This window comes from Bacillus sp. VA15 (assembly GCF_055721145.1).
In genome coordinates, this window is the sequence record NZ_JBVQPQ010000001.1 from 856,428 (window position 1) to 914,098 (window position 57,671).

A 57,671-nucleotide genomic window follows, 5' to 3' on the forward strand; every position below is an offset into this window, starting at 1 on the left:
GGTGATTATGTAGAACAGGGTGAATATCTGCTTGAACTAGAAACGGACAAAGTAAATGTTGAATTGACAGCAGAAGAATCGGGTGTACTTCAAGAGGTATTGAAAGATTCGGGTGATACCGTCCAAGTTGGAGAAATTATCGGTACGATTTCAGAAGGCGCGGGTGAAAGTTCTGCCCCTGCACCTTCAGAGAAAGCTGAAAGCAAAGATAGCGAGAAAGAAGAGAAGCAGGCTGAACCAGCTGCAAAAGAGGTTAGCGAGGAAGCGCAAGCCGAAGCAAAATCAAGAACGATCGCTTCTCCTTCAGCCCGTAAGCTGGCAAGAGAGAAAGGAATTGACCTGTCTCAGGTTCCAACGGGAGATCCATTAGGAAGAGTGCGCAAGCAGGATGTCGAAGCGTACGAAAAACCAGCGTCAAAACCGGCTCCTCAGAAACAACAGCAGCCTCAGGCTCAAAAAACACAGCAAAGCTTCGACAAACCTGTCGAAGTGCAAAAAATGTCACGCCGCAGACAAACGATTGCAAAACGCCTTGTAGAGGTACAGCAAACATCAGCGATGCTGACTACATTTAATGAAGTAGACATGACGGCTGTCATGAACCTTAGAAAACGCCGCAAAGATCAATTCTTTGAGCAAAACGAAGTGAAGCTCGGCTTTATGTCTTTCTTTACGAAAGCGGTCGTTGCTGCATTGAAGAAATATCCGCTGCTGAATGCGGAAATTCAAGGCGATGAGCTGATCGTTAAGAAGTTCTATGATATCGGGATTGCTGTTGCAGCTGATGAAGGCCTTGTCGTTCCGGTTGTACGGGATGCGGACCGTCTGACATTTGCAGGAATTGAAAAAGAAATCGGCGAACTTGCGAAAAAAGCAAGAAACAATAAATTGACCCTTAGCGAGCTTCAGGGCGGTTCCTTCACTATTACAAACGGAGGGACTTTCGGTTCACTGATGTCGACTCCGATTTTAAACAGCCCTCAAGTCGGTATACTGGGCATGCATAAGATTCAACTGCGCCCTGTAGCAATTGATGAAGAGCGTTTTGAAAACCGTCCGATGATGTATATCGCTTTATCTTATGATCACCGGATTGTAGACGGTAAAGAAGCGGTTGGTTTCCTAGTGACAATCAAAAATTTACTGGAAGATCCTGAACAGCTTTTATTAGAGGGATAATAAAAAAAGGTACATCACGATAAAGTGATGTACCTTTTTTGATGCGTATTTAAAGAGACAGATTGCTGCTGTTGGCTGCTGTTTGTTTCTTTTTCGCTTTTTTTGACCAGTATGTTGCAAGCATGGAACCCGAAAGGTTATGCCATACACTGAATATCGCGCTGGGTACGGCAGATAGCGGTGAGAAATGAGCCGTAGCGAGTGCAGCACCGAGTCCTGAATTTTGCATGCCGACTTCGATTGCAATTGCTTTTTGAGACGGATAATCCATTTTTAAAAGCTTTGCACAAAGAAATCCAAGCAAATAACCGATACCGTTATGCAGGATGACAATAGAAAAAATGAGGAATCCTGATTGAAGCAGATTTTCCCGATTGCCGCTGACGACAGCTGAGACAATCGCAACGATGCCAATGACAGAAACAAGCGGAAGGGCATGTACGGCTTTTGCCACTTGTTTTCTGAAAAACATTTTAACGATCACGCCTGCAATGATCGGAAATAAAACAGCCTGTAAGATTGAAATAAATAAAGCCCCTGGCGAGACAGGAAGCCATTCCTTGGCAAACAGCATAATCAAAATCGGTGTTAAAACAGGCGCCAACAAGGTAGAAATTGTTGTAACAGCAACAGAAAGGGCCGTATTTCCTTTTGCTAAAAATGTCATGACATTAGAGGCTGTGCCGCCAGGACAGCAGCCGACAAGAATAACACCCACTGCGATTTCAGCTGGAAGGTGCAGCCCAAATGCGAGGCCGAAAGCAACGAGCGGCATGATAGTATACTGAACAATTACCCCGATAATGACATGCCAAGGTTTTCTGATCAGCTCTTTGAAATCATCGGCTTGCAGTGTAAGACCCATTCCAAACATGATAATGCCAAGAAAAATCGTAATATAAGAACTGATCCATGTAAAAAAAGACGGGAAAGTAAATCCCAGCACGGCAAAAACAATGACCCATATGCCAAAGGTTTGTCCCGCGAAATGACTTATTTTTCTAATGATGTCCATAAAAACACTCCTTACACATTTATCAAGAACTTCAGCAGAAATTCTCACAGATTTTAAAGCATTCTCTTATTATAATTAATTTTCTGAATAATTCAATATTAATAGATGGATTGGTTTTAAATAGAAAACAATAATTACATTATGTAAACTAATTAAAATGTTCTTGACTATATAGGAAGATATTCTTACAATGAATCTTTATAATGGTTAGATATAATAGGAGTGATAGGGTGAAGGAAGCGAATCAATGGTCTTCGAAGCTCGGCTTTATTTTAGCCGCGGCAGGATCAGCTATCGGGCTTGGTGCAATATGGAAATTTCCATATGTAGCGGGAACCAGCGGAGGAGGCGCATTTTTACTTATTTTTATTTTATTTACGGTTTTAATCGGACTGCCTTTATTGTTAGGTGAATTCATCATAGGCAGAAAAACACAGAAAGATGCCGTACAATCCTATAAAACACTTGCTCCGGGAACGAAGTGGCATTGGATCGGTTATTTAGGAATGGCGACGTGCTTTATTCTTTTATCTTTTTACAGTGTCGTCGGCGGGTGGATTTTAATTTATATTACAAAAGGCTTCACTGGCGGTTTATCGCAAACATCTGGTTTTGATACGATATTTGCAAGTACGATTTCAAATCCTTACCTGGCTGTTGGAGGCCAGCTGCTCTTTATGGTGGTGACAATTTTAGTTGTTGCAAAAGGGGTTAGCAGCGGAATTGAAAAAGCAAGCCAAATATTAATGCCGGCGCTTTTTATATTATTTGTTATTTTAATGGTGCGTTCCGTTACACTTGATGGAGCGATGGAAGGGCTCAAGTTTTTCCTGATGCCTGATTTAACCGCGATTGACGCCAATACAATTTTATATGCGATGGGCCAATCCTTTTTCTTATTAAGTGTCGGTGTATCAGTCATGGTAACGTATAGCTCTTATTTAGAGAAACAGGAAAACGTTGTGCAGTCCGCTGTATCAGTAACTGTATTAAACATGCTTGTTGCTGTAATGGCAGGAATTGCGATTTTTCCAGCTGTATTTTCATTCGGCCTCAAACCAGACCAAGGGCCGGTCCTGTTATTTAACGTGCTGCCGACTGTGTTTAATCAAATGCCGTTTGGAATTATCTTTTTATTAGCATTTTTAATTCTATTTTTATTTGCGGCATTGACATCCGCTTTCTCAATGCTGGAAATTTTGGTCGCAGTGCTTTCAAAAGGTGATGTCAATAAGAGAAAACGATTCGCTTGGTTAGGCGGAATTGCTATTTTTATTGTCGGTGTGCCGTCTGCATTATCCTACGGTGTCTTAAGTGACGTCTCTCTATTTCACTTGTCTATTTTTGATGCGGCCGACTATCTTGTAAGCAATATTTTAATGCCGTTAGGCGCGTTATTGATTTCTATTTTTGTCCCGTTAAAAATACCGAAACAGGATTTGTTTGACGAGCTGAAAAGCGGTTCCAATCTCAAACGAAAGTGGTTTGCGGTTTGGCTGCTGCTCATTCGTTACCTATCTCCTGTTGCCATCATCATCGTATTTTTGCATGTGATAGGCATTTTTTAAAACACGTAGCCCCCGGGGAAAGGGGGCTTTTTTTAATAGAGTTTCCAAACGACTTCTTTTGCCTGCTCGAAACGTTTTTCTGCCTCGCGCCAATCCACGACATTCCACCAATGATCGACATAGCTTGCCCGGTCATTTTTATATTGCAAATAATAGGCATGTTCCCATACGTCAAGCGGTAAAAGAGGGATCACGTCCCATTGGCTGAAGAGCTGGTGCTTTTCTGCCGTTAAAATCTCCAGCCGTCCTGATCGGGGAGCCCAGACCAGAATGGCCCAGCCGACACCTTCCACTTTTTTAGCGGCCTGAGTAAAATGTTCTTTAAAAGCCGAGTAGCTTCCAAATGAAATATCGATCATTTGGAACAATGCCCCTGTAGGACGCCTTTTTCCGTTTGGATGCATCGAAAACCAGAAAATAGTGTGTAAATAATGCCCTGCTCCATGGAATGCAAGCTCTCTTTCCCAATGAGTGATCAAGTCATAATTCTTTGATGCTCTCGCTTTTTTTAGCTCTGTTTCTGCTTTGTTTAGACCGTCAACATAGCTTTGGTGATGCTTCGTATGATGAAGGACCATAATGTCGCGTGATATATAAGGTTCTAAGGCGGAATATTTGTACGGAAGCTTTGGCAGCACATGTTTTCCTATAGGGACGTAAGCGCGTCTTTCACTTGTATCCTCTGATTCTGTAATATCCCGATAAAGGGCAGCGGCCTGCTTATACCAATCTTCTTCAGTTGTTTGGTCATCTTCCAGTGCTTCAATCATTTTGTCAAATTGATCTTCAAACTGTTCAAGCTGTCCTCGCTTTTGAATTTGATCCTTCAAGGCTTCACACCAATTGAACATCTCCGTTTGGTAAGATTCACGTTTCATTTGCTGTCTCCTTTTCAATAAAATTCAAATACTTCCCGACAGCCAGCAAAGAGAATACATATGGATAACTGTGATAAAGGATATAAAATTGGTTTGGCAATCCGATTCCTGCTGGATAGGCCAAGCTATCGGCGCCATGAGAACTGCTGTCAGTAAGGTATTGCATACCTTTCACAACAGATGGGTGTTCGGAATTTTCGTATGTGAGCAAAGCGTCTAAAGCCCAGGCCGTTTGTACAATGGTTCCTTTATGAAGCGGGACGTACGTTTTGACTTCAGCGCTTTTACAGGATTCTCCCCAGCTGCCGTCATCATGCTGTATCGATTTGAGCCAGCGCAAGGCCTTTTGTATAGCAGGGTGCTTTCGGTCAACCCCGCAGGCATGCATACCCGTAAGAGCAGCCCATGTGCCGTAAATGTAGCAAACACCCCATCTCCCGTACCATGACCCATTCTGTTCTTGATGTTCGAGAAGCCAGCCCACAGCGCGCTGAATATGTTGATGTTTCACGGTGAAACCAGCTTTCTCGCCTAAAAAGTGCAGCACACGTCCGGTGAGGTCGGCGGTTGAAGGGTCAACTGCCGCGTCCTCGGCGGATTCAAGCGGGAGAAGGCGGATCAGAGGATGGTTCACATTTTTTTCAAAAGCAGAAAATCCGCCGTCATCGTTTTGCATCGATAAAAGCCAAGACACCCCTCGCTCCCAAGCTGAAGGAGAATAACTGCGGGGAATCGCTTTTAATACGGCTGCAGTGTCGTCACAGTCAGGGTTATTTGTATTGATGTTTGAAAATCCCCAGCCGCCGGGTGCTGCACTCGGGTTTTTAACAGACCAATCTGCTATTTTGGTATGCTGGCGTTCTAGCAAAAAGGCAGCTGCTTTTGTAATAGAGCCGTCTGTTTCGGTCACGCCGTTTTTTTGAAGGGCATAGCTGATCAGAGCTGTATCCCAAACAGTTGAAGTAGAGTTTTCCAGATAAGGAATCCCGTTGCACTTTGTCAGCAGTGATTTGATGCCGTTAATCGCCCTCCTGATAACAGGAGAGTAGCGTGATACACCAAGTGACAGAAGGCTGTAAACCATAAATATGGTTGCGCTCGCATAGCTGTATAATGTTCCGTCTTTTTCAAGCCGGTCCAGCATATATGTTTTAGCCGTCTGTAAGCCTAGCTGCTGAAAAGCAAAGGGTGCATGAAAAATGCGCTTCCAATGTGACCAAATAGACGTGAGATCTCTTTCTTCAAAAGCATCAGATCGAAGCCAAGTGAAAGGGTTATTTGTCATGTGCGGATCGAGATGGCGAAGAGATGGAATATTGCGGTTTTTAAGAACAAATCGCTGATTGAGTGTTACAGCCATAGGAGCAAAATGAATTCGGGCATATGCGCTGAACTGATAGAAATGAACCGGTAACGTTGGGGGGAGCGCCATGAGTGATAATGGTAAATACAAAACAGGCCAAGGATACAGCCCGTTCACAGCAAGCATCCATTTTGTCATGAAATGAACATGTCTCAAACCGCCATGTGAGATGATAAATTGTTCAGCTTTTCTCATGTGCGGATCAGATCTGTGAAAACATCCTGAAGCCAGCATCCCGACATATCCTTGGACGGTAGCCGTTATATTTCCGCTCGTTTCATCGGGATAATTGATGAATGTGCCGTCGGGCTGCTGTTTTTCGCGAATGCCTGCTGCAAGCGCTGATATTAGTTCTTTTTCATTCTCGCCTTCATCTAGTGAGGTGAGGAGCAAAATAAAAAAGGAATTTGTCATGATTGGTCCTTCAAAGCAAAATGTCCACGAACCGTCAGCATTTTGCCTGTCTTTTAACTCTGCAATGGTTTTCTTTTGATAACGACTTACTTTCTCCTGAAGTGTGCCCATCACGCTCAACTCCTTCAGAAGCATATATATTCAGCGTCTTTTACCGCCATTACAGAAAGAAAAAAACTGCTGGCAGGCAGCAGTTTTTTTGACATACATGTTAGTCTTCGAGATTTATCCATACACTTTTGACTTCTGTGTAGTTATCTAAGGCATATGATCCCATTTCTCGTCCGAGTCCTGACTGTTTATAACCGCCAAACGGGGATGCTGCGTCAAACACATTATAGCAGTTCACCCAGACGGTTCCGGCTTGAAGACGGTCCGCGATATAGTGGGCATGCTTGACGTTCTCTGTCCATAGTCCGGCTGCGAGTCCATATTCTGAATGATTCGCTCGTTCAATGACTTCATCGACTGTTTCGTATGGAATAGCAGTCAGCACCGGTCCGAAAATTTCTTCTTTTGCGATGGTCATCTCGTCTTCAACATTCGCAAACACAGTCGGTGCGACAAAATATCCTTCTTCAAAAGGACAGCTTCCGCCAGTCACTGCTTTTGCTCCTTCGTCTTTTCCTTTTTGAATATAGGAAAGAACGCGTTCGTGCTGTTCCTTGCTCACGAGAGGCCCGATTTGTGTATCCTTATGAAGTCCCGCTCCTTGGCGGAGGGATTCAGCATAGGACACCATCTCATCAACAACTTCATCATATTGGTCTTTATGAATGAAAACGCGCGAGCCCGCACAGCAGACTTGGCCCTGATTAAACATCACACCGTTTAAAGCGCCTGGGATCGCCTTTTTCAAATTCGCATCCGGCAAAAGAATATTAGGTGATTTTCCGCCCAGCTCCAATGTAACCCGCTTAATGCTTTTCGCAGCGGTGGACATGATTTTCTTTCCGATTTCAGTGGAACCGGTAAAGGCAATTTTATCAACCGCTTCATGATTCGTCAGCGCTTCTCCCGCATCTTCACCGAATCCCGGAATGATATTGATGACACCGTCAGGGAAGCCGGCTTGATCAATTAATTCTGCCAAATAAAGAGCTGAAAGCGGTGTTTGTTCAGCCGGTTTGAGCACAATTGTACAGCCTGTTGCAAGAGCAGCGCCCATTTTCCACATCGCCATCAGGAGCGGGAAATTCCATGGAATGATCTGGCCGACGACGCCGACAGGCTCATGGCGCGTATAATTAAAATAAGCGCCGGAAACCGGAATCGTCTGTCCTGTTATTTTTGTACACCAGCCGGCGTAATAGCGCATATGCTCAATAGCCAGAGGTATATCTCCATTCGTCGTTTCATTTATCGGTTTCCCGTTATCAAGTGTTTCAAGCTGAGCAAGCTCAGTTTTATGCTCTTCCATTAAGTCAGCCAGCTTATACATCAGTCTGCTTCTCGAAGCCGGAGACATTGTTCTCCATTCGCCTTGGTCAAAGGCTTTCCGGGCAGCTTTAACCGCTTTGTCCACATCCGCAGCCTGGGCTTCATACAGCGTCATCAAGGTTTCGCCGGTCGCCGGGTTGGGTGTGTCAAAGGTTGCCCCTGAGGCACTCGGAACAAACTTTCCGTCAATATAAAGCTTCTTTGTTCCCTGTAAAAATGTCTCCAGCCTTTTCGTCACTTGCATCGTTAAAGAACTCATCTGTAACAAACCTCCAGTCATTTTTTATGGTCTGTTTTGAGATTCTTGGTGATAGCACATTGATTCATTGTTTGAATAGCAGAAATAAGCTGTGATATTTGCTGTAAGAGTAAGCGTATACAAACATTCTATAATAGAAAACAAGGCAAAATCAATGAATAACCGATATTGCAATTTACAAAAGAAAAAAGCTACAATAAGCTTATAGATATGAAAAGGAGATTTCATTTATGATTCATAACAATTGGCTTGAAAAAGAAACAATCAAAAAGGTAAAATGTGTGCAGACAAACGCAAAAAAATATATCGTGAACCGCGTTTTAACTCCGGGAAAAGAATATGAAGTGAAAAATGAAACAGAGGAATTTCTCTTTGTGATCGACAATACGAATAAAGTCGGTGGCTATTATAAAGAATACTTCGAAGAGGTTTAAAGCCTGAAGAAAGCAGAGGATAAAAAAACCGCAGCTGAGCTGCGGTTTTTTTATAATTAAAACAGGAAAAATAAAACAAAATCAATGAAAACTTTAAAAACCACTTTTTTTAAAAAATAATGCTGAATATTGAAACTTTTTTCTCTATACGTGCGTATTACTTGATGACAAAGCACAAAAGACGAAAAACAAATCAAAAATTTGAAAAATGTAATCTGTTCGTAATGGTTTAAATGTCTTCTATGTCGTATTCTTATATAGGGATAAAGGACTTATTTTTATGTAGTGAATGAATAAACAAATAGATAAATGCAGAAAGAGGGGTTCTTCATTGGGTATTTTTTCTGTTAGCAGATCAACGGATGCAAAGAAGCTTGAAGCTTTGCTCGTTGAAGGGGAAAGAATAGAATCGATTTATAAGCTCCGAGTGGACCAAATTTGCTTTACAAATAAGCGGATCATTTTCTTTGACAATAAAATGTTTTCTAAAAAGAAGGTTCGTGTATTTCTTCCATATAAAACAATTGAAAGCTTTGCGATCCAAGAAGCGGGCATGTTTGACCCGGACACTGGGCTTTTATTGATGACTAGAAGCAAAACGTTCGAATTAGAATTTGCGAAAGACACCGATTTAAGCGAAGTTCAAGCGGTGCTGACAAAGCATTTGTGCAGCTGAATATTTGATGAGCCAGCCGTTCAAAAAATGGTTAGGCTTTTTTTGTATAAAAAACAGAGCAGAGCGTACATGCCCTGTTCTGTTTTTACAACTACGAAAGAAGAGAAGACAAAAAACTGCCAAAGAAATCCTGAAACACTATTATCGCCAACGGTTGCGATCCGTGCAAAGATGCAGTCTCTCATCTTTCTATCAAGTTCTCATGTTTGACAAGGGGCAAAACGGGAAACAGGATAGAAAGGAGAGGATACACATGGCGCTGACAAAAGAACAAAAGAAGCATCTCTATTATAAATTGCTCGATATGCAAAAAGAATTGTCTGGCGAGAAGAAGGAAAAAGAATCAATGACTGAAGAAGTGGGGGAGCTTTCCAATGGGGTTGACAACCACATGGCAGACCACGGCACGCTCGTCACAGACCGGATGACAGACCAAACGGTGAGAGAGATCGACCAGGAGCTGTTAGAGGAGATCAACCATGCATTACAAAAAATGAAAGATGGAACATACGGAGTGTGTGAAAGAACCGGCCAAGACATTCCTTACGAAAGACTTGAAGCTGTTCCTTATGCAAGAATGACAGTGGAGGCCCAAGCTGATATGGAGGATGATGTAGAGACAGACGCTCCGTCATTTGAAAGAGAGTTTCACGAGCAGGTAAAAGATCTATCCAATAAAGAAACCATTGATCAAAAAAGCTCTCAGACGTATGAGATTTTGGATCGTGAACAAGATTCAAAGTGAAAATGGCAAGCAAGTACACCGATATTAGATGTACTTGCTTTTTTTTGAAAAAAAATCTCATATTCAAAATAAAGTGATTGACTTTGCGTAAAAAAGAAAGTAACATACTATTTGTAAGTAAATATAAAAAGTTTACCGGGAGGAATACAAATGTCTACAGTATTATTTGTAAAATCAAGCGACCGTACAGCTGAAGAAGGCGTTTCAACTAAACTTTACGAAGCTTTCTTAGCTGCTTATAAAGAAAACAACCCTGCTGATGAAGTGGTTGAATTAGATCTTCATAAAGAGAACCTTCCTTACCTTGGAAGAGATATGATTAACGGAACATTTAAAGCAGGTCAAGGAATGGAAATGACAGAAGAAGAGAAAAAACAAGCAGCAATTGCTGACAAATATCTGAATCAGTTTGTAAAAGCTGACAAAGTTGTTTTCGCATTCCCGCTTTGGAACTTCACAGTGCCAGCCGTTCTTCATACTTATGTTGATTACCTGTCTCGTGCAGGCGTTACATTCAAATACACACAAGAAGGACCAGTTGGTTTAATGGGCGACAAAAAAGTTGCACTCCTTAACGCGCGCGGCGGCATTTACTCTGAAGGACCAATGGCTGCACTTGAAATGTCATTAAACTTCATGAAAACAGTTCTTGGTTTCTGGGGTGTTCAAGACTTGCACACAGTTGTCATCGAAGGACATAACGCAGCGCCTGATCAAGCACAAGAAATCGTTGAAAAAGGTTTACAAGAAGCAAAAGATCTTGCTGCAAAATTCTAATGGAACAAAGACTCCTATCACTGCGATAGGAGTTTTTTGTATACATATTATATAGAAGAAAGTAATCATTCCTCTTAGCGAAAAAGGCTGTTTTTTTATTGTAATATATTTTTCGGATTGTCGAATCATCAGATATAATAGCGAAAAAGCAGTTTTAATCGCTGGAAAAAGTTTTTCTAAACAATTGTTCTGGCCCCTTGATAAAAAACGGCTGATGGTGTACTATATAAAAGAAGCTACTTTGTGCGTATTGTTAATTAAGTTTTAACCTTTAAGCTGTAATAGGGAGTTTTATATCGAAGCTGGAATGTCATGCCTCCTTGTAGAGGACGACAGGAACGTTTCTGCAAACACCCACTTTGAGGAGTGGTGGTTTAAAACTTTCTTACTTGCATACGGCAAGACGTAGCGAAAGCCATTTCCTTTTTGGAAATGGCTTTTTATTTTATCTAAAAAAGATAGGTATAGTGAAAATTCAATTTCTGTGTGAAAGAAATGAAGGCCGCTTTTTTATGATATGATGGGAGAAATTCAAGGAAAAGCGAGGTTTACACGTTATGTTACATAGAGCCCAATCCCTTCTGGCCCATTATTTCGGTTATGAAAAGCTCCGCAGCGGACAAGAAGAAGCGATCCGCTCGGTGACGGAAGCGAGACAAAATACGGCCTGCATTATGCCGACGGGAGGAGGCAAATCGATTTGCTATCAAATTCCGGCACTAATGTTTGAAGGGACAACGATCGTCATTTCGCCGTTGATTTCCTTGATGAAGGATCAGGTCGATGCGTTAGAAGAAGCGGGGATTAACGCCGCCTACATTAACAGCACACAATCCAATCAGGAAATATATGAGAGGCTGAACGGACTCAAAGAAGGGGCTTATAAGCTTTTTTACATTACACCGGAGCGACTTACGTCCACGGAGTTTATACGGATTTTGCAGGACATTGATGTTCCTTTGGTCGCAATAGACGAGGCGCACTGTATTTCTCAATGGGGCCACGATTTCAGGCCAAGCTACAGAAATATTGAAATTTTGTTCCGAGAATTACATGACAAGCCTGTCATCATGGCATTAACAGCAACAGCAACACCTGAGGTTCATGAGGATATTTGCAAACAGCTGCATATTCAAAAAGAAAACACGGTACATACCGGATTTTCCCGAGACAATTTAACCTTTAAAGTAGCAAAAGGAGAAAATAAGGATCGTTTTATTGATGAATATGTGCAAAACAACAAACATGAAGCAGGGATTGTCTACACAGCGACCAGAAAAGAAGCTGATCGAATTTATGAGAGATTGAAACGAAATCAGATCAGTGCAGGCCGGTATCACGGGGGCTTGGCAGATGATGTGAGAAAAGAGCAGCAGGAAAGGTTTCTTAATGATGAGCTGCAAGTGATGGTGGCAACCTCTGCTTTTGGAATGGGCATTGATAAATCAAATATTAGATTTGTTCTGCATGCACAAATTCCGAAAGATATGGAAAGCTACTATCAAGAGGCTGGACGAGCTGGACGGGATGGTCTTGCCAGCGAATGTGTTCTCCTGTTTTCACCGCAGGATATTATGGTGCAGCGTTTCCTAATTGAACAATCAGAGCATGAAGAGAAACAAAAGCAAGATTTAAAAAAGCTGAGACAAATGGTCGACTATTGTCACACGGAAGACTGTCTGCAGCGTTTTATCCTTATGTATTTCGGAGAAACGGAGCCTGATGCGTGCGGACAGTGCGGAAACTGCACTGATACAAGGACGTCCCATGACGTGACCCGGGAGGCGCAAATGGTCTTATCTTGTATTATTCGCATGAAAGAACGATTTGGCAAGACGATGGTTGCCCAGGTGTTGGCCGGCTCCAAAAATAAAAAAGTTCTTGAAAACGGCTTTTCGGATCTCTCAACATACGGGATATTAAAACACCAATCAGTAGGGGAAATCAGTGATTTTATCGAATTTCTTATTTCTGACGATTTCATCAAGATGTCAGACGGAACGTTTCCGACTCTTTTTGTCAGCAGTAAAGGAAGGAATGTGCTGAGAGGAGAATTATCAGTAACGAGAAAAGAAGCGTTAAAAGCGGCAGCGATTACTGAAAATGACGAGCTGTTTGAACGATTGCGCATCGTTCGCAAAGAAATCGCGGCAGAGCAGGGTGTTCCTCCTTTTGTCGTTTTCTCTGACCAAACGTTAAAAGAAATGTCAGGAAAACAGCCCGTAAATGATGAGGAACTTTTGTCTATAAAAGGAGTCGGAGAACAAAAAAGAGCAAAATACGGCCGGCTTTTTTTACAAGAAATACAAGCTTATGCAGGGATGACAGACTAAAAAAACAGTAAATCAATCTTTTTTTCTATAAAAAACACATTTTATTTTCTCTTTTTTTCCTCAAAATAAAAAGACTTGCGAAGCCTATTATATCAAGGGTTCAGCAAGTCTTTCCAGCAGAGAGAATTCCTTCATGTAAAGGAACTGTAATCTAAATCATATCTTTTTGTTATTGATTTGACATTTACGTGTGTTACGATATCACCTGTTAGCCGCCAATAAAAAGCTAACAAGGGAGGATTTACTTATGAAGAAGACGATTATGTCCTTTGTAGCAGTTGCTGCACTTTCATCAACTGCATTCGGAGCTCACGCTTCTGCAAAAGAAATCACGGTGCAAAAGGGTGATACGCTCTGGGGGATCTCTCAGAAAAACGGAGTGAACCTAAAGGACTTAAAAGAATGGAACAAGTTAACTTCTGATCAAATCATTGCAGGAGAAAAACTGACCATTTCTTCAGAAGAAACAACCACTACTGGGCAATATACAATTAAAGCGGGGGACACGCTGACAAAGATTGCTCAGCAATTCGGAACAACAGTCAATAACCTGAAAGTTTGGAATAACCTAAGCTCTGACATGATCTATGCTGGATCAACACTTTCAGTAAAAGGTCAGGCAACAGCAGCAAACACAGTTACTGAGAATACGCAAACAAGCGCACCTCAAACTGAAACAAAACAAGAAGCTGTGCAAAAAGAGCAACCTAAACAAGAAACAGTTCAACAACAACCAAAACAAGAAACAAAGGCTGCAGCAGAAACTTCTGTTCCTACAGAAGAAAAGGCTGTTCAATCTAATACAAATAATCAAGAAGCTTCAAAAGAACTAACAGTTACTGCTACTGCTTACACTGCTAACGACGGCGGCATCTCCGGCGTTACAGCAACAGGCGTTGACTTAAATAAGAACCCGAACGCGAAAGTTATCGCGGTTGATCCTAATGTGATTCCACTAGGTTCTAAAGTCTATGTTGAAGGTTACGGTGAAGCAACAGCAGCAGACACTGGCGGCGCTATTAAAGGAAATAAAATCGACGTATTTGTACCCAATAAAAGTGATGCATCTAATTGGGGCGTCAAAACTGTAAATGTAAAAATCTTAAACTAATCATATAGATTGTGATAAAAGACGCGAGCTTTTTGGCTTGTGTCTTTTTTCGTTCTGTTTAGAGATGTATATAATGTATCATATGCTGATAAAAGAAAAGCGGTTCCGATGTTTTTCACGTGTGAAAAATGGGTAGATGGTAAATGCCCCTATCATCTATCTATTTGCAGAAGGAGTTGCTGGCTGTTGCTTTGGATCATTGTATCTTTTCTGGTTATCAATATCGGGATATTTCTATTTTCATGGCAGAGAACAAAGGGGGTTAACTTGCAATCGTCCGATGGATATTTTCTCGGAGGAAGAAGCCTTACTGCGTTATATATCGGGAGCTCGCTGCTGTTAACTAATTTATCAACCGAGCAGATGGTCGGGTTAAATGGACAAAGCTATGCAGGGTCTATGACAGCGATGTCATGGGAAGCGAGTGCACCGCTTGCGTTGATTTTCCTGGCACTTGTCTTTTTGCCCCGTTATTTGAAAACGGGAATTACCACGATACCTGATTTTCTAGAGCAGCGGTTTGATCAAAGAACAAGGCAGATCGTTTCTGTACTACTTATCATTGGCTACGCTGTTTCATTCCTGCCGACAGTACTGTATTCAGGGGCTCTTGTGTTAAATCAAGTATTCCGCATTACAGAGACGTTTGGCATCAGCACATTTATGGCAGTTTTGCTGATATCTTTAATCATTGGCGTAACGAGCTGCTGTTATATCTTTTTTGGCGGATTGAAAGCCGCTGCCTCAGCAGATGCCATATACGGAATCGGATTAATTTTCGGCGGTTTTTTTATTGTGATATTAGGCATTCTTGCAGTCGGACAAGGCAGCTTTGGGGGCGGAGTTGCTCAACTGACGGCTTTACATACGGAAAAACTCAATTCAATTGATATTAGCAATTCGGCAGATGTTCCGTGGCCGACGATTTTAACAGGGCTATTAGTGAATAATCTCTTTTATTGGGCTGTTAACCAAGCGATCGTTCAGCGGGCATTAGGAGCGAAAAATTTGGCTGAAGGACAAAAGGGCGCTCTTTTAGCAGGTTTCTTTAAACTCATCGGCGTTTTTTATTTAGTCGTTCCTGGAGTGATTGCCTTTCATTTATATGGAGGCGGCATTGAAAATGCTGACAGTGTATATCCCCGGCTAATCGTCGATCTATTGCCGGCATCCCTTACCGGTGTATTCGCCGCTATTTTATTCGGAGCGATTTTGAGCTCGTTTAACGGCTCTCTGAACAGTACCATTACGTTGTTTACTCTGGACATATACAAACCGTTATGTAAGCCTCATGCAGATGAAGCTGAGCTCGTCAAAACAGGGCGAATTTTCGTCGCAGTTCTCGGGCTAGTATCGATTGTCATCGCACCCTTTATTTTATATGCGCCATCAGGGCTGTACAGCTATCTTCAAGAGATGTTCGGATTTTTTAATGTACCGATATTAGCAGCGGTCGTTGTTGGTTTCTTTACAAAAAAAGTGCCGGCATTAGCTGTGAAAATAGCGATACCAGCCCATATTGTTTTATACGGCTTATCAAAAATCTATTTAGGGCACATTCATTTTCTGTACATCCTTGCCGTACTCTTTCCATTTTCAGTGGCTGTGATGCTTCTGACAGGAAAGCTGTATCCGAGGGAAACGGATTATAAGCTTGGTCACAATCCGCAAGTGGATGTAACACCTTGGAAACATGTAAAGCTGGCGTCCTGTATCATTCTGATTCTGGTTGCGGCGACGTACCTTTTGTTTTCTCCTTGGGGAATTGCTGGCTAACAAAAAGGATCTTGGCAGATGCCAAGATCCTTTTTATTTAAACCAACCTTTTTCCTTTGACCTGGTAATGGCTTCTATTCGGTTTTTCACTTCAAGCTTTTCTAGAATCATTGAGATATAATTTCGCACCGTCCCGCTTTTGATGCTGAGTTCCTGAGCGATTTCTTTTGTGTTTTTACCGTCAGCCACTAGTTCGAGCACTTCTTTTTCTCTGTCTGTAAGAGGGTTAGCCTCGCTGTATATGTCCTCCATCAGCTCAGGTGCATAGATGCGTTTTTCGTTCATGACGCTTCGGATGGCGCTTGCGAGCTCTTCGCTCGGACTGTCTTTTAACAAATAGCCCTTAACGCCTGCTTTAATGGCTCTCTGAAAGTAGCCGGGCCTGGTAAAAGTAGTTAAGATAATAATTTTGCAGCCTGTATCCTTTAACTCCTCAGCAGCTTCAAGCCCGGTTTTACCGGGCATTTCAATGTCCATAATGCATACATCAGGCAGATGTTTTTTGACAAAATCAACAGCATCTTGACCGTTTGTACCCTTGCCTACGACTTCCATATCGTCTTCTAAGTTTAGAAGTGATCCTAAAGCGCCCAAGAGCATTTGCTGATCTTCCGCAATAAATATACTAATCATGTAAGCCATCCTTTTTTGTTTATTTTGAGTTATTAGGAATTGACATGGTAAGCTTGGTGCCACTTTTTGTATCGATGTGAAGGCTCCCATTTGCAAATTCAAGCCGTTCTCTCATGCCAAGCAGGCCATGTCCTTTTGAAAAGTACTTCTCTTCACCTTGAAACGTTCCATCGTCAGTCACTGTAATGACGACTTCCTTCCAGAGCTGCTGAATGTCAACTCGGCAGGTTTTAGCCTGACTGTGTTTAACGACGTTAGTGACAGCTTCCTTTAAGCACATACTCAATATGTTTTCATTAAGCAATGAGATATTTTCAGGCAATTTATCTTCTTCGTAGATAAACGTAATGCCGGCTGCTTCAAGAATTTGTTTGATATTTATGATTTCATCCCTGAGCCGGATGCCTTTCATGGAGGATACGATTTTTCTGACTTCATTTAAAGACGTTCTCGCAGTTTGCTGAACGCTTTTCAGTTCACGTGTTGCTTGTTCAGGATCTTTGTATATCAATTTTCTCGCCAAGTCGCTTTTTAAACCGATTAGAGAAAGCTTTTGCCCAAGAGTATCATGGAGGTCACGGGCAATTCGCTGCCGCTCTTCTAATTTCACCAGCTCGGCAATCCGTTCATTTGCATCCTCGAGTTTTTCTTCCAGTCGTTCGCGCTCCTTGCGGCTTCTTATACTGAAGGGCAATAAAATCGCGCTGATGAGGGTAATGACGACAAAAGGAATTTGAGTCAGAAAAAATTCCTTTTTTAATACGAGACTGAAATTAGCTGCGACGGCTGCGCTTATTAAATGGACGTAATATAAAATATGAAAGGGGACGCGTTCCTTTATGTTTCCAATAAAATATGCGATAAAAAAAGCAAAATAAATATAACTGAACAGAGTAATGGAGGCGGTTGAAATGCCGATTAACAAAAACGCCCATAAATAAATGGCCCAGCCTTTTGAGATAAAAGCAAATCTATATACCGAAAAAAATAAAAGTGTCAAAATGATGCCGACGATGATAACAACTGTAGATGATGATTTCCATATAAAGTAGAAGGGGAGGATGAAAAATATCGTCCATATATAGGGCGTAATCCCGCTTAGTTTTTGAAATGTAAAATGCTTTTTAATCATAATATTACCTCATTTTCGCTTTTCATCTTACATGTAACTTTATCATTGCGAAAGCCAGAATGCACCCTCAAAACAATAAAAAGGAAGCCTTCTTGTATATAAGAGAAGACCTCCTTCATCATCAGGCGTAATTCCGCAGTTTCTGTTTTTCTGTTGAATCAGGCGGAAGGCTGGAAGGTATATGTTTGATATCCCGAAATGATACAAATTGTTTTTTATCTTCATCCCATAGGCGGAATGCAAGTGACTGCAGACTTGTTTTTAAGGTAATTGTCGGTACGTTTTTTAATGGTTCGTGATGTTCATGAGCAACTTCAAGCTTATAGTTAGGCACCTTTGGACTCAAATGATGGACGTGGTGGTACCCGATATTGCCTGTCAGCCATTGAAGCAGTTTCGGGAGTTTATAAAATGAACTGCCCTCCACAGCAGCCTGAACGTAGCTCCAGTTTTCATCTGCTTCAAAATAAGAATCTTCAAATGTATGCTGCACATAAAACAGCCATACACCGATTGAACCTGAGATCAGAAAAATAGGGCCTTGCACCAGTAAAAACGATTGCCATCCAAAGATCAGACAGCAAGCAGCAGCCAACGCTACAATTGCCAGATTCGTAAGGTATGTGTTTATACGCTCCTTACGTCTTGCACCTTTTTTGTTAAAACGGTTGGTGATCAGAAAAACATAAATTGGTCCGAGAATAAACATGATAAACGGATTTCTATAAAGTCTGTATGCAAGCTTTGTTCGTCTGGATGCAGCTTTATATTCGTTTACTGTTAACATCCAGATGTCTCCTGTTCCGCGTTTATCCAGATTGCTGCTTGTGGCATGGTGAATTGAATGGCTGTGCTGCCACTGAAGATACGGGAATAAAGTCAGCACACCTGTCAGAAAACCGAAAATATGGTTATAGCGCTTTTGTTTGAAAAATGATTGATGACAGCAGTCATGGAAGATGATAAAAATTCTTGTCAAAAATCCTGCGGCAATCACTGTTAATGCTAACGTAAGGAGATAGGAGACATTGAGGCTGAAATAAGCCAGAAACCAGAGTCCGAAGAAAGGAATAAACGTGTTCAAAAGCTGAATCAGGCTGTTTTTTGTTTCGGGCTGAGCAAAAGCGGCGACTTGCTTTGTCAGCTGTTTTTGTTTATGTGCAATGGTTTGTTCAGTCATAGTAAGTATCCTCTCATTGTGTGTCTCTGTTCAGTATACGTCAATGAGAGAAGTCGTTTGTAGTAGCACACATCATGCATCATATATGACATTTGTCATGTCTCCTCGTGTAGCTTGCATAAATATTTGCGCTAAAAAAGCTTGTAAAAAAAGAAATTTACAAGCTGATTAATGTTTGTCGATCCATATTCGTGATGTTCCCGAAACAGCTTCAATCCTGCATGTTCCACCTATAGGGAACGTGGCAATTGGTGAGGTATGTCCGGCATTTATATTTGCGATGATTGGAAGGCCGGATAATTCTTTTTTTGTTCCAATCATGGCTTTTACATGTTCTATTGATACGTTTGATGCTTTTTGAAATCTGCCGATCAAAATCGCCTTTACATGAGAAAAAGCGGGGAGGTGGATGAGTGATTGCAGATCGCGGTCAAACATATGGATGTCTGACATATCATCATCTTCAATCAATAAAATGGCATTTTCTGTTTCAGGAAAATACTCTGTTCCCTGCAGCAAATTAAGTGTGCAAAGGTTTCCGCCAATCAAAGTGCCTTCAGCATAACCTTCATGGATCACAACAGGGCCGTTATTAGGGTAAAAGTGCCTGTTCTCTTGATCCAAAAACCAGCGGTCATCGCTCCACTCGCTAGAAGGATGAATGTCAAACGGGTCGTCCGAAGCGCAGCAAGAAAGAAAATACTCTGTTGTATAATCGAGTCCTTTTTCCATTGCAAATGTTGAAAAGTGGGGGCCTGAATACGTAACAAGGCCCGTTTTTTGATAAATGGCGTTGCAAAGAGCCGTTATATCGGAATAGCCGCACAGAATTTTTGGATGCTGTTTGATTTTCTCGTAATCAAGATAACGCAGCAACTGATTTGAATTAAAACCGCCGAGTGTCGTTAAAATCGCTTTGACTCCGGGGTCGAAAAAGGCAGCGTGCAGGTCATGGACTCTTGATTCGATAGAAGATGAATCAAATTCGTTTAATTCATTTGCATATTCAGCGATGGTTACCCGATAACCTAAGCGTTCTAACGCCGTTTTTGCTTGCATTTTTGCTTCATTTGATAATATGGACATGCTAGTCGCGGGAGACACGATCCGAATTTCGTCTCCCTTTTTCAGTTTTGAAGCGTACATAGGACCCTCCATCAATGGTTTTACACCATTACAGCACATCTTGGCACATTCATCCAGACTTTTTTACAAATCAACCCACTTAATATAGCCTGATTGTGTATCATGATCGACGCATACTTTGAATTGATGTTTTTCATAAAAATGAATCAGCCGGTCTACATGATTCCAGTCCCGTTTGGCAATGTCGCCGGTGACTTTCGGTATATTGTGTTCTCTGGCGATATCTTTTAAATATTTCATGCAAATGGAACCAAATCCGTGATTCGGAGGGCCTTTTATGTCGCCGATATGAATGGCATCGTCCTTGTAAGACGCTACAAGTGAAAAACAGCCTTTTCCTCTATAAGCCGTTTTACAATCGGTAAGCATAATTTTGCATGTTTGGCCATCATCAATCGAGGAAACGATCATCCACTCTTCATGTTTCGATTGATCAATACCAAGCACTTTGGCGTCTTTGGATAGATCCTTCATATTCTCTTGCATGCGGTAAATTTGAAATTCTAAATCATGTAGTTCTTCCTCAAGTTCTTGACGATTTTTTTCTTTAACAGTAAACAAGATCAATCTCCTTTCAAAAATCAGCTTAGAAACACAGTTACCAATTGTATTAGATGAGAGGGGCATTGTAAATAACAAATCCATTATTACTAGAAATTAGCGCAAAGTAAGGTTTGATCGTTTTTAAGAGAGGATAAAGAAAACTAACCTGTTAAAAAGGAGGAATCGGAATGGCGATTGATTCATTGATTAATAAATTACAGTATGTCCAATTGGAACCGCCGGATAAAATTCTCTCCCTATATCTTAATACAGACATGAGAGATCCAGAGCAACAGGGGGGAGAATGGAAAATTGCCCTGAAATCAGGATTCGGCAGATTGAAAGAGTATTTGGCAGCAAGTGATCCAGAGGAAGAGAAGTGTCTGGAAGGAATCAGAACGAAAATTGATCAATACCTCAATGAAATGGGAAAAGACATGCCCCGCAGTCTCGTATTTTTTGTTTCCGAAAGCGGTATATGGGAACCAATTAAGCTTCAAATCCCTGTAGAAACAAGATTTTACTGGGAAGAAACAGCTGTTCTGGATCAGTTGAAGGATTTGCGCCAAACGTACCCAAGTACGGCGTTTATTTTAACTCAGCAGCATGAAGTGAAAATTATTGAAACCGTTTTAGGCAAAATTGAGGCGGTTGAGCATTATGAGTACGATATCATCAATGAGTCTTGGGAGAATTGCCATTCCTCTGCAAAAAAAGCGGTACCATTTGAAGAGAACCGGATGAGGGAACATGTAAGGGAGAACCAAACGAGACTGTATAAGCGACTGGCTGCCAATCTAGATCAAAAAGCGGCCGCGAAAAGATGGGAACGAATGGTTATCGCCGGTGATAAAGAAACGGCGGATATCTTGGATCAGCACATGAATAAACCTATTCATTCGAAAATTCAAAAGAACCTGCTGAATGAAAATGAATATAAGGCCGTTGAGCATTTGATCAAAGAGGCGTAAACCTAACAGGGCCGGGGCTAAAAGCCACCGGCCTTTGAAGTGTGTCTAATTTCTGACGAAGCAGTCGAAAACGTTGACATCTTCTTTGAATTTGCATACGATTTGGATAGCCAGTACAAATTAGGAGAGGTCACCAAATGAATCAAACAGAAAATAAACCGAAAAATTATACGGGGATTGTCCTTACGCTGACAGTTCTGATTAACGGTTTAATCGCAGTGCTGTTTTTTATGCCTAAATTAGATCAGTTCAGCCATGCGAATATTCACATTTTGCCAATGCTGAATGCGATATTCAACAGCTTTACGTTTATCTTCTTATTGGCCGCGCTGATTATGATTAAACAGAAAAATATCAAAGCTCATAAACGCTTTATTTTAGCCGCATTCACAACAACATTACTATTTTTGATTTGCTATGTTGTTTACCACTCGATTGCGGAGAATACGCTGTATGGCGGAGAAGGGATTATGCGCCCGATCTACTTCTTTATTTTAATTACGCATATTTGCCTTTCTGCGATCATTGTGCCGCTTGCGCTGTTTACGCTGATCAGAGGCTTCAGCATGCAGGTGGAGCGCCATAAAAAAATTGCCAGATGGACAATGCCCCTGTGGCTGTATGTAAGCCTTACAGGCGTTGTTGTATATCTGATGATATCACCTTATTATTAAAAGCCATACTCCGTATGGCTTTTTTAAACGTTTTTAAACATGACAAAAGCCCAAATCTGTTTTGGGCTTTTGTCAGTAAATTGATAGACTCTTATTTATGAGCCATAGACTCTTATTTATGAGCCATAGACTCTTATTTATGAGCCTTTGATTCCATGGTTTCAAGTGTTGCAACCTGCAAAGATTCTTCAACAGTTTTTGTTTTTTCTTTTACTTTTTCCGCATACGTGTAATCACCGTAGCAATACGGATAGCGGAAATTGTTCACATTTCCCCCGCACGTATACAGATCAGGATTTTTTTTGACTTGCTGCTCGGAGTATTGTTTTGCCAATTCCTCAGTATGCGTTCCTCCATGTTCAGCTACAAAATCAATGTAACCTGCCCCCATGTTGTAGCTTTGAATAATGGTATCCAAATCCACACCTTTTTCCTTACCGGTCTTGTACATGAGGGTAAATTGCTTGATGCCTTGCTTAACACTGAGTTGAGGGTCTGTTATCTCATTGCGTTTTAACCCCAGAGATTCAGAGGACTGCATGGGATCATTGCCTTTTCCTTTTGACTCCTGATACATCATGCCTAGAATGAGTGATGTATAATTAGAGAGTCCTTGGTTTTCAAGCTCGTCTTCCACCAGCGGTTTATAATCGGTTAAACGTTCCAAAACTATCGTTTTCGTATCGATTGGAAGTTTTTTGATCAAATCCCGGTTGAAAAAAAGCAAGACCAATAATAAAGAGGCGATGACAAAGACAAAAATCATCATAAAACCCGCAGCAGCGAAACAGCCTTTTCTCTTTTTCTTCACTGTGTTTCACCCTCAATGTTTGGAGCAGTATGACCTTTTTATTATGACATAGAACGATATATCAGACCAAGTAAAAACCTGATTTGAAACATAAATTTAAACTAAGAGATTGAATTGGAACATAAGCAGGCTGGTTTGCACCCAAGCACATTTGTTATAAGATAAAACTATGAATAAAGAAAGGTGATACAGATGACTGAATTTAGAGAAACGGACCGAACGGCTGCTGATCTTGATGAGGAAACCTTGTTTCTAGTCGCGCAAACATTCAAAGCGCTTTCTGATCCTACCAGAATCAGAATTCTCCATTTATTATCCCAAGGTGAACATGCAGTGAACGGAATTGCAGAAAAACTGAATTTATTGCAATCCACTGTTTCCCACCAGCTCAGATTCTTAAAAAATCTCCGGCTTGTCAAATCGCGCAGAGAAGGAACATCCATTTATTACTCACCGGAGGATGAACACGTGTTAGATGTTCTTCAACAAATGATCCATCATACACAACATGATTAAAAAAGACATCCTTGCTTAATCGCTGTTAGCGGGCAAGGATGTCTTTTTCTTTATTGTGTCCGTTCTGATCGAGTTCGTTTCTGCTGAGCTTAATGACAAAAGAAGAAAAACCGATATAATAAACGGCTATCAGAAAAAAAACGCCAATTGTCAGAGGGTCGGTTCCAATTGACTGACTGTAAGATCCAAGGCTGTTGAGATCAGGCGAGGTAAGATAAAGCTCTGTCACTCGATACAGAAATCTTGATAGAAACAAGGTTAAAAGAATGACTTCTACCCAAATATGAGTCCGAAAATAAATTTTTCCTCTGCGCTTTTCAAAGGAGATGTTTTTCTTTGCGAAAACGACAAGGAGCCATCCGCCAAGAATGCCGAAAATGAGATATCCATATAAAAAAGGGTGAATGACGCTGAATATTGAAAGACCAAAAGCAAACAGCGAGAAAAGAATCATACGGGTGAACAGCCAGCGAGGCTTCAGCGGCTGATATCCGATGGACCTTTTAATTTTTTTATACAGAAAAAAGATGATAATCATGGCAGGATAAACGCTTTGAAGTGTAAGATGCATGATGTGAAATCCCCTCCGATGAGAAGTGTATGCTTATCCGGTTCGAAATAGTAGCTGAAATCAATACTGAACACAAAAAAGAAGGGGAAACCCCTGTTTTCATAACATATGCAAGGTGTATTTGGCCGCATAATAGATATGCCCAAGCTTTATAAAAATGTTAGGATTGTAAAATAAAAGAAAGAAAAGGTGCGCAGAATGAAACTGGAACGTTTGTTAGCGATGGTTGTGTTATTAATCAGCAAAAAACAAGTGCAGGCAGCTGAACTTGCTGAGCTGTTTGAAGTATCCGTCAGAACAATTTACCGTGATATTGAGACGATCAATAGAGCTGGTATTCCAATTGTGACCTCACAGGGCTCCGGGGGCGGAATTGGCATTATGGAGACGTATCGGCTTGAGAGAGAGTGGCTGAAAGAGGAGGAGCTGTTTGCGATCGCTTCCGCTTTGCAAAGTGTCTCATCTATGTATGAACCTGTTTCTCACAGCACAGCTTATCAAAAAATCAAGCACCTCATACCTGAGCAGTCAGCTGAAGCATTTAAGCACCAAACTGAAAAATGGTTTATTGACATGACGGCTTGGGGCCAGACTGAAGATCAAAAGGCGCTTCGTGAGAAAATCAGCGCCGCCATCGATCGATTGTCAACGATATCATTTACATATACTAACGCAAGCGGGGAAACACTTCAGCGTGAAACGGAACCTTATACATTGGTTTACAAGGCGGGGCACTGGTATTTATATGCCTATTGTCTGGTTAGACATGATTTTCGCTTTTTTAAACTTAACCGGATGAAAGATCTGACCATATTACATCAGTCCTTTATCAGAAAAGAAATCCAGCTGGAGACCTTGCCGTGGGATAAGAACTGGTACCAAAAGGACCGTGTAACTGAACTGGTTATTCTCGTTCAGCCGTCAGCACGTCAGCGCATATTTGAATGGTTCGGACATGACGTTTTTCTTTACGATGAAGATGAAAACTGCCGGGCAGTGATTTCTCTTCCTGAAGATCAATGGCTGATCGGTTTTTTGCTGCAGTTCGGAAAGGATATTGAGGTTCTGCAACCTCTTCATATACGGGATAAAGTAAAAGATACCATTCGCCAAATGCAAAAAGTATATGAAACCTGACACACTGCTGTCAGGTTTCTTTTTTTATAATCTAGGTAAAAAGGAGGGATCTTATGAGTTTTTCACATATGACACACTTAGAACAGAAATGGTTTGCCGGACTGTCACAACGGACAAGCAACGCATTGGAAATGACGGAAGAAAGGCGGATCCCGGCACTATGGGACCAATTCTGGAAGAAGGATATGAGCGTTCTTTTCTCACAGGCAACAGATCAGAGCATTATTTCCTTATATTCCAATTACGAACAGGAGACGAAAGGGTTTTACACGTTTTCAATCGGAACGTTTCAGGCGGACAGCCGGACTCTTCCGGAACCATATGAAAACATTGATTTGCCGGCTTCCGCGTATGCCGTTTTTACTTCAAAAATCGGCCCTATTGAAGAGGTTGTGTACGAAACCTGGAAGGAAATTTGGACTTGGGATAAGCGTCATCTGCGTACATTTACAGGTGACTTTGAAATGTATGATCAAAGTGCAACAGTACCTCAGAGAGCACAAGTTAACATATATGTTGCCATAAAACATTCATAAACTCTTGAAAAACTAATGGTGTTAGTTAATAATAAAACTAACACCATTAGTTTTTATTAGGGGGATAAATAAATGAGAATTACCCAGTATCAAACAGTTTGGCAGCTGACTTTTTTTCCAGCTTTGTTTCCGGTCAATTGCTATTTAGTAGAGGAAGAAAACGAAGTCACCCTTGTTGATGCCGCACTTCCGGACAGCTATAAAGGAATTATTCAAGCTGTAAACCAGTTAGGAAAACCGCTTCATCATATTTTACTGACCCATGCTCATGGGGATCATGTCGGATCACTGGATGCACTGACACAAGCATTTCCTCATGCAAAGGTGATGATCTCAGAACGGGATTCTTTCCTGCTGAAAGGTGACACATCTTTGCGTCATGATGAGCCGCATACTCCTATAAAAGGAGGTATTCCGAAACACGTGCAAACAAAGCCACACCATCTGTTGACGGGCGGTGAAACAATTGGTTCTTTGCTTGCAATTTCTACACCGGGCCATACACCGGGCAGCATGTCATTTCTTGATACAAGAAACGGCACGATCATAGCAGGAGATGCGTTTCAGTTGCGCGGAGGAATCGCTGTATCAGGCCAGATAAAATGGGCGTTTCCTTTTCCAGCCTTCGCCACATGGAATAAGGAGGAAGCCATTAAAAGCGCACAATTGCTTGCCGACAAGGCGCCTTCCTGTCTAGCAGTCGGACATGGGAATTTCCTGAAATCACCCTCAGAGCGGATGAGACAGGCAATCCAAAAAGCAAAGAAAGGATGATGAGCATGTCACCGAGAATAGGATTGAGCCAAAAAATGATTGTAGACGCCGCAGCGGAGATTGCCGATCAGGAAGGCTTGAATGGTGTCACGCTTGCCGCACTGTCTAAAAAAATGAATGTACGCCCTCCGTCGCTGTATAATCATATCAACGGGCTGCAAGCGATCAGAACAGAGCTTGCTGTCAGCGGGCTGACAAGGCTTTTAGATCAAATGGCAGACTCCGTAACCGAACAAAAAGGAGATTCCGCTATGCTTTCTTTAGCTCAGGCATATGTTGATTTTGCAGTTGAAAATCCCGGATATTATGAAGCGGCTTTGCTTAAGGTTCAGGATAAGAGGGCGGAAATCGTGTCAGACCAAATTGTCCGGATTGTTACGAACCTGCTCATTGAAAACGGCTATGCAAGCGAAAAGACTGCCATTCATGCGACAAGGGGGCTTAGAAGCCTGCTGCATGGCTTTACGACTTTAATCGCAAAAGAAGCATTTGAACGTGAAGAGGATATTTCAGAAAGTCTGTCATTTTCAATTCGGACGTTTTTGTCCGGCTTATCAATAAACAATAAAAATGTTATGTAAACTAAGAAATAGATGTCTTATATTTCTGAATATTGTATAATGTCATGGTAGTATACACAGAGGAGAGACATCAGGCTATGGATGACATTCATAAAATTGAGCAGTTAGCGGCAGCTTCATGGCCGTCTTATATTCAGAAAAACATGGGACAATGGCTTCTTCGAGCGAACTTTGGCGTAACCAAAAGGGCGAACAGCGTGTGGACCTCTGCGGATACGCCTGAAGGAGATTTCCAGCAAGAGGCCGAGCATTTTTACAAAAGCTTAGGCTTGCCTGTTTGTTTTCATATCAGCAATGCATCTCCGAAAGGGCTTGATGCCGTATTGGCAGACAGCGGATATGAAAAGGCAGACGAGTGCTTTCAGATGACAGCATTGGGCTGGGACATTATGAGCCATACTGATGACAACAGTCGATTTACATACAAGTGGGAGGAGGAGCCGTCTTCTGTTTGGATTGATCATTTTATTCAATTGGAAGAATTTTCTCCGGAGCGGCATCAAGGCTACACAAACATTTTCGAACGTATGCCGTCGTGTAAAACCTTTTTCACGATGTATGACCAAGAGAGCCTGACAGCAGTTGGAACGGCTTCTGTCATTGATGGCTATGGCGGACTCAGTAACATCGTTGTAGCCAAGGAGCATAGAGGAAAAGGGGCAGGGACCCAAGTGATCAGGGCGTTGACTGAATGGGCAATCAGCAACGGGGCAAAGCACATGTTTTTACAAGTGCTAAAAGAAAACCTGGCGGCAGTTTCTTTATATGAAAAAATCGGATTTTCGCCTATATCTGAACACCATTATCGGATTAAAAGATGATCAAAGAAAGGAGCTTGCTGATGGACTCGCTTCAAGAGATTATTTGCGAAAAACGGACATACACACGCCTTTATCATTCACATAAGCACGGGTACAGCCAATTTCTTTTTCCGCTTGAAGGGAGTATTGATCTTGAGACAGAGGGACGCGAGGTGAAATTAAAGCCGGATCATTTTTTATATATTCCGCCGGAGTGCGAGCATCGTTTCCGTTCAATCGGTAGAAATGAATGTCTTGTACTGGATGTTCCGCTTCATGCAATGAAAATTGATGAGTATCATGCAGGATCGGGCATTGAAGCTGCGATTGATCCTTTCTGGTCTTCGATCAGGTACTTGCTGACAGAGGAAGCAAAGGCCGGAACAGCGAACTCGCTGCATATGCTTGTTCAATACATAAAAGAAAAGCTGCAATCCCATACCTACGCCTCAATTGCTTATATCCACAGCCATTTATCTGAGCGGCTGACAATTAAGAAGCTGGCAGAAATCGAGCATTACCACCCAGCTTACTATTCAAACTGGTTCAAAAAGCAGACGGGGAAGTCTCCGCAGCACTATATTGCCAATCTTCGGCTTGAGGAAGCGAAACGAATGCTGATAGAGAAAAATGAAACCCTTACCGTCGTGAGCGAGGCGCTGGGCTTTCAAAATCTTTCTTCATTTACAAGATGGTTCACAAAAAGTACAGGCATGCCGCCCCGGCTATATCGAAACACCTTATATTCGGATAAAAAATGATGGTTCTTTGGTTAAACGAACCTTGGATATCTCTTTTATAATAGGAGAAAAAGGAGTTATTGATATGGCAGTCATTGAGGACTTTGAGAAATTGGATATTAGAACAGGCACTATTGTAAAAGCGGAGGAATTTCCTGAAGCAAGAGTCCCGGCGATTAAGCTTGTGATTGATTTTGGAGCAGAAATCGGCATGAAGCAATCGAGCGCGCAAATCACGAACCGCTATCAGCCCGAAGATCTTATCAACAAGCAAATCATAGCAGTCGTCAACTTTCCGCCGCGCCGGATCGCCGGATTTAAATCGGAAGTGCTGGTTCTTGGGGGCATCCCCGGCCAGAGGGATGTCGTCCTATTGCAGCCAGATCAGCCCGTTCCAAACGGCACAATAATCGGATAACACACAAAAAAAGACGTTTGCCTAAGGCAAACGTCTTTGCGTATTGAGGCGATGCACCACACGCCACATTCGTGTGCGCCGCAAAGGGCATGTACATCGGCTTACACAATTCAGCTCATCGCTATATGAATATAGCATGGCGGGTGAAGGAATGCAAGGATTACTTTGTTATTGTAATTGAATTTGTACATCTGATTATGATCTTGATTATATGAAATTCTGCTATTCAACGAGCTTTAGTACAAGATGAGAGCAGGATCTAAGATAAACGATTAACTTCATAAGCGGTACGTATTCCAGATTCAATCGCACCTTGCATCCACGCATGGGTAAGTGAGACATGTTCTCCAGCGAAATGAACTCTTCCCTCAGGGACAGGGATATAAGGATACAGCTCTAATTCTTGTCCTGGTTCGAAAGCTGTAAAGGCTCCCGCAGAATAAGGGTTCTGACTCCAGCTAAAAGAGGCGCCGGACACAAATTCTGACCATACAATATCGCCATATATTTCAGATAAATTCAGTAAAGTATACTGAATACGCTCTCCTTCTGAAAGACTGTCCCACATCAGTGCCTCATCTGCCCAAGTATAACTCGCCAGAACAACAGCATGTCCATTTGCTCCAATACCAGTGCTTGGATAATACGAAAATCGAATCGGAAGATCAGTAATAGATTTGCCGCCGCGCTGCCCGGCTTTTTCCCAAAATCGACTTTTAAACTCTATGCCGATTTTTGTTGCGCTCATATAGTTCAGTTCGCGAATTGCCCTCCGTTTATAGTAGGAAAAAGAATGGTATGGTTCGACTTTCACAAATCGCAATGTTGAAAAAGGAATGGTTACAATAGCGAGATCAGCTGTGAACGTTACATGTTCTGCTGTTTGTTGATGCTGACAATGGATCGTAACACTGTTCTCATTTTGAGAAATTTTCATCATTTTTTGATGGTATAGAATATTTGTTTTTAATTGAGGAAGAAACGCATGAGGAAGCCGATCCATGCCGCCTGTTATCTCATAGAAGTGAGTTGGTGATGTAAAAAAGACGGATTCCCGTAACGCTTCAACAAGGGACATACCCATATACGCTTCCATATCGAGAAGTATACCTATCATATCGATCGCGCCATATGAAAAGAAAGTGTTTAAGTAAGAGCTTAACGAATAATTCTTGTATTGTTTTTCAACAATCCGCCAATTTCTTGCAGGATCTTGATTAATAAAATTTAATATAGGCTGCAATACAGAAAGCATCAGCTCTTCAGCGGTTTTCCCTTGTTCGTTTGGTGCAACGGGGTATCTTAATATTCCAGGATTTTGTTCAAAAAGATGGAGACGTGTTTTGACTCCATTCGTGTAAATGATGTCCATTGGGGTTCTGTTGATAAATACATTTGTTGGCAGCCTGAATTTTTTTATATATTCTAAGGTTAACATATGGATATTCGGTATGCGCATCGGACCAACGTTGAAATACAACCCATCACTAAAGGGAGATCTCAACGTGCAGACACGGCCGCCTGCTCTACCGCTCGCTTCAAGAATCGTTACTCTGTGACCGGCATTTCTTAGCAAAGATGCTGATACAAGCCCGGCCAATCCAGCTCCCACAACAATAATATGCTTTGGATGATGTGATGCGCTAAGGCCATTTCTAATGATCTTTATCATATCTTCATTCATTAGAGAATTCACTTTTGGGGGGCACCTCTTTTTTGAATTTATTGCATTATATTCAGTGAAAAGGGCAGCTATCACGATCTATTCACATCTTTTGGAATTTGTTGATTCTCGTTAAAAGAACAAATGGTTTGAAAAGTCTCTTAGATGAAAAAGGGGGCTATTAAATTGTTTTGTTCGGAAGGGTATATCATGGAATGTCTTGTTACTTTTTCTCCGAACCAAGCAGCACTTAATGAAATTCTCAACTTTGAAGCGAAGTATCAACTTAAACTTCCAGATGATTATCAGAAGTTTATTACACAACATAATAGTGCGAAAATTTTTGAGGTTCTTGCTGATGGGGAGAATATAGGTGGAGGACTTTATTTATTTAGTCTTGAAGAGATTGAAGAAGAATTAAAATATGAGGATTTGTTTGAAGGCATCAATGGCATCCCAATTGGTCACTTATTAGAAGGTTGTCATTTGATGATCGACAAAGATAAATTGGACAAAGGTGATCCCAACTATCTCTTTATTTTTCAAATGGGTGAGTATACACCATTAAATGTTAACTTTGAGATATTTCTAGACCGGTATATACTCTCCAATGGGGAAGCTTTTTGGGAATGGCACTATTATACCGCAGAGAATTATTACAGAACAAGATAGTGCAATGTAAAAGACAGTAATGTTTGGTTTTTTTTGTTATTTAAATAGTTGATTGTGGTAAAATTTACATAGAGTAAGCATGAAAGGAGAATGATATGAAGGTTTTTGAGGCTGGTTCACTACTCTCTGAAGCGGATAAAAGAACTAAAGAGTACAAGGGACTAAGGTCACAAATGGTGAAGCTCAGAAAAGCATTTAAAGCTGTAGCTGACCTAGATGACAGCGAGTTTTCCGGTAAGGGTGCAGACAACATTAAAGCATTTTATCATGATCATGTCGGTGTTACCGATCAATGGATTGACCTTATTGATATGAAAATTGCTTTCTTAAGCAGCATTTCTGCAAAACTTGAAGATGCCAAGATGTCTGATGCTTACATAGAAGAGTCTTTTTTAGAACATGAGCTGGCTAACGCCTATACAAAATCAAAATCCATTATGTCTGAACAGAAAAAAGCAATGAAAGACATATTAAACGACATCAATGACATCCTTCCTCTTGAAATATTCTCAACAGAAGATTTCAAAGACAAACTTTCTTCTGCAGATGACAAACGTGAAAAAACAATCGATAAGCTAAACAAGCTTGATGAGGATTTAAAAACAGAATACGCTGAAACAGAGCCTAACGAACAATTTATTCAGCAAGATTTTAAAAAACTGCAGGAATCAACAGGCAAAGGGAAGAATGCCACTCCGATTCACTATAACGCTAAAGCGTACAGAGAAAGTGACATGCATAAGAAAAAAGGCGATATTGAAAAACATTCTGAAGCTTACTTAAGCGTGAAGAAAGAAGAAGCGAAAGAACGAGAAATTAAAGAATTAAAGAAAAAACTTAATGACGGTGTTTCTGATCCTGATGAGTACTTAGAGATTGCTAAGAAAGTAGGGTACGAGAATCTGGAGCCGGCTCAAGTACAGCTTGCAGTGCAAATTGAACAAGCAAAGCAGCTAGAAGGAGCAGGAGAAATCACCTGGGACATCGTAAAAGGTGTAGGAGTAGGCTTATATGATGTTGGCAAAGACACTGTAACTGGCATATGGGATTTCATCACCGATCCGGGAGAAACACTCTCAGCACTGGGGAATGCAGTTATTCATCCAGTGAAAACATATGATGCAATCTCAGCGGCAATTGAAGAGTCCTATCAAAAAGACATGGTAAATGGGGATGCCTATTCTAGATCTAGATGGGTAACCTATGCAGTTGGTTCAGTGGCTGCTTCAATTGTCGGAACCAAAGGTGCAGGAGCCATAAACAAAGCAGATGCAGCGGGCAAAGTAATAAATAAAGCAAGTCAAGCAGGGAAGAAAATGAAGGACGTCAAGATTCCAGATTTGCTTCCGTATAACTCTAAATATAATCTTGCTCTAGCAGATAACATGCCATACAATGTGATTGATAGCCAAAACCTTAAGAATGAACTTTTGACTAATGCAAAGAAATTAGATGAGACCAGAAAGCCATTTACAGGTAAGGAAATAACTCTCCCTTGGCTAAATAAAGAAAAGTATGGTGCCTTTGAGGTTAAAGGAAAGGTAAAAGCTTCAGGTAAAACTAAAGATGTGAGTCGTAGAGTATACACATTGAAAGATATTGATATAAACAAAGTTGATGCTGAAAGTGGAAAAACAAATTTACAACTTATGGAAAAAGGTGACGCTCCTTTTGCTAATGACGGCACAAAGATCAACTTACATCACTTAATTCAAGAAGAACCAGGAACGATGGTGGAAATTCCAGCTTCTGTGCATCAAAATAATAAAAAAGTTCTTCATGGATTGAAAAAAGGTGGAGAAAGTTTTAGAAATGACAGGGAGCTACGGAATCAGTATAAAAGCTTCCAACGAAGATATTGGAAATGGAGAGCAAGTCAATTTGAGAAAGGAGAGATGTAACGATGAATTATCATGAAATTGAAGAATTTATTAAAGAAAACGCTGAAGATGATGATTTTACAGGCGGGATAAGTGAAGAAAAAATAAAAGAGATACAAAACAGTTTAAATGTAAAACTTCCCGAGAGTTATAAGTGGTTTTTAAATAAATACGGTTCTGGTGGCATTTTTGGTGTAAATATACTCGGTCATGGGAAAGTTTCTGCAAGAGTTGTGACAGTTACTGAGGACTATAGAACTCATTATGATCTAAGTGATGGTATTGTCGTTATAGAGTATGTAGACGAATTTTCTTATTGCCTTGATACAAACAAGATGGAAACTGGAGAATGTCCAGTAATTGTTTGGGCAAATGAAGCTGGTTATGGAGACACGGTTGCAGATAACTTTCTGCAATTTCTTATGGAAGAGCTTGAAGAAGCAAAAGAAAACTGGGATGAAGATGAAGATTGGTAAGATTAACTTGATAAACCCTCTGGACGCTGATGAAAACATTCGATGATTTTAACGCCATGCTACGAGAAAAATAGTTTATGAATAAATACAAGGAATAAAGTTTTCCTTGAACAGCGAGGAGAATAGTGAAAATGTATGAAGAATATAGTAAGCAATCTTTACCATCAAGAAAATATAGAGAATTGTTAGGAAGTGCAATCTGTGTTTTCAACTCTAACAATGCATTTATCATTGAAAATATACTTAACAAAGATGAGGAAAACGGGTTTAATTGGCATGAATTAATTGATTATACTTCTGGTCAACTTAGTCAACCAATAAAGGAAACTATAACTAAGTTTTCAGATACAAAAATTACTTCTTGTTTTTCTGAAGTTATTGAAATGAGAAATAGAATTATTCATAGCTTTCAAATAACTGATGGTGATGGTAAACAGACTTTAGCAACTAAACATAAGAATGGAAAACAGTTTATTATTACAGAGGATTACCTTTATAATTTTATTAAAAAGAACGAAGAGTTAAGTAATCTCCTTCATGAATTTAGAGGAAATTAGTTCTATCAAGGAAAAGGGCGGGCGTCTTTTTCAAACCATTCCACACATTATATTAGAGATGAGATGTAAAAAGATTGTGAAGGAGTAAACTTAAATTATCGGATGCGTTAGTTGAACAACAAATTCACAATATATTGACAACGTGAAAAATCTTACTTAGCCATATCTAAATTTTACATATTTAAAATTCTTTTCCATTGTCGATATTTAATATATATAAAGTATAAGATTATATATATTTGTAGATGACGTTCATACATTTAAATTAGAGGAGAAGTAGGAGAAGTAAACATGAAAATTAACACATATGAGGAATTTAAAGATTTTATTGAACAAGAGGAGCCATTAATTGTTATTGACAGTAGCGTTTTTTTAGATTATTACAGATACAGTTCTCAAACATCAAAAGAAATTTTGGAAGTGTTAGAATCTGTACAAGATAATATTTGGATACCTCACCAAGTCTATTATGAATTTATTAAAAACCATAAAAAGGTGAAAAAAGAGCAACATAATAAATATAAAAATATTCTAAGAGATATTAATCAATATACCGATGAATTTAATCATAAATTAACCAAATTGTTTAATAAGTATGGGAAGTATGATTTTCCTAAAATTAATGAACTAAAGGATAAAATAAATTCTTATTTTGATAAAAGTCAAATAACTGATGCTGTCAAAACCTATCATGAAGAAATAGAAAATGAGCTAAGAGATAATCAAGTATTAATGAATAAAAATGAGATATATGATTATATTAATAATTTGAAAACATCTAATAAAATAGGCGATTCCTTTTCTGGTAAGCGCATTTTAGAAATAATTGAAGAAGGAATTAGACGATATCAGTATAATATTCCTCCAGGATACGAGGATAAAGGTAAAAAGACTGAAGAAAATGGAAGTTCGGATCAGAAAAGACCTTATGGAGATTTAATTATTTGGAAGTCAATTTTGGATATGGCAAAAGAAGATGGGGTTTCTATAGTGTTTACTACTTCGGACAGTAAAGAGGATTGGTGGGCATTAGACGAAAGTAAAAACATATTACACCCACGTGAAGAGTTGATTTCGGAATTTAAAGATTTTGTAGAAAATAAAACTCAGCTGATGATGTTGCCCATGAAAGAATTTACAGAGTATTTTTCTAGATTGAAACAAACATCATTTTTATATGCACAGATAGAATTAAATGCATTAAACATAATAAAAAATCAAATAAGCTTTTCTACGGACGAGATAACTCCTAGTTTAATTCATGATGGTGAATTACAATTGTTCATGGAAAACGGTTTGCTAGAAGATGTTGAAGATTTTGAAATATATGATGTTACATTATTTGATTATAATATAGATTTTGACGAAGATAAGGCGAGTATTACAGGCATCTTAACGATGAAGGGGTCAGCAATAATTACAGAGGCATTCGGATCTGAATATTCCGAGAGTTCAGCTTATGACTTAGAAATTAATGCAGAGTTTTCGATAGAGTTAGAATTAAACATAGAAGAACAAGTTTATACGGTAGGGAACTTTAAGTTGTACAGTATTAAAGTTCCCTATGCAGCACCACAAGAAGACATATTTGATGATGAACAATGTGTTATTTGTGAAAGAAGATCAGGGGTCTTAAATTTATTTCCGAACAGCCCCGTTTGCTCGGAATGTTCAAGTAATGGAGATTATTTTATATGTACTAACTGTAGTACAGTATACAAAAATGAAGACTACAACGGAGATGGTCAATACTGCCAAATTTGTATTGGGAATTAGATTAAGTTCAGAAAGCCTTCTTTAATGGGAAGGCTTTTTATCATGCTTTAGGACATATATTGCTACCAATATTTACATCGAACATTTGTTCTTATTTATATTGAATAAGGAACTTTTGTTCTGTTAATATTAGATCAATAAAGGAGTGAGTCGATATGCTTAGAGATCGAGGAACAATTAAATGGACATCAATGATGCTTCCAGAACATTTAACACAGCTTAAACAAGATTTGATTGATGTATCAAAAATTGAAAAGCCATCCTTAGATGACCAACAAATTGAAGAGATGGATCTTCTCGTCTCTGAGGCACTTGAATTTAATAAAGAGTTGAAATTCAAACTCTTTAACAATGGATTTGTTGAAAATATCACCGGCAGAGTTCATTACATTAATTTTGAACAACAAAAGCTTCACGTAAAAGACCAGAACGACAATACAGTTTATATCAACATGAATAACATCATAGGAGTTACATACAATGATTGATTACTCACAATTTCCACGAAAGAATATACTTTGTGTCGATATGAAATCGTTTTATGCTTCTGTATCGGCTGTAACAATGGGGCTTAATCCTTTAACATGCTATCTTGCTGTTGTAGGGAATACGGAGAGACAGGGAAGTGTAGTGTTAGCTGCATCTCCTGCACTTAAAAAAGATTTTGGAATCAAAACAGGGTCGAGACTTTTTGAGATACCTGAAGATCCAAGAATACACATTGTAAATCCACAAATGAAGCTTTTCATCAGAGTTTCGACTGAAATTACAAAGCTGTTTTACAGATTTGTTCCTGAGAAATGTGTCCATACGTATTCAATTGATGAATCTTTTTTAGATGCAGGAAAAGAAGATCCTGAAGAAATGTCCAAAGCAATCCAAAACAGCATGTGGAGAGAATTTGGTTTGATGTGCACAGTAGGCATTGGAGATAATATGTTGCTTAGTAAGCTTGCACTTGATCTGGAGAGTAAGAAAACGAAGAGTGGCATTGCACGTTGGAGATATGAAGATGTGCCAGATAAACTCTGGAAGGTTCGCCCTTTGTCTAAAATGTGGGGGATAGGAGGGAGGATGGAAAGAAACCTAAATCGTATGGGGATATCAACTGTAGGTCAGTTAGCTAAATTTCCTTTAGAGCTGCTTGAGAAGAAATTTGGAATAATGGGAAACCAATTGTATTATCATGCTCATGGAATCGATTTATCTGAAATAGGAGCTCCCTTGATGCAAGGTCAGATTAGTTTTGGTAAGAGTCAGATTTTGCTCAGGGATTATACAAAAAGAGAAGAGATTAAAGCTGTTCTGTTGGAGATTTGTGAGGAAGTTGCAAGAAGGGCACGTGCACATAATAAAGTTGGTCGAACAATTAGCCTGGGGATTGGTTACAGTAAAGATGAGCTTGGGGGTGGATTTCATCGAGCAAAAACAATTGATCTTCCTACAAATATAATGATGGATATTTATAGATGCTGCCTGATGCTCTTTAATAGGTTTTACTCAGGTAAGACTATGCGAAGTATCTCAGTCACTCTTTCTAATATAGAGGATGATGTGAATCAGCAGTTGAGTTTATTTGAAGTGGATAATGAAAACAGAAGAAAGCTTGGATTTGTAATGGACGGGATAAGAAATAAGTACGGCTCAAAGGCGATATTAAGGGCTGTTTCTTATACGCCTGCAGGGACAGCACTTTACAGAGCTGGTTTAACAGGTGGACATAAGAGTTAAAACCCTTCTCATTGAGAAGGGTTAAACATGGATGAGTTATGAAGTTTCTGACTTACAAACTAAAAATGAATTTATTTAGAATAGTTTCCAAGTAACAATAAAATAATAGTCATAATGATAATTAATAATATTGCTCCAACTACGATTAAAGTCATCTTTTTTAATAAACTGTTCTCTTCTGACTCGATTCCACATAATGTCGCTCCTAATGCAATTCTAGAAGGACAAGCCATCGTTGCATGTGAAGAACTTGCATTTTGAATACTTGCAACTAAATTTAATGGTAATCCAGTTTTTGTTGCTGTTTGAACTTGTAATTGGGTGAACATTGCATTTGATCCTGTATTACTACCTGTAAGGAAGCCCCCGATTCCCCCAATAAATGGAGAAACGTATATAAATAGTGTACCAAACATTAATCCAGCAGCATTAGCTATGGTAAAGGTCATGTTTGATGCAGTCATTAATTGTGAAATTGCTACAAATGCTGTGGTGGAAATTACAAAAGGAACCCATTGTTTTATAGTGGTTTTAATTGAATTCCAGATAACATTCTTTGAAATTTTAAAAATGAATATCGTATATAGACATGTAACAAAAAGCCAGAAACCCGGCGAATAAAGTAAAGCTAACGAAAAAGAAAATGCAGGTAACTCAAGAACAAAAGTTGATTCTAAAAAATCTTTAAATAAGGGTATAAGTCTTGTGGCAAAAATTGATATAGTCAAAAATAAGTAAGGACTCATAACTTTGATGATACTTATACTTTCTTCAGGCTTTTCAGACATAGAAGTCTCATTAATAGTCTTGTTTGCCATTTTAAGTTGAGAAGAGTTTTTTATTTTGATTATGAGTAAACCAATGGAACTACTAGCTAGGGAACTGAGAACTCCAGCTAACTCTACACTTACAAAAACATTAAACAAAATCATTGTAAGTGAAAAAACAATTGAAATGAATAAGATTTCCTTCCATGTATGTCTAATTGCCTTTTTCCCTCCAGCAAGGTAGACAGCAATTATCAAGAAATAGATAAATATAGGAATACTTATAATAGCAGTTCCAGTACCTACTTCCTTGAGAGCAATACCTCCAATCTGAGCACCTATCACTGTCCCAGTAGATAAGGCACCCCATGGGACTGCGAGTAAACTGACAAGTCCAATTGAAGCTGCTTTAATTGGGGGAAAACCCAGTGCAATTAAAATTGGTGCTACAATCATAAAAGCTATCCCAAAACCACTTGTTGATTCTAAGAGGGGGGAGAGCCCCATGACCAATAATATAACTTGTAAAAGCTGATCGTTTGTTGCACCTGAAATAAAAGCAGCGATAGTTTGAATGCCACCAATATTATTAATTAAATGAAAAAAGAGTATGCCAAAGAACAAAACGTACGCTGCTACAAAGGAGATTAAAAAACCTTTGAAGGAAGCATGTAAGGCGCCCTCTAAGGCTATACGATAATTAGGGTAAATCAAAATGATAAGTAGGGTAGCAGCGTAGGATAGGAGTCCAGACTTCAACGATGTTTGTTTTAATACAAATAAAAAAACAAAAACACATATAAATGGTAATAAAGCTATTATTAAATTCATAATTAATTTTCCTTTCGAATGTTAAAACGTTTACGCCATTATAAGTAGCGTAAACGTTTTAATTTATGAAATATCACTATACAAAGATTGTAGAACTGATTGAGCACTTGCAAATAGTGAAAATAAAATTCTGTCTGGCGGAGTAGAAACATAATTTAATCCATGAGGAGCTGCGTTTTTAGATAACCATTTGACTGAATGCCAAGAACCAGCTATCTCTCCACCTAAACCCATTAAATATTCTCTTCTATTTGATAATTTTAAAAGTTTAGTACGTCTCAGCCCTTGTACAATTGCTTTTCCAACAATTTGTTCATTAATAATTTGGAACGGGCTACTAGGCATTATGTTTAACTTAACGTATTCTGGAATAATAGACTTGGCCGAGTCTGCCCTATTCATATTGAGACATGCTGCAGTAAAATCGTTTCCGCCAAATAAGGCACCATTTAGCTCTATATCCTCTCCCTTAACATCAAGAATATCTTCTAATACATGAAAAGCTCCTGATGTTTCAATCATTATAGATACTCCACGTACTAAGTCTTGAATTCCATATGACTTCACAAGCTTCTCAAAAGTTTCTACAAACATAGAGACTTCCTCCGGAAAAGTAACCATTGACAATAGAATTTGTAAATGAACATTTACACCTTCGTTATATGCTTTATGTGCTGCCCTAATAACTCCTTCCGACCAAATTTGGCATATATCTTGTCTTTGAACGGTAACTCTTACTCCTCGACAACCATGATATGTTTCCGATTCATTTGCTAGAATTTTAACGCGATCACTCACAGCCTTTTCGTTTAAATTATATTTTTCAGAGAAACTTTTTGTATCAAAAGCTTTTGTAAAAATCATATTGTAGGGCATACATAACAATCTAACAACAGCAATCTCACCTGTACCTACTTTGAATACGTCATAGACCATATCAGTGAATCTTTGTAAATACTTATCTCTATACTCTAGGTAACTTTCTCCTACAATCTCTTCACCAAGAAATATTATTCTCATTAAATCAATGTCACTAGTTTGATTCCACATACGTTCATCTCTTAATAACCCTAACCCGTATCTATTAGAATTACTTTGCAGGCAAACCTCACCATTTACAACTGATATGTCACTTCCATACATCCTGGTAAGAGTCATAGTTCTAGTAGTATGAGCTGTTGATAACACCTTGAGATTTGAGATATTGTATGCTTCTTCTAATAATTTTTTAAAGCCTAAAAATTCTGGAGATTGAATAGTCTCTATAAGAAACTTTTTATTATTTTGATATATACTTGAGTAAATAATATTTTGTTCTGCATTATCTGGCCCGTAATTGTCTAATGCTTCTATAAAAGCTTGCGAAAGAATGTGATAAACCTTGATTATAGTAGAAGGCGTAGAAGACAGGTTTCCTTTGAAAATTAATCCTTTATTGGAGTTTAAAGAGAGATATTCACCTTCATTTATTATATCCTTTTTGATTATGATTCTTCTTGAAGGCTGTTCAATTTCAAATTTACTACCATCATTAAAAGTATAAGTAATCTGTCTGGTCTCCATATTAAATTGGTATTTACAATTGACATTAACCAATGTTGGAATACCTTCACAGCTAGCTTGAACGGGACAGAAGGTAGTGCGTGCTTTTTGATTAGTGAAAAAACCTTTAGAAGATGTTAGTACATAGAAGTCCTCTAAGTCTCCACCCTCTAGAGAATAGATTAAATCAATAGTTGTATTTCTTTTTTGAGCCTCTTTTAATAATGTTTCGCCTAATTTTCTATCTAGAACTAACTGGCCTGATACATCTCCAGGAAGAATACTTTCTCCATTTGCGATTGAAGAATGTCCATCCTCCTTAATAAAGTTAGGTGCAAGGAGATCAGTTAACTGTTCTTCCTGTAACTCAAACAGTACATCTCTAGGGGATAGAATACCTTGGGATATTTTATGTAATTTTTCATTTAATATATTCCTAGTACTAGTTAATAAAACCATTAGTTGATCACCTTACCATATTTGAATTTTTATATACTGGAGTACTATATGTTACGTCTAATGTTCTTTCCTGAAACTTATGAATGAATTTTCTTGTTATTTCCCCAATATTACCTTTTGATATTTCAATATTATTAATACGTGTTACCCCAACAACTTCAGCATGCGTTCCTGTTAGAAAAACTTCATCTGCATTAATCAATTGAAACGGTGTAATATCTCTTTGCTCAACTTCTATGTTTAGTTCTTGTGCAATATCTATAATAATTTGTCTTGTTACACCTTGAAGGATTCCATTAGATGGACTAGGAGTCACAAGTTTGTCTTTGTCTATCATAAAAACATTACATATAGTTGATTCAGAAATAAACCCTCTAGGATCTAGTAGTATGGCATCATCTGCTCCATATTCGTTTGCTTCCATTCTAGCGACCACGCTATTAAGATAATTAAGTGACTTTATCTCATGTGAAGTTGCGTCTACAGCATCACGGCGTGTAGACACGATTACTAATGACAGCCCTGTTTCTTTAACAGATTCTCCATGAACATTCGGTAAATCTTCCACGATAATAATTAAGCTGGTATTTTTACAAGTTTTTGGATCAGGCCCTATATTACCTACACCTCTTGTAACCAGTAAACGTATGTAGGCATTTTGAAGTTCATTGATCCTTAATGTCTCTAAAATATATTCACCAATTTCCTCTAAAGAATATGGAAGTTCCATACGTAGACTGTTGGCAGAACGTTTTAAACGATAAAGGTGTTCTTTCATTTGAAATACATAGCCGGAATAACAGCGCAATCCTTCATAGATACCATCACCATATAATAACCCGTGGTCATACACACTAATTTTTGCTTCACTTTTCTCATAGAAGGTACCGTCGATAAATATCTTTGTAGTCATTGTAGTCATCTAAACAAACCTCTTCTTTCTGTAAAATTCAATAATTTAGTATTGATTACTTCAATTCAATTTTAAATATTCAGACTTTTAAAGGTGAACGACCACTCTCCTCGCTCTTTTTATTGTGTTTATTTCCAAAAATAAACATTAAAATGAATTTAATCCCATAATAAATCCATTATAAAACAAAGTCAAGAACTTAATTCACTATAGTGGAATTGATTCCATGATAAATTCATTATAAAATAAAGTCAAGAATTTAATTCACTATAGTGGAATGAGGGTGGAGTTTTATGGAATTTTCAACTAATGTAAAGAACGTAAGAAAACTAAAAGGCTATACATTGGAGGAGTTGGCTAAAAAATCTGGGGTTAGTAAATCTATGTTATCGCAAATTGAAAGAGGAGATAAAAATCCCACAATCAATATTGCCTCACAAATTGCAGAAGCACTAGATGAGACAATCTCATCCCTTCTAGGGGAGGAACTAAAAAGAAGTGTATCAATTATTCGTTCCCATGAGAGATTATTATATAAAGACGAAAAAACTAAATTCGAAAGACATCTTTTGTCCCCGCCTACTAACGATATTGAATTTATTCTAAATAAGATACCACCCTTTAAAGAAACAGGTGGCTTTCCTCCTCATAAAAAAGGTGTAGAGGAGTATATATATGTTGCCAAAGGGAAGTTACAAGTCCAATTAGGAGAGGAACCTCAAGTCTATACATTAGAAGAGGGAGATTCAATATATTTTGAAGCAGATATAGATCATAGATTCGTAAATCTATCAGAAGAAGAATGCAATTACTTTTTAATAATTAATTCAACTAAAAAAAATATATAAACTGTTTATCAGAAAAAATGTTTTATCAATAGTAAGTATTGTAAAGGAGTACATGTAACAACCATGTACTCCCTTAAATTATTTTGATATTATCTTGCAACTATGAATTAACCTAATTCCACTATAGAGTCCTATCAGTCGTTAACGACAAAATGATTATTCGAGTACAGATTAATGTTATCTTAAAAAACGAAAAAAATACCCTTCTCAATTAAGAGAAGGGTAGGGGGTTTATCTCGGTGATTCATAATCCATTGCTTCTTCACTATCAGAAATACCTTGAGTTGTTGGGTCAACAATGATGCCCATTACAGTTAAAAAGTTAGAAGTGCATTAAATTTCTCTGTCAAATTGTCACCAAATACAGTCAAGTCGTCTATAGTACATGTATAACATGCGTATCGTAAAAATGTATAATGAGCTAAAAAAGACAGTAAACGTAAGGGTTTTGATACTTTAATTAGCGATTAGGAGTTAAACGATCGTAAAACATAAGCGAGAGTAGGGGAAAGAGGTCATTTTAAGGAGATATAGATAAAAAAGGAGTAATTTGAAGAGGGAAAAACATTGATAATATAGGCTTTTACGATAGCAATTACGATGTGAAAATGGTGATTCTGATGAAAAAATAGGAAAGGAAAATTTGATAGGGTGTGGAAATGGAAGTGCTATGGGCACTTTTGTTCTTGTTTTTGAGTATTTGGATGTTAATACACCCCCTATATATTGGTAATGAAATCCCTATATAATAGCTCTTATACCTGCATTTCAGTTACATATAATGGTTATGATCGAATGCTTTATGGATGCATATATAAAAGTGAAAATCAAGAATAATTTTTTAAAAAAGCAGAATAATTTCTTGCTTGATATGGGATAGATAACTCTGTTTTTGATCGTTATCGTAACAGGGAAAATTAATACGAACACTTATTATATCCTTAATAAGCCAAATGTTCTGAGTGAAGTACTGCATATTCAATCTTGTCTTTTTAATGGAAATTGAGCATCCATCGTTTTTTTATTTGGCCATATTTTAACCCTTCGATGATCTCGACTGACTAAACCTTATATGCAATATAAGATATGGCCAAGTAATTGTTATTACTCAGCGGTAATAGAAGAGAAGGAATTAGGGAAAGCATTTGATTTCATACATAAGAGACCACAAGGCAAAAAGTTAAAACTCTTTACCATGAGGTGTTTTCCTTAACCGATTCGCAATAAGTTTCATTAAAAACGCCCTTGATATTTGATCAAGGACGCTCAAGCACAGTGGCTAGCATACGGTGGACGACTTCGTGATCAGACGGGTCATTTAAGCGGTAGTCTTCACCAGGAAGAGTATACAAATCCTTGGCGCCCACATATGTAATAGCCAGTGTGAGAACTCCTTTGTCATCACAGGTAGTGATCAGTTCGAGTTCTCCACTAATGACACCTACCTCTTTGGTCATGACACCGTGGGTTGCAATAAAAACGGTCGACTTCTTATCCATCAGCTGACTCCTTTCTGCGTATGACTAAACTTAGTATGAGCAGGTGTTGAGCATGGTTTGCAGTGAAGATTTCTCAGTAGACTGTAAGCTAAGGTTCCAGCGATACTTAGTGTTGATCCACCACTTAGCATACCCACAACGTGCAGCAACACGAGGCGGTTGCCATGTTGAAGGGTCTTGGTCACCTTTAGAGCGGTTGATACTAGCAGTTACTGCAATTAGTTGAGGACCATCGAGGTCGTTAGCGAATTGCTTACGCTTTTCTGTCGTCCAACTACTAGCTCCTGAACGCCATGCTTCTGCTAAAGGAACAATGTGATCAATATCAATTTCGGATGGAGAGTATACTGTAACACCGTCGAAGTAACTATACCATTTACCGGATGTTACAGGGCAATTCCCGCTGTAGTATTCAGCGTCACGCTGGAGCACTAGCTGCCGGGTATTGCAACCATTACCTTGAATACTCCAGTGTGGGAACAAATCGCGAGAATAGCCAGTCATCGGATCTTCGGTCTTAACTGTTAAAGAGTTTAATTGTGATTGTGCTTCTAATTTTGAAGGCGTACTTGGTGGCAATGCGGATGCTGTTTGGTGGTCGAAAAGCAATGCAGTAAAAGATATTAACAATACAAAAATAAAGAATAATGATTTTCTGAACATAGAAAGCCTCCTTATTCGTAATAGAAATGTTGATAAGCTTTATTTACAATGATAGTGCAGTCATAGATTTTTTCACAAGCTATATTTTGTAAATAATTGTAAATGTTATATTGAGATATGTATTGAAGTGAGGGATATGGTGTTCAGAGGTGAACAAATCAGATAAATTTGAATATAGTCTAATTTACTGCAATAGATACCGAAACAATGATTAAAGCGATCTCAAGTAAGATGATAAGTCCAATATTTAAGTTAAGCCTATCAAAGTAATCACCGGTAAAGGAAATGAGTTGATAAATACCTAGCATTAGAGCTATAAAGATTGCTCCTAAAACAATTAGAGATTTTTTAGAGAAATCCTTAGCATGTTCAAAATTATAAATTATTAGGAATACAATTAGACAAGCCATAGCAATCTCGTAAGTCAACGAACCACTTGCTGAAAACCCTTGCACAATTAAGGAAACAATTAATCCAATTATGCCGATTATTTTATTCAAGACATCACCTGCTTTGTATGATCCTAGGTGCCAGCTTACTAAAATTCTCGAAACGTTTGATTGGGATTCAATTAAAGACACTCAATACACTCTATAAGGAGAAAGTAAAATGAACACTTATGTAGTCGATGACAGCAAGTATAAATGTATTTATGCGGGAACTGAGAAAGCAGCTGCTTTTAATAATGAATTTGAAAACGGAACAAGAGTAAGGGTTTGGTTTGAAGGCCATCACATAAAAACGTTTGAGAAAGAACAAAGAGAAGTCTGTGGAGTAGGAGAATGGATCCTTAAGTATGATGTTGCTACTGAATTGCAAAAGGAAGTAAATCGTTTGGAAAAGACATATTTCAAGAAGAAAGAATTGTTAGACACTATTAGACAAGCTGATGAAGTCTAAATAAAAGATAGTTTTTAACTAAACATATAAGGATGGATCGTTATCGGTAAAAGTACACGAATCGATAATGATCTCAGAATTGCAAAAGCAAACATATAATCCAGGACTTTATCAAAAGTCCAATTTGTGAAAAGATCCAGAAGAAAATTCATTAGCTTTCACCTCCAAGACAAAAATGTCCTATCTCTCTTAGATGGCATGTGTATGACACGCCTCTATAAATAAAAGAGTGAAATCCAATATGAAAATCTAAAAAGAATTGAAAAAAACATAAAAAAATATAAAGGGTGCAGTAAATGACGGAAATTAAAGCGAACTCAAATGTAAAGATTCACGTACTGGCTGACGAAACACTTGGCGGCACCAAGCGCGAATACGTAGAGGTCGATCGTAAAGCGGAGGTTGGCGATTTATTGTACATTACAAAAGTCGGTTATGAATCCGTGGATCAAACAGCAAGGGTGATTGATAATGCTTACGTTGCTAATGACATTCAGGGCTGTATTAGATTGAATCGAGAAATCAATGGGGAAAACTTTTTACTGAACGATCCTGCTGTTGGCAAATTTGTGATACTCGAACCGACCGACATCGTCCACATTGACGGTCAGCGCTACGAAATGACCGATCGTCAGGCAAAAGTAGGCGAGAAAGTTATTCATGTTTATAAAGGAGTGAACGGCATTGTGCGTGATGTTCGCAAAGCAGGCGACGATGGAGTAGATGTTGATACATATGAAGATGAAGGAGAATTATATAGCGGTCTTTATCGTGAATATTATTACGTTCTCGTCCCACTAGATAAACAGGAGAAGCACTTTGAAAGCAAAAAAAGTGGATACAAAGAAATAAAAAACCTTATACATAATGACTTAGGTATCACAAGGCAAGATACAAGAAGTGATTAGTGTTGCGGTTTCTAATGAAGTTCAAAATATGTCTGAGTCAGGAAAGCTGGATAGTATTGCGGGAGCAAAGATTGAGTCTATTATTGAAGAAGGTTTTGACGGAGGTCGGTTGCTCTATGGGTTTAAAGAAAGGGTATCAGAAACAGTTGCCGAAGAGGTAGGTAAACGTATTGCAAATGTATTGAACATTAATGTGGAATTAAAGGGAGAAAGAAATTGACCAAACACGAACGAGAAGACTATTTAAACAGGCTTGCTGATTACGGATTAACAGAAGAAGAGGATGATGCAATGACAAGTATTATGGACGATTTAGGACTTGATTGGTGAATCAATTAGAGTGAAAAAAATATTTATTTTATAGGAAATAACTAATTGATCCATGTACTAAATTTTCATTTATTTTTAATGGCTTGGCACTAAGGAGTTATGTAACGGAGAGATTACACTCTCCAGGATTCGAAGGAAGGTATGCGGAGTTTCCCGTGCTTAGTCTTAAATCTGTGCTTAACCTTACATACGATAGGCTCAATAAATACATATTCTTCAGATTCAGACTTTACTTGTTTCATAGAATGAAATTTGCCACGTTCTGCATGAGGCATGAATTCCATAAATCCAGCTGCGGTTCCATCAGGATAAGACAGAAGGAATTTTATATCCTTCTTCGTGTAGCCGGTTATGAGAAGCTCAGTGTAATCGTAATTGATCACTTTCAGCCAATTATGCGAACGTTTATTAATCTCATAAGGGGAGTCAGCTTTCTTGAGTATGATTCGCTCTAAATTCTTTTCTTTGGCCAGGTTAAAGTAAGCGAGTCCGTCTACGACAGGAGGATAAAATTGCGATCTAATAAAACGGTAAACAGTTATGTTTATACTCTGGCAATTTCAAGTTTGTCATATGGTCTAATCCTTGGTCTGTATATGTTTGTTTACTCCGGTTTTATGGCAATCGCATTAGTCACTATCAGCATCATTGCATTTTACGCTTTAATCACTTACTTGGTGTTTGCTGTCCCTTTGCAAGTGTGGCTAAGAAGAGGGCGCAGAAAATTCAGTTTGATCAATTTTTTAATTTATATTGCAGTGGCCTTTTCAGCTGTGTTTTTGTTCTGGTTTGTTGATTATCCGCCAAATGCTCTTACCATGTTCAGAAGCTTTGAGTATTACATTATGAGTATTGTAGCTGCGTTTATTTATTGGTTTTGGGATTCGATATTCCTACGAGATTAACACATTAAATTAAATCATGAATTTCACACCGTTTACAACAAGTAAGAAGGCTGCTGATCCAAACAGTAAATATCCAGACAGTTTTTGTTTGCTTAATATCGCTTCAACTCCGACTAATGATAAAAGGGCGGCAACAAATAATTGCACAACAATCAACAATAATTCATTTTGATTGAACAGTGAGTATACGCACAAGACTAATGCAATGCAAGAAACCGAAATTTTTGCAACCTTTAGCAAGGTATCACTCCTTATGCAGTCATGAATTAACCTTAACATGATTACGCGTCTTAATCCGAGAGCATAAAGAATCAAGATAAAAGAAGTGTTTTATTTAAAATTGGGGGATTTGACTTGAATATATTCATTTGGATTGCAATGTTTATCGCTATTTTTGGCGGCTCTTATGCAGGTTACAGAAGGAATAGAAAGAAAGAGCTTAAGCAAAAAGAGCATTAAAATAAATGCTCTTTTTCATCCCACAACGCCGGCATTCACGCAAGAATTCACCACTTTTTACAGTGCTTTTGAACAAAGTGTAATCGCAATTGTCGCAGCGACCGTATTTCACATCTGGATAATCTTTGTAATCATAAATTATTGAAGTGTCGTTCCCGTTAGTTATAAAAGATGCGATATGCTGGTTCCAGCTGATGAAACAGAATAAAGCCTAACTTATTTAAGGATCATACCTCTTTTACTGATCGAAAACGCTAGTGTATTATATTTCGAGATGTTTAATTAATTGAGCTGGATTGCCCCCAACTACAACATTATCTGGCACATTTTTAGTAACAACAGAACCAGCAGCAATAACCACATTGTTACCTATCGTAACTCCTGGATTTATTACTGAACTTCCCCCAATCCATACATTATTTCCGAAAGTAATGGGTTTTCCATATTCTAACCCTGAATTGCGTTCTGTTGGATGAAGTGGGTGTGTAGCCGTATAGATTTGCACACTAGGTCCAATCATACAGTTATTACCAAATTGGACTTCACATACATCTAAAATTGTACAATCAAAATTTGCGAAAAAGTTATCGCCTACATAAGTGTTATATCCATAATCAAACCTAATATTGGGTTGCATATATACGTTTTCTCCTGATGAACCAAGTAACTCTTTCAATAAATTAACCCGTTTAACTACTTCGGTTTCTGTAGATTGATTGTAAATTCTAACAAGTTGGCTTGCGTTTTGTCTGTCTTTTGCTAACTCGGGGTCCGACGGATTATATAAATCCCCGGCTAACATTTTCTCTTTTTCTTTTATCATTAATATCTCCCCTTGTTATGTTTTAATAATGTCTGATTTTAAAAAAGGTTTAAATTAAATTAAGTTAGTTCCTGTAAAACGACTTTGTTATCCTCATAAGCAAGTCTTTATTGAGGTAGTTCAGTAGATAAGTCACCAGTATTTTTTATTTCATGGCAGAACGTTTACATTAAACTACTGTAAGAGTTGGGCAGTGCAAGAGAAATAATCCACTCTTCTTTAGTAAATATGAGTGGATTATTTCTAAGTTCTTATTTTTCTTGGATTTCCGTCCTAGCCGAAATAAAGTTCAGTACATGCTGTCTGCCAGGTGCAGCGTGAACTGCTCCTTTTACAGAAGCAGTGAGAGCTCCGCTTGCATTTGCAAACGTCAGCAAGCGCCGGTGATGTTTACTTATTTGTTCGCACAGCGTCTCCTTTGATATGCCGATTGACATCAATTCAGATAAAAAGCCGCCGATAAAGGCATCGCCCGCACCGGTTGTATCGCAAACAGCTACTTTAAATCCCTTATGTTCGTACGACTCGCCATTTTTTAAATAAATCGCCGCACCATCGTTTCCTTTTGTCAGAACAACGACATTAACAAGTCCGGTAAAAAGCGATGTGACTGCTTCTTGTTCGTCATCAATGGTTGTGATAAACTGCAGTTCCTCATCGGACACTTTTACGATATCTGCAAGAGGCAAAAACCTCAGAATCGTCTCACGGCAGCTTGCCTCATCAGGCCTTAAAGGAAGCCTGATATTGGGTCAAAGCTAATGATTCCACCGATTCTTTGAAAGTCTTCAATAACTTTGATATGGGCTTGTTTCATTGGACTGTCAACTAAATCGATTGAACAAAAGTGAAGCATATCTCCTTGATTAAATCTTTCCGACATCAACTCATCCAGTGAAAGCAGCAAATCGGCGGCATTTTTCCGATAAAAATGGAAACTCCTTTCCCCAGACTTGTCTACGGATACAAATGCCAATCCGGTTTCACCTTCATCGCTTTGAATAATATAAGAAGTATCTACGCCATTTTCTTTAAGTACGCCAACTATATAATCCCCGAAATGATCGTTAGCAATCTTCGTCAGCATGACGGCATGCGCGCCGTATTTTGCAGCAGCGATTGCCGCATTCATCGGCGCGCCGCCGGCAACGCGCTCAAAGGATGTGACATCTTGTAAAGCCTTTTCTTTTTGGACTGGAATGAAATCAATCAGTGTTTCACCGATGCAAAATATCTTTTTCAAGCGATTCATCTTCCTTCCAGATGTCTTTTAAAGTCCAATAGGTGAATTCCTCAACCCTTACAGCGCCTTTCTCAGAAAAAAGCTCAATTCCCAATCGATCTTTTTTCGGATAAATGCGGCTAGTCATCGTTATTTCTCCATGGTTTGCGAATACTTCGATCGAGGATCTGTCAATAAATATACGCAGTGTCAGCTTTCCATTTGCTTCTAGCGGCGCATTTCTCACACTGTCTCGCGATTTCCCCATCTTAGAGCAATCGAGTGAGAGCTTTTGATCAATTATGCTGTATTTGATAGCTGTTTCTTCTTCTTCAAGGCCGAGAATCTTCAAACCTACTGATTCCGCACTGCAATCTGTTAAGTCATACACGACTTGAATTTCAAGAAGATCTTCTGCTGTTTTTGCCAAGTAATTCCCTGAGATCAACTGATTAGCACGATCCAGATGTTTTGATTGTCGCAACAACTTAGTTTCTTCCACAGGATTCATTAAAATTTTATGATCATCCCGCAATGTTAACTCTCTCGGCAATGTCAAAGCACCGCACCATCCATCTGCTTTTGTCGGCATCTCAGATTCCCACATATCCATCCAGCCTATGGCTATTCTGCGTCCTTTATCATCTAATAACGTTTGTACAGCATAAAAGTCATGGCCGTGATCCAGCTCTGTAAAAGCACCATACACAAACTCATTTGTTTCATCATTATATTCTCCAATTAAATAGCCGGTTTGATGCAAATTCTTATATAAATCACCGTCTGCCTCAATGCCCTGCGGGGATATCAGCAAGACATGTTTGTCGCCCAATTCGAAGAAGTCAGGACATTCCCACATATAGCCGAGATCTCCATCGCTTTGGGCAAGAACACCTTTGTATTCCCAATCTCGCAAATTGGGCGAGCGGTATAAAATAACTCGTCCGATGTTTTCTTGCGTTGAATTTCCGACTACCATATACCAGCTGTTACGATGCTTCCATACTTTAGGATCGCGGAAATGGCGGGAGCTGTCTTCCGGCGGTTTCGCAATGACAGGGTTTTCCTGGAGCTTTTCAAACACGATCCCATCTTGACTGACAGCGATATTTTGATTTTGATAGAAAATGTCTTTCTCTTGATCTATCACATTATGCCCTGTATAAATTAAAGCAAGTTTTCCATTATAATCTACTGCGCTTCCTGAGAAACAGCCGCTTTTATCAAAAGAGTCACCGGGGGCTAAAGCGACCGGAAGATGTTCCCAATGAATGAGATCTTTACTTTTTACATGGCCCCAATGCATTTGGGCCCAATTCTCATCATACGGATGATGCTGATAAAAGACATGGTATTCTCCTTTATAGTGTATAAGCCCGTTCGGGTCATTTATCCAGTTTGCTCGGGGCATAATATGGTACCCTAATCGATTACGAGTGTTCATCTTTTCCTCCGCTTTTTTCAAAGCTTCCTCTGCCTGTTGGATTCTATCCATTCGTGACATCCTCCCTATATCTGTTTTTTCGAAAAGGTTGAGTATACGCAACGCCTTTCTTTGAATCTAATAAAGTAAAAATTGAAATGATTGTGAAACATAAAGCCAAGGTTCCCATGAAAAGATATGTTTGACGGAAACCTATACTGTCGTATAAACCACCCGCAATCGGGGAGAAAATCGATGTACCTACTTGTGATGCAAATTGAAAGCCGACAAGGTAAAGAACTGATGAAAGACGTGTATCAAAATTCGCGGCTAAATACTTGAAAATCGCAATTAGCATGATTGGCAATTCTAAAGCATGAATAAGTTTCATCGATGAAATTCCGAAAGGTCCGATGACAATTCCAGACCCAATAATACGGAAAGACATCAAAAGCCCCGCGAGAATCAAGCTTTTTTTAGGACCGAGTCTATTAACAATAAAGGGGGCCAAAAACAACATGCCCGCTTCAATAAATACTTGAAATGAGTTTAAATATCCAAATATTTGATTCCCCATAGCTGAAGTGGGAAATAAAGAAGCGTAGTAAATCGGGAATTGCTGATCATAGACGCCGTACACGCATGTCACCCCGATTACATACAACATTAAAAACCAAAAGTCTTTTAATAGAAAAAGTCCTCCTACGTCTTTTAACCGGATCGAATCTGCTCTTTCTTTATCATAATCCGTCATCTCAATTTTTATGGACATAATAATGGCCACCAATATGACTGCTGAAAGGGATGCAATCCAGAAATTGATATTCGGATTGATATTGAACAGCTGTCCTGCGAAAAAAGTTGCTACCGCCCAGCCAAGTGAACCCCACATCCTTGTCTTGCCGTATTCGAACTGATATTTTCGGCTGACCTTTTCAATATAGGTTTCAATAGCGCCAACTCCAGCAAGAAAAGCAGTTCCTAGATAAATACCACCGACAATAGCGCCAAGGAAGACATCATATTGTAAAAGCGGTCCGTAGATAAAGATATAAAACGGCCCGGTAAAAACGATAAGTACACTAATCATAAATAATATGTTTTTCTTCAGTCCAAGTTTATCAGAGATAAAGCCGTATAAAGGCTGCATGCACAAAGTAAAGATAGCGTTTACAGAAAAGATAATCCCAGTCGACGATCCATTCAATTTGACTTCCTGTCCCAACCAAATCGCAAACAAAGAGTAGCTGGAAGACCATGTGAAAAAGAAAAAGAAAAGATAAGCGCTCAGTTTCCAATACAGACTTTTTGAGCCTTTCATTTCTACAGCTCCTTTAACCCAACATTGATATCTATTTTATACCTGTCCCTGAACCGCTAAGACCTTCCAAAATGTAGCGCTGAGCCACAATATAAATCAAGATCAGTGGGATGGTGGAAATCGTTAATACAGCCATAACTTGGTTTGTGTAGACAGGCTCTGTGCTGTTGATAGCAGTAATCGCAACTTGAATCGGAAATTTCGACTTATCCGTCAAAACCATTAGCGGCCAAATATAATCATTCCAGCTGCCGATAAAGGCTAAGGTTCCGACAGTGGCGACAGCTGGTTTAGACATCGGTATCATAATCCGCCAGAAGATTTGCCATGTATTTGCCCCGTCAAGCTTGGCCGATTCAATCATTTCCTCGGGAATTGCCATGAAAAAGTTTCGGAACAAATAAATATTGAATGCCCCCGCTAATGCCGGCAAAATAACGGCAAGACGTGTATCGACCAGACCGATTTTATGAATAATTGTAAACTGTGAGATTAAAATCGTTTCAAACGGTACAATTAAAAGCGCCAACAAAATGCCAAAGAGCATCTTTTTCCCTGAAAATTGGAGTTTGGCGAATGCAAACCCTGCCATTCCGTTAATCACAACAGATCCGGCTGCTACGCACAAACCATAAAAAAGACTGTTGCCAATATACATAAGCAAATCAAACCGAGTCAGCACTTCCCTATAGGACGAAAACCATTCTGCCAGGTGAAGAGAGGGCAGAAACGCTTTGAAGCTGTTCATATTGTTGTAAATTTCCGCTTCCGGTTTCATTGAGGATGCAATCATCCAAATTAGCGGAAAAATAAATAGAACGGCCAGCAAAACAAGACACGTATACTCAAGAATTGTCAATGGCCCGAACTTACGTCTCAATGGTCTTCATCCTCCTTAACCAGCTTGCGTTGTGCGAGTGTCACCAATCCAATAATCGTTCCAAACAAGAGTGCGATCGAGCTTGCATATCCGACCATCCGATCGGTAAATCCAGTTTGATAAATATAATAGACAACCGTCATCGTTGAATTGACTGGTCCGCCCTGGGTCATAACCATGGGCTGAACAAGGAGTTTAAACGCGCTGATCAGCGTTGTGATAAAGATAAAAACAGATGTCGGTTTTAATAAAGGTAATGTAATGTAAATAAAACGCTGCCATTTATTCATACCATCTAATTGCGCCGCCTCGTAGACATCCTCGGGAATGTTTTGCAAACCAGCTAAAAAAATGAGCATCTGAAAACCTGCTCCTTGCCAAGCGGAAACGACAACGATCGTAAAGATTGCTTGCTTAGGGCTCGTCAAGAAAGGCTGTGGTGATAGGCCGAAGTGCGCCAATACATTATTTATCATACCTTCATTCGGATTCAGCAAGTACAACCACAAAACGGAGATGACAACCAGTGACATGACGACAGGACTAAAGTATGCGACTTTGAAAAAAGCGTTGGCTTTGCGCTTTTTATTCAATAGGAGGGCAAGCCCGAGTGCTGTCCCAATCTGTAACGGTATCAAAAAGACGACAAATTTAATTGTGTTGCCCAAACTTTTTAAGAAGATTGGATCCTGAAAAAGTTTGATGAAATTATCAAAGCCGATAAACTTACGCAAATCAGGCGTCAACAAATAGTAATCTGTAAATGCGTAGTATACAGCCATGATGGAAGGAATCACAAGAAACATTAATAAAATAAGCAACGCCGGCCCTAAGAACATATATGCGACTGCGTTTTCCCGCCAGCGTTTTTTATTCACTGTCTTTCTTTCTAATGGAAAGGCCGGTCTAGTCTCTTTCAATATTGTTTTATTCATGGCGCCCACCTGTTAGTTTGCCTTATCGATGGCAGATTGCATTTCTTTTACATGTGTATCTAGCACGTTTTGAATATCCTGATTCTGATCATAAAAGCTAATGTCATCGATTGTTTGCTGAAATGCTCGAGTTACCTGCGGATATGCCGGTGTCACCGGACGTGCATGACCTGTTTCTTTCAGTTGCTGCATAAAGACATTCATTTCATCAGAAAATTCTTTTGTCAGCACTTTCTCTGATGAATAACGTACAGGCAGGGCGGCGATCGATCGGCTCAATTCAATATTGGAATCCTTATTAGTCATCCAATCTACTAATTTTGCTGCCCATTCTTTATTTTCAGACGCTTGTGTCATTGCAAACTGCCAGCTTCCCGAAGGAGAGACAAGCTTTTTGGTTTTTGGCGATACAGGATATGGCATAACTCCATAATCGACATTGGAAAAGTTTGTTTTCATATCTGTTATTGTCCAGACGCCGCTCATCTTCATCGGATATTTCTCCGTTTCAAACGCTTGTTTGACAGGGGTACGAGTTGTATAGCCCTCTTTAAGCATCGTTTGTATAAACGTCATCGCTTCAACGGTTGGCTTTTTGTTAAAGACGCCATCCGCTTTCTTCCCGTTTTCTGTAAGAATATCCCCACCAGCTGACCAAACAAACGGTAAGAGCGCATAAGTCAATATTTCGTCTTTTGACTGTAATTGCATATCGATGGCAGGTTTATCGTATTTATTTTTCAGCTTTTTGCAAAGCTCAAGAAATTCCTTCCATGTCCAAGGATCTTTTACTGTTGGTAGCGTTTTCAAATCGACTCCGGCATCCTTCAGCATTTTTTTGTTATAGTAGATGCCAACCGACGATTCACTGACGCCGATGGCATACAGTTTATCTTGGTAGGTGCCTTGCTGCTTAATACTTGGCAATAAATCATCCTGGTCTTTAACATACTCATCCAAGGGTGCAATAACGCCAGATTTCGCATAAGCCGCAGTATTTGGTCCGTCCAAAGTGATGACATCAGGCAGGGTGTTCGTTGTTAGTGCCGCATTCACTTTGTCTTCATAACCTCCACCGTTTCCGCTTCGGGGAATAAATTCAATTTTTGCCTCGATATTTTCTGAAGCGTACTTTTTATTAAAAGCATCCACCCGCTTTTGATAAACCTTTCCTTCCTCATTATCATCCGATACGTGCACCCACATTGTAACCGTTTTCTTTCCGTTGCTATTTGCGCTTTCGCTTTTATTACAACCCCAGACTGCAAACATGAGCAGCAACGACAAACTTCCTAACATCAATCTTTTCATATTCGTTAATTTCCCTCCTTTTGCACAAAAAATGTAAAAGCGCTTTCAAAAAGAATTGTATGTCAACCGGTTTCACATGTCAACCGGTTGACATAAATTTATGCATAATTCTAAATTTAAAGAACAAACTTGAATATACAATACGATCTATGGAAAATCCTTGCACATGTCAGTCCGATTCTCTAAAATAAGTGCGTGACGAGAATTGTAAGCCATTTCAGTAAAGCAGGGGGAAAGGGAATGAAGCCTAGCATTCACGATGTTGCAAAAATAGCGGGAGTTTCATCTACAACCGTGTCGAGGGTATTAAATAATCGCGGCTATATTAGCGAAAAAACAAAAGATAAAGTTTACAAGGCGATGGAAGAAATCAATTACTTTCCAAATGATTTGGCCCGTTCTTTATTTCGAAAGCGTACTAATTTAATAGGGCTTATCATTCCAAACTCCAGCAATCCGTTTTTTGGCGAACTCGCCTTTTATATTGAAAGCATCTGCACATCTAAGGGCTATAAACTGCTGCTTTGCAACAGTTTAAATCGAATAGATAAAGAAGAAAAATATCTCGAAATGCTGATTAGAAATCAAGTGGATGGCGTCATCGCCGTCACTTACAACCGGGGAATACTCAATTATCACCAGCAAAATCTTCCGATTGTCGCAATTGACCATTACTTATCGGAAACTGTTCCTGTCGTCGGCTCAGACAACTTTGACGGGGGCAAAAAGGCAGCAGAACTACTGATAAAAAAGGACTGTCAGCACATCATTCACATCAATGGGCCGATCGAACTTGAAACACCCGCAAATCTCAGGAGAAAAGCCTATGAAGATGTTATGCGTGAA

At 39.2% G+C, this 57,671-nt stretch carries 57 protein-coding genes, 1 other RNA gene and 4 pseudogenes (2 of these 62 cut by a window edge); 32 read left to right on the forward strand and 30 right to left on the reverse strand.

All coding sequences use genetic code 11. The features are described 5' to 3' along the window. Positions 1 to 1,179: the 3' portion of a 2-oxoglutarate dehydrogenase complex dihydrolipoyllysine-residue succinyltransferase gene (gene odhB / locus AC0DBE_RS04730; protein ID WP_019714643.1), read on the forward strand. It extends 75 nt beyond the left edge of the window; the window shows 1,179 of its 1,254 coding nt (coding positions 76–1,254); its start codon lies off the left edge, out of view; its stop codon occupies positions 1,177 to 1,179. A 49-nt stretch (positions 1,180 to 1,228) separates the two neighbouring features. On the opposite strand, the gene AC0DBE_RS04735 is transcribed toward odhB, so the two are convergent. After that, positions 1,229 to 2,194 (reverse strand): bile acid:sodium symporter family transporter, encoded by a 966-nt coding sequence (locus AC0DBE_RS04735; protein ID WP_014114087.1) that lies wholly within the window; start codon positions 2,192 to 2,194, stop codon positions 1,229 to 1,231. Positions 2,195 to 2,424: 230 nt separating this feature from the next. On the opposite strand from AC0DBE_RS04735, the gene AC0DBE_RS04740 reads away from it, so the two are divergent. Then, positions 2,425 to 3,762 carry a sodium-dependent transporter gene (locus AC0DBE_RS04740; RefSeq protein ID WP_014114086.1) on the forward strand — a complete coding sequence of 446 codons (1,338 nt, stop codon included), beginning with the start codon at positions 2,425 to 2,427 and terminating at the stop codon, positions 3,760 to 3,762. A gap of 32 nt (positions 3,763 to 3,794) precedes the next feature. Here the strand turns inward: AC0DBE_RS04740 and AC0DBE_RS04745 are convergent, their stop codons facing one another. The 3 genes from AC0DBE_RS04745 to dhaS form a co-directional block, all read right to left on the reverse strand. Beyond that, positions 3,795 to 4,640, reverse strand: coding sequence for a superoxide dismutase (locus AC0DBE_RS04745; protein WP_014114085.1), 846 nt, complete (start codon positions 4,638 to 4,640; stop codon positions 3,795 to 3,797). Further along, a complete protein-coding gene (locus tag AC0DBE_RS04750) occupies positions 4,630 to 6,528 on the reverse strand; it encodes a terpene cyclase/mutase family protein (RefSeq protein ID WP_472961235.1) in 1,899 nt (632 codons plus the stop codon). The genes AC0DBE_RS04745 and AC0DBE_RS04750 overlap by 11 nt, the downstream gene beginning before the upstream one ends. Before the next feature lie 100 nt (positions 6,529 to 6,628). Continuing rightward, positions 6,629 to 8,116, reverse strand: a complete 1,488-nt coding sequence (gene dhaS, locus AC0DBE_RS04755) for an aldehyde dehydrogenase DhaS (RefSeq protein WP_014114083.1) — start codon at positions 8,114 to 8,116, stop codon at positions 6,629 to 6,631. A 230-nt stretch (positions 8,117 to 8,346) separates the two neighbouring features. On the opposite strand from dhaS, the gene AC0DBE_RS04760 reads away from it, so the two are divergent. The 8 genes from AC0DBE_RS04760 to AC0DBE_RS04795 all read left to right on the forward strand — a co-directional run bounded on the left by AC0DBE_RS04760 (position 8,347) and on the right by AC0DBE_RS04795 (position 15,968). Beyond that, positions 8,347 to 8,550: a DUF6501 family protein gene (locus AC0DBE_RS04760; RefSeq protein ID WP_003241656.1), complete on the forward strand. Its 204-nt coding sequence runs from the start codon at positions 8,347 to 8,349 to the stop codon at positions 8,548 to 8,550. Between the two features lie 331 nt (positions 8,551 to 8,881). After that, on the forward strand, positions 8,882 to 9,226 hold the full coding sequence (locus tag AC0DBE_RS04765; protein WP_003220141.1) for a PH domain-containing protein: 345 nt from the start codon (positions 8,882 to 8,884) through the stop codon (positions 9,224 to 9,226). A gap of 253 nt (positions 9,227 to 9,479) precedes the next feature. Continuing rightward, positions 9,480 to 9,971, forward strand: a complete 492-nt coding sequence (locus AC0DBE_RS04770; RefSeq protein ID WP_114150457.1) for a TraR/DksA family transcriptional regulator — start codon at positions 9,480 to 9,482, stop codon at positions 9,969 to 9,971. Between the two features lie 150 nt (positions 9,972 to 10,121). Further along, complete coding sequence (gene azoJ, locus AC0DBE_RS04775; protein ID WP_003220143.1) at positions 10,122 to 10,748, forward strand: FMN-dependent NADH-azoreductase AzoJ; 627 nt, start codon at positions 10,122 to 10,124, stop codon at positions 10,746 to 10,748. 230 nt (positions 10,749 to 10,978) lie between these two features. Continuing rightward, a non-coding RNA gene (ssrS, locus tag AC0DBE_RS04780) (6S RNA) lies at positions 10,979 to 11,164 on the forward strand. A gap of 141 nt (positions 11,165 to 11,305) precedes the next feature. Next, the gene (gene recQ, locus AC0DBE_RS04785) at positions 11,306 to 13,081 is read left to right on the forward strand and encodes a DNA helicase RecQ (RefSeq protein ID WP_014114078.1); all 1,776 of its coding nucleotides are present in this window, start codon (positions 11,306 to 11,308) and stop codon (positions 13,079 to 13,081) included. Between the two features lie 247 nt (positions 13,082 to 13,328). After that, on the forward strand, positions 13,329 to 14,192 hold the full coding sequence (locus tag AC0DBE_RS04790; RefSeq protein WP_014114077.1) for a LysM peptidoglycan-binding and 3D domain-containing protein: 864 nt from the start codon (positions 13,329 to 13,331) through the stop codon (positions 14,190 to 14,192). A gap of 186 nt (positions 14,193 to 14,378) precedes the next feature. Next, on the forward strand, positions 14,379 to 15,968 hold the full coding sequence (locus AC0DBE_RS04795; RefSeq protein ID WP_072566428.1) for a solute:sodium symporter family transporter: 1,590 nt from the start codon (positions 14,379 to 14,381) through the stop codon (positions 15,966 to 15,968). Positions 15,969 to 16,001: 33 nt separating this feature from the next. On the opposite strand, the gene desR is transcribed toward AC0DBE_RS04795, so the two are convergent. The 5 genes from desR to AC0DBE_RS04820 all read right to left on the reverse strand — a co-directional run bounded on the left by desR (position 16,002) and on the right by AC0DBE_RS04820 (position 20,620). Next, positions 16,002 to 16,601 (reverse strand): two-component system response regulator DesR, encoded by a 600-nt coding sequence (desR, locus tag AC0DBE_RS04800; RefSeq protein ID WP_014114073.1) that lies wholly within the window; start codon positions 16,599 to 16,601, stop codon positions 16,002 to 16,004. Positions 16,602 to 16,620: 19 nt separating this feature from the next. Continuing rightward, positions 16,621 to 17,733, reverse strand: a complete 1,113-nt coding sequence (gene desK / locus AC0DBE_RS04805) for a two-component sensor histidine kinase DesK (protein ID WP_472961241.1) — start codon at positions 17,731 to 17,733, stop codon at positions 16,621 to 16,623. A 121-nt stretch (positions 17,734 to 17,854) separates the two neighbouring features. Further along, positions 17,855 to 18,913 carry a Delta(5) desaturase DesA gene (desA, locus tag AC0DBE_RS04810; RefSeq protein WP_014114070.1) on the reverse strand — a complete coding sequence of 353 codons (1,059 nt, stop codon included), beginning with the start codon at positions 18,911 to 18,913 and terminating at the stop codon, positions 17,855 to 17,857. Positions 18,914 to 19,081: 168 nt separating this feature from the next. Beyond that, on the reverse strand, positions 19,082 to 20,059 hold the full coding sequence (locus tag AC0DBE_RS04815; RefSeq protein ID WP_072566427.1) for a S66 family peptidase: 978 nt from the start codon (positions 20,057 to 20,059) through the stop codon (positions 19,082 to 19,084). A 63-nt stretch (positions 20,060 to 20,122) separates the two neighbouring features. Then, entirely contained in the window at positions 20,123 to 20,620 is a 498-nt protein-coding gene (locus tag AC0DBE_RS04820) for a GNAT family N-acetyltransferase (RefSeq protein ID WP_072183484.1), read from the reverse strand. Positions 20,621 to 20,790: 170 nt separating this feature from the next. Here AC0DBE_RS04820 and AC0DBE_RS04825 point away from each other — a divergent pair, with 170 nt between their 5' ends. After that, on the forward strand, positions 20,791 to 21,573 hold the full coding sequence (locus AC0DBE_RS04825; protein WP_472961245.1) for a VLRF1 family aeRF1-type release factor: 783 nt from the start codon (positions 20,791 to 20,793) through the stop codon (positions 21,571 to 21,573). 137 nt (positions 21,574 to 21,710) lie between these two features. Beyond that, entirely contained in the window at positions 21,711 to 22,247 is a 537-nt protein-coding gene (locus tag AC0DBE_RS04830; protein WP_014114067.1) for a DUF420 domain-containing protein, read from the forward strand. A 133-nt stretch (positions 22,248 to 22,380) separates the two neighbouring features. Here AC0DBE_RS04830 and AC0DBE_RS04835 read toward each other — a convergent pair whose 3' ends face one another. Then, the gene (locus AC0DBE_RS04835; RefSeq protein WP_014114066.1) at positions 22,381 to 23,058 is read right to left on the reverse strand and encodes a lysozyme family protein; all 678 of its coding nucleotides are present in this window, start codon (positions 23,056 to 23,058) and stop codon (positions 22,381 to 22,383) included. Between the two features lie 192 nt (positions 23,059 to 23,250). On the opposite strand from AC0DBE_RS04835, the gene czrA reads away from it, so the two are divergent. Continuing rightward, positions 23,251 to 23,574 (forward strand): Zn(II)-responsive metalloregulatory transcriptional repressor CzrA, encoded by a 324-nt coding sequence (gene czrA / locus AC0DBE_RS04840; RefSeq protein ID WP_014114065.1) that lies wholly within the window; start codon positions 23,251 to 23,253, stop codon positions 23,572 to 23,574. Between the two features lie 25 nt (positions 23,575 to 23,599). Here the strand turns inward: czrA and csk22 are convergent, their stop codons facing one another. After that, positions 23,600 to 24,145, reverse strand: coding sequence for a mother cell-specific sporulation protein Csk22 (gene csk22, locus AC0DBE_RS04845; protein WP_014114064.1), 546 nt, complete (start codon positions 24,143 to 24,145; stop codon positions 23,600 to 23,602). Positions 24,146 to 24,343: 198 nt separating this feature from the next. On the opposite strand from csk22, the gene AC0DBE_RS04850 reads away from it, so the two are divergent. The 7 genes from AC0DBE_RS04850 to csaA all read left to right on the forward strand — a co-directional run bounded on the left by AC0DBE_RS04850 (position 24,344) and on the right by csaA (position 29,131). Further along, entirely contained in the window at positions 24,344 to 25,282 is a 939-nt protein-coding gene (locus tag AC0DBE_RS04850) for a helix-turn-helix transcriptional regulator (protein WP_472961248.1), read from the forward strand. Positions 25,283 to 25,335: 53 nt separating this feature from the next. Beyond that, positions 25,336 to 25,818, forward strand: coding sequence for a GyrI-like domain-containing protein (locus AC0DBE_RS04855; protein WP_014114062.1), 483 nt, complete (start codon positions 25,336 to 25,338; stop codon positions 25,816 to 25,818). 72 nt (positions 25,819 to 25,890) lie between these two features. Next, positions 25,891 to 26,592, forward strand: coding sequence for an MBL fold metallo-hydrolase (locus AC0DBE_RS04860; RefSeq protein WP_014114061.1), 702 nt, complete (start codon positions 25,891 to 25,893; stop codon positions 26,590 to 26,592). A gap of 5 nt (positions 26,593 to 26,597) precedes the next feature. Beyond that, positions 26,598 to 27,173, forward strand: coding sequence for a TetR/AcrR family transcriptional regulator (locus tag AC0DBE_RS04865; protein WP_014114060.1), 576 nt, complete (start codon positions 26,598 to 26,600; stop codon positions 27,171 to 27,173). Between the two features lie 77 nt (positions 27,174 to 27,250). Beyond that, positions 27,251 to 27,994, forward strand: a complete 744-nt coding sequence (locus AC0DBE_RS04870; protein WP_090557958.1) for a GNAT family N-acetyltransferase — start codon at positions 27,251 to 27,253, stop codon at positions 27,992 to 27,994. Positions 27,995 to 28,008: 14 nt separating this feature from the next. After that, positions 28,009 to 28,734 (forward strand): AraC family transcriptional regulator, encoded by a 726-nt coding sequence (locus AC0DBE_RS04875; protein WP_072183765.1) that lies wholly within the window; start codon positions 28,009 to 28,011, stop codon positions 28,732 to 28,734. 64 nt (positions 28,735 to 28,798) lie between these two features. Beyond that, positions 28,799 to 29,131, forward strand: a complete 333-nt coding sequence (csaA, locus tag AC0DBE_RS04880; protein WP_014114058.1) for a chaperone CsaA — start codon at positions 28,799 to 28,801, stop codon at positions 29,129 to 29,131. A 259-nt stretch (positions 29,132 to 29,390) separates the two neighbouring features. On the opposite strand, the gene AC0DBE_RS04885 is transcribed toward csaA, so the two are convergent. Continuing rightward, positions 29,391 to 30,827 carry a flavin monoamine oxidase family protein gene (locus AC0DBE_RS04885; protein WP_146881500.1) on the reverse strand — a complete coding sequence of 479 codons (1,437 nt, stop codon included), beginning with the start codon at positions 30,825 to 30,827 and terminating at the stop codon, positions 29,391 to 29,393. Positions 30,828 to 30,913: 86 nt separating this feature from the next. Between AC0DBE_RS04885 and AC0DBE_RS04890 the strand changes: the two are divergent. From AC0DBE_RS04890 to AC0DBE_RS04920, 7 genes and pseudogenes are all read left to right on the forward strand, one after another. Continuing rightward, positions 30,914 to 31,466 (forward strand): annotated as a pseudogene (locus AC0DBE_RS04890) (SMI1/KNR4 family protein). A 95-nt stretch (positions 31,467 to 31,561) separates the two neighbouring features. Next, complete coding sequence (locus AC0DBE_RS04895) at positions 31,562 to 33,367, forward strand: T7SS effector LXG polymorphic toxin (protein WP_472961251.1); 1,806 nt, start codon at positions 31,562 to 31,564, stop codon at positions 33,365 to 33,367. 2 nt (positions 33,368 to 33,369) lie between these two features. Then, the gene (locus AC0DBE_RS04900; RefSeq protein ID WP_472961253.1) at positions 33,370 to 33,822 is read left to right on the forward strand and encodes an SMI1/KNR4 family protein; all 453 of its coding nucleotides are present in this window, start codon (positions 33,370 to 33,372) and stop codon (positions 33,820 to 33,822) included. A gap of 131 nt (positions 33,823 to 33,953) precedes the next feature. After that, positions 33,954 to 34,379 (forward strand): selenium binding protein, encoded by a 426-nt coding sequence (locus tag AC0DBE_RS04905; protein ID WP_472961255.1) that lies wholly within the window; start codon positions 33,954 to 33,956, stop codon positions 34,377 to 34,379. Between the two features lie 291 nt (positions 34,380 to 34,670). Further along, positions 34,671 to 36,155, forward strand: coding sequence for a PIN-like domain-containing protein (locus tag AC0DBE_RS04910; protein WP_472961257.1), 1,485 nt, complete (start codon positions 34,671 to 34,673; stop codon positions 36,153 to 36,155). Between the two features lie 155 nt (positions 36,156 to 36,310). Then, positions 36,311 to 36,643: a YolD-like family protein gene (locus AC0DBE_RS04915; protein WP_472961259.1), complete on the forward strand. Its 333-nt coding sequence runs from the start codon at positions 36,311 to 36,313 to the stop codon at positions 36,641 to 36,643. Then, a complete protein-coding gene (locus tag AC0DBE_RS04920; protein WP_472961261.1) occupies positions 36,636 to 37,886 on the forward strand; it encodes a Y-family DNA polymerase in 1,251 nt (416 codons plus the stop codon). The genes AC0DBE_RS04915 and AC0DBE_RS04920 overlap by 8 nt, the downstream gene beginning before the upstream one ends. Positions 37,887 to 37,957: 71 nt before the next feature. On the opposite strand, the gene AC0DBE_RS04925 is transcribed toward AC0DBE_RS04920, so the two are convergent. From AC0DBE_RS04925 to ilvE, 3 genes are all read right to left on the reverse strand, one after another. Further along, on the reverse strand, positions 37,958 to 39,484 hold the full coding sequence (locus AC0DBE_RS04925) for an L-lactate permease (protein WP_072566412.1): 1,527 nt from the start codon (positions 39,482 to 39,484) through the stop codon (positions 37,958 to 37,960). A gap of 63 nt (positions 39,485 to 39,547) precedes the next feature. Continuing rightward, a complete protein-coding gene (locus AC0DBE_RS04930; RefSeq protein WP_061186313.1) occupies positions 39,548 to 41,485 on the reverse strand; it encodes a putative PEP-binding protein in 1,938 nt (645 codons plus the stop codon). Between the two features lie 7 nt (positions 41,486 to 41,492). Next, positions 41,493 to 42,407, reverse strand: a complete 915-nt coding sequence (gene ilvE / locus AC0DBE_RS04935; RefSeq protein ID WP_061186314.1) for a branched-chain-amino-acid transaminase — start codon at positions 42,405 to 42,407, stop codon at positions 41,493 to 41,495. Between the two features lie 284 nt (positions 42,408 to 42,691). On the opposite strand from ilvE, the gene AC0DBE_RS04940 reads away from it, so the two are divergent. Next, positions 42,692 to 43,246, forward strand: coding sequence for a helix-turn-helix domain-containing protein (locus tag AC0DBE_RS04940; RefSeq protein ID WP_242733109.1), 555 nt, complete (start codon positions 42,692 to 42,694; stop codon positions 43,244 to 43,246). A 231-nt stretch (positions 43,247 to 43,477) separates the two neighbouring features. Here the strand turns inward: AC0DBE_RS04940 and AC0DBE_RS04945 are convergent, their stop codons facing one another. The 4 genes from AC0DBE_RS04945 to AC0DBE_RS04960 form a co-directional block, all read right to left on the reverse strand. After that, positions 43,478 to 43,555 carry a phage holin gene (locus AC0DBE_RS04945; protein WP_241777365.1) on the reverse strand — a complete coding sequence of 26 codons (78 nt, stop codon included), beginning with the start codon at positions 43,553 to 43,555 and terminating at the stop codon, positions 43,478 to 43,480. A 947-nt stretch (positions 43,556 to 44,502) separates the two neighbouring features. Then, on the reverse strand, positions 44,503 to 44,745 hold the full coding sequence (locus AC0DBE_RS04950; RefSeq protein ID WP_061186316.1) for a hypothetical protein: 243 nt from the start codon (positions 44,743 to 44,745) through the stop codon (positions 44,503 to 44,505). Between the two features lie 30 nt (positions 44,746 to 44,775). After that, positions 44,776 to 45,408, reverse strand: coding sequence for an HNH endonuclease family protein (locus tag AC0DBE_RS04955; protein WP_061186317.1), 633 nt, complete (start codon positions 45,406 to 45,408; stop codon positions 44,776 to 44,778). A 179-nt stretch (positions 45,409 to 45,587) separates the two neighbouring features. Beyond that, a complete protein-coding gene (locus tag AC0DBE_RS04960; protein ID WP_472961264.1) occupies positions 45,588 to 45,908 on the reverse strand; it encodes a YoqO family protein in 321 nt (106 codons plus the stop codon). 109 nt (positions 45,909 to 46,017) lie between these two features. Between AC0DBE_RS04960 and AC0DBE_RS04965 the strand changes: the two genes are divergently transcribed. Beyond that, positions 46,018 to 46,308, forward strand: coding sequence for a hypothetical protein (locus AC0DBE_RS04965; protein WP_061186319.1), 291 nt, complete (start codon positions 46,018 to 46,020; stop codon positions 46,306 to 46,308). A 14-nt stretch (positions 46,309 to 46,322) separates the two neighbouring features. Here AC0DBE_RS04965 and AC0DBE_RS04970 read toward each other — a convergent pair whose 3' ends face one another. Beyond that, positions 46,323 to 46,460 carry a hypothetical protein gene (locus AC0DBE_RS04970; protein WP_236827494.1) on the reverse strand — a complete coding sequence of 46 codons (138 nt, stop codon included), beginning with the start codon at positions 46,458 to 46,460 and terminating at the stop codon, positions 46,323 to 46,325. Between the two features lie 144 nt (positions 46,461 to 46,604). Here AC0DBE_RS04970 and AC0DBE_RS04975 point away from each other — a divergent pair. Beyond that, positions 46,605 to 47,436: pseudogene (locus AC0DBE_RS04975) on the forward strand (hypothetical protein). A gap of 223 nt (positions 47,437 to 47,659) precedes the next feature. On the opposite strand, the pseudogene AC0DBE_RS04980 reads toward AC0DBE_RS04975, so the two are convergent. After that, a pseudogene (locus AC0DBE_RS04980) lies at positions 47,660 to 48,040 on the reverse strand (ATP-dependent DNA ligase); the annotation flags it as partial. 18 nt (positions 48,041 to 48,058) lie between these two features. Between AC0DBE_RS04980 and AC0DBE_RS04985 the strand changes: the two are divergent. Continuing rightward, complete coding sequence (locus AC0DBE_RS04985) at positions 48,059 to 48,451, forward strand: UPF0715 family protein (protein ID WP_472961266.1); 393 nt, start codon at positions 48,059 to 48,061, stop codon at positions 48,449 to 48,451. A 9-nt stretch (positions 48,452 to 48,460) separates the two neighbouring features. On the opposite strand, the gene AC0DBE_RS04990 is transcribed toward AC0DBE_RS04985, so the two are convergent. The 9 genes and pseudogenes from AC0DBE_RS04990 to AC0DBE_RS05030 form a co-directional block, all read right to left on the reverse strand. Next, entirely contained in the window at positions 48,461 to 48,691 is a 231-nt protein-coding gene (locus AC0DBE_RS04990; RefSeq protein WP_014114053.1) for a membrane protein, read from the reverse strand. 199 nt (positions 48,692 to 48,890) lie between these two features. Further along, positions 48,891 to 49,088 (reverse strand): DUF8096 family protein, encoded by a 198-nt coding sequence (locus AC0DBE_RS04995; RefSeq protein WP_072566408.1) that lies wholly within the window; start codon positions 49,086 to 49,088, stop codon positions 48,891 to 48,893. An 84-nt stretch (positions 49,089 to 49,172) separates the two neighbouring features. Next, a complete protein-coding gene (locus AC0DBE_RS05000) occupies positions 49,173 to 49,733 on the reverse strand; it encodes a sugar O-acetyltransferase (protein ID WP_072566407.1) in 561 nt (186 codons plus the stop codon). Positions 49,734 to 49,984: 251 nt separating this feature from the next. Further along, positions 49,985 to 50,976: pseudogene (locus AC0DBE_RS05005) on the reverse strand (carbohydrate kinase family protein). Further along, positions 50,951 to 52,450 carry a glycoside hydrolase family 32 protein gene (locus AC0DBE_RS05010; RefSeq protein ID WP_072566405.1) on the reverse strand — a complete coding sequence of 500 codons (1,500 nt, stop codon included), beginning with the start codon at positions 52,448 to 52,450 and terminating at the stop codon, positions 50,951 to 50,953. Before AC0DBE_RS05010 ends, AC0DBE_RS05005 begins: the two are co-directional and overlap by 26 nt. Continuing rightward, the gene (locus AC0DBE_RS05015; RefSeq protein ID WP_242733118.1) at positions 52,443 to 53,699 is read right to left on the reverse strand and encodes an MFS transporter; all 1,257 of its coding nucleotides are present in this window, start codon (positions 53,697 to 53,699) and stop codon (positions 52,443 to 52,445) included. The genes AC0DBE_RS05010 and AC0DBE_RS05015 overlap by 8 nt, the downstream gene beginning before the upstream one ends. Before the next feature lie 31 nt (positions 53,700 to 53,730). Continuing rightward, positions 53,731 to 54,579: a carbohydrate ABC transporter permease gene (locus tag AC0DBE_RS05020; RefSeq protein ID WP_038429249.1), complete on the reverse strand. Its 849-nt coding sequence runs from the start codon at positions 54,577 to 54,579 to the stop codon at positions 53,731 to 53,733. Further along, positions 54,576 to 55,514, reverse strand: a complete 939-nt coding sequence (locus tag AC0DBE_RS05025) for a carbohydrate ABC transporter permease (RefSeq protein ID WP_114150466.1) — start codon at positions 55,512 to 55,514, stop codon at positions 54,576 to 54,578. The genes AC0DBE_RS05020 and AC0DBE_RS05025 overlap by 4 nt, the downstream gene beginning before the upstream one ends. Before the next feature lie 12 nt (positions 55,515 to 55,526). Then, positions 55,527 to 56,825, reverse strand: a complete 1,299-nt coding sequence (locus tag AC0DBE_RS05030) for an ABC transporter substrate-binding protein (RefSeq protein ID WP_472961269.1) — start codon at positions 56,823 to 56,825, stop codon at positions 55,527 to 55,529. Positions 56,826 to 57,065: 240 nt separating this feature from the next. Between AC0DBE_RS05030 and AC0DBE_RS05035 the strand changes: the two genes are divergently transcribed. Then, positions 57,066 to 57,671, forward strand: the 5' portion of a protein-coding gene (locus AC0DBE_RS05035) for a LacI family DNA-binding transcriptional regulator (RefSeq protein ID WP_242733126.1). 369 nt of this gene lie beyond the right edge of the window; 606 of the gene's 975 nt are visible here — the first part of the coding sequence; its start codon is at positions 57,066 to 57,068; the stop codon falls past the right edge of the window.

Excerpts from the sequence above, each read along its gene's own strand:
- AC0DBE_RS04735 (WP_014114087.1), bottom strand. The coding sequence starts at position 2,194 with ATGGACATCATTAGAAAAATAAGTCATTTCGCGGGACAAACCTTTGGC.
- AC0DBE_RS04745 (WP_014114085.1), bottom strand. The coding sequence starts at position 4,640 with ATGAAACGTGAATCTTACCAAACGGAGATGTTCAATTGGTGTGAAGCC.
- AC0DBE_RS04750 (WP_472961235.1), bottom strand. The coding sequence starts at position 6,528 with ATGGGCACACTTCAGGAGAAAGTAAGTCGTTATCAAAAGAAAACCATT.
- dhaS (WP_014114083.1), bottom strand. The coding sequence starts at position 8,116 with ATGAGTTCTTTAACGATGCAAGTGACGAAAAGGCTGGAGACATTTTTA.
- AC0DBE_RS04760 (WP_003241656.1), top strand. The coding sequence starts at position 8,347 with ATGATTCATAACAATTGGCTTGAAAAAGAAACAATCAAAAAGGTAAAA.
- AC0DBE_RS04770 (WP_114150457.1), top strand. The coding sequence starts at position 9,480 with ATGGCGCTGACAAAAGAACAAAAGAAGCATCTCTATTATAAATTGCTC.
- azoJ (WP_003220143.1), top strand. The coding sequence starts at position 10,122 with ATGTCTACAGTATTATTTGTAAAATCAAGCGACCGTACAGCTGAAGAA.
- recQ (WP_014114078.1), top strand. The coding sequence starts at position 11,306 with ATGTTACATAGAGCCCAATCCCTTCTGGCCCATTATTTCGGTTATGAA.
- AC0DBE_RS04790 (WP_014114077.1), top strand. The coding sequence starts at position 13,329 with ATGAAGAAGACGATTATGTCCTTTGTAGCAGTTGCTGCACTTTCATCA.
- desR (WP_014114073.1), bottom strand. The coding sequence starts at position 16,601 with ATGATTAGTATATTTATTGCGGAAGATCAGCAAATGCTCTTGGGCGCT.
- desK (WP_472961241.1), bottom strand. The coding sequence starts at position 17,733 with ATGATTAAAAAGCATTTTACATTTCAAAAACTAAGCGGGATTACGCCC.
- desA (WP_014114070.1), bottom strand. The coding sequence starts at position 18,913 with ATGACTGAACAAACCATTGCACATAAACAAAAACAGCTGACAAAGCAA.
- AC0DBE_RS04815 (WP_072566427.1), bottom strand. The coding sequence starts at position 20,059 with ATGTACGCTTCAAAACTGAAAAAGGGAGACGAAATTCGGATCGTGTCT.
- AC0DBE_RS04825 (WP_472961245.1), top strand. The coding sequence starts at position 20,791 with ATGGCGATTGATTCATTGATTAATAAATTACAGTATGTCCAATTGGAA.
- AC0DBE_RS04830 (WP_014114067.1), top strand. The coding sequence starts at position 21,711 with ATGAATCAAACAGAAAATAAACCGAAAAATTATACGGGGATTGTCCTT.
- czrA (WP_014114065.1), top strand. The coding sequence starts at position 23,251 with ATGACTGAATTTAGAGAAACGGACCGAACGGCTGCTGATCTTGATGAG.
- csk22 (WP_014114064.1), bottom strand. The coding sequence starts at position 24,145 with ATGCATCTTACACTTCAAAGCGTTTATCCTGCCATGATTATCATCTTT.
- AC0DBE_RS04850 (WP_472961248.1), top strand. The coding sequence starts at position 24,344 with ATGAAACTGGAACGTTTGTTAGCGATGGTTGTGTTATTAATCAGCAAA.
- AC0DBE_RS04855 (WP_014114062.1), top strand. The coding sequence starts at position 25,336 with ATGAGTTTTTCACATATGACACACTTAGAACAGAAATGGTTTGCCGGA.
- AC0DBE_RS04860 (WP_014114061.1), top strand. The coding sequence starts at position 25,891 with ATGAGAATTACCCAGTATCAAACAGTTTGGCAGCTGACTTTTTTTCCA.
- AC0DBE_RS04865 (WP_014114060.1), top strand. The coding sequence starts at position 26,598 with ATGTCACCGAGAATAGGATTGAGCCAAAAAATGATTGTAGACGCCGCA.
- AC0DBE_RS04870 (WP_090557958.1), top strand. The coding sequence starts at position 27,251 with ATGGATGACATTCATAAAATTGAGCAGTTAGCGGCAGCTTCATGGCCG.
- csaA (WP_014114058.1), top strand. The coding sequence starts at position 28,799 with ATGGCAGTCATTGAGGACTTTGAGAAATTGGATATTAGAACAGGCACT.
- AC0DBE_RS04895 (WP_472961251.1), top strand. The coding sequence starts at position 31,562 with ATGAAGGTTTTTGAGGCTGGTTCACTACTCTCTGAAGCGGATAAAAGA.
- AC0DBE_RS04900 (WP_472961253.1), top strand. The coding sequence starts at position 33,370 with ATGAATTATCATGAAATTGAAGAATTTATTAAAGAAAACGCTGAAGAT.
- AC0DBE_RS04905 (WP_472961255.1), top strand. The coding sequence starts at position 33,954 with ATGTATGAAGAATATAGTAAGCAATCTTTACCATCAAGAAAATATAGA.
- AC0DBE_RS04910 (WP_472961257.1), top strand. The coding sequence starts at position 34,671 with ATGAAAATTAACACATATGAGGAATTTAAAGATTTTATTGAACAAGAG.
- AC0DBE_RS04915 (WP_472961259.1), top strand. The coding sequence starts at position 36,311 with ATGCTTAGAGATCGAGGAACAATTAAATGGACATCAATGATGCTTCCA.
- AC0DBE_RS04920 (WP_472961261.1), top strand. The coding sequence starts at position 36,636 with ATGATTGATTACTCACAATTTCCACGAAAGAATATACTTTGTGTCGAT.
- AC0DBE_RS04925 (WP_072566412.1), bottom strand. The coding sequence starts at position 39,484 with ATGAATTTAATAATAGCTTTATTACCATTTATATGTGTTTTTGTTTTT.
- AC0DBE_RS04930 (WP_061186313.1), bottom strand. The coding sequence starts at position 41,485 with ATGGTTTTATTAACTAGTACTAGGAATATATTAAATGAAAAATTACAT.
- ilvE (WP_061186314.1), bottom strand. The coding sequence starts at position 42,407 with ATGACTACAATGACTACAAAGATATTTATCGACGGTACCTTCTATGAG.
- AC0DBE_RS04940 (WP_242733109.1), top strand. The coding sequence starts at position 42,692 with ATGGAATTTTCAACTAATGTAAAGAACGTAAGAAAACTAAAAGGCTAT.
- AC0DBE_RS04945 (WP_241777365.1), bottom strand. The coding sequence starts at position 43,555 with ATGGGCATCATTGTTGACCCAACAACTCAAGGTATTTCTGATAGTGAA.
- AC0DBE_RS04950 (WP_061186316.1), bottom strand. The coding sequence starts at position 44,745 with ATGGATAAGAAGTCGACCGTTTTTATTGCAACCCACGGTGTCATGACC.
- AC0DBE_RS04955 (WP_061186317.1), bottom strand. The coding sequence starts at position 45,408 with ATGTTCAGAAAATCATTATTCTTTATTTTTGTATTGTTAATATCTTTT.
- AC0DBE_RS04965 (WP_061186319.1), top strand. The coding sequence starts at position 46,018 with ATGAACACTTATGTAGTCGATGACAGCAAGTATAAATGTATTTATGCG.
- AC0DBE_RS04970 (WP_236827494.1), bottom strand. The coding sequence starts at position 46,460 with ATGAATTTTCTTCTGGATCTTTTCACAAATTGGACTTTTGATAAAGTC.
- AC0DBE_RS05000 (WP_072566407.1), bottom strand. The coding sequence starts at position 49,733 with ATGATAAAAGAAAAAGAGAAAATGTTAGCCGGGGATTTATATAATCCG.
- AC0DBE_RS05010 (WP_072566405.1), bottom strand. The coding sequence starts at position 52,450 with ATGGATAGAATCCAACAGGCAGAGGAAGCTTTGAAAAAAGCGGAGGAA.
- AC0DBE_RS05015 (WP_242733118.1), bottom strand. The coding sequence starts at position 53,699 with ATGAAAGGCTCAAAAAGTCTGTATTGGAAACTGAGCGCTTATCTTTTC.
- AC0DBE_RS05025 (WP_114150466.1), bottom strand. The coding sequence starts at position 55,514 with ATGAATAAAACAATATTGAAAGAGACTAGACCGGCCTTTCCATTAGAA.
- AC0DBE_RS05030 (WP_472961269.1), bottom strand. The coding sequence starts at position 56,825 with ATGAAAAGATTGATGTTAGGAAGTTTGTCGTTGCTGCTCATGTTTGCA.